General features: G+C 64.5%; 43 protein-coding genes (2 of these 43 only partly in view). 21 read left to right on the top strand and 22 right to left on the bottom strand.

All coding sequences use genetic code 11. The features are described from left to right. The 3 genes from LBW87_RS07295 to LBW87_RS07305 form a co-directional block, all read right to left on the bottom strand. Positions 1–25: the 5' end (the start) of a PepSY-associated TM helix domain-containing protein gene (locus tag LBW87_RS07295; protein ID WP_225200776.1), read on the bottom strand. 1,226 nt of this gene lie to the left of the window's left edge; only the first 25 of its 1,251 coding nucleotides appear in the window; it begins with the start codon at positions 23–25; its stop codon lies off the left edge, out of view. A gap of 109 nt (positions 26–134) precedes the next feature. Then, positions 135–4,046 carry a PAS domain S-box protein gene (locus LBW87_RS07300; protein WP_225200777.1) on the bottom strand — a complete coding sequence of 1,304 codons (3,912 nt, stop codon included), beginning with the start codon at positions 4,044–4,046 and terminating at the stop codon, positions 135–137. A gap of 247 nt (positions 4,047–4,293) precedes the next feature. Continuing rightward, entirely contained in the window at positions 4,294–4,671 is a 378-nt protein-coding gene (locus tag LBW87_RS07305; protein WP_225200778.1) for a hypothetical protein, read from the bottom strand. A 402-nt stretch (positions 4,672–5,073) separates the two neighbouring features. Between LBW87_RS07305 and LBW87_RS07310 the strand changes: the two genes are divergently transcribed. Beyond that, positions 5,074–7,281, top strand: a complete 2,208-nt coding sequence (locus LBW87_RS07310) for an ATP-binding protein (protein ID WP_225200779.1) — start codon at positions 5,074–5,076, stop codon at positions 7,279–7,281. Here LBW87_RS07310 and LBW87_RS07315 read toward each other — a convergent pair. The 12 genes from LBW87_RS07315 to LBW87_RS07370 all read right to left on the bottom strand — a co-directional run bounded on the left by LBW87_RS07315 (position 7,274) and on the right by LBW87_RS07370 (position 28,421). After that, the gene (locus LBW87_RS07315) at positions 7,274–9,283 is read right to left on the bottom strand and encodes a response regulator (protein ID WP_225200780.1); all 2,010 of its coding nucleotides are present in this window, start codon (positions 9,281–9,283) and stop codon (positions 7,274–7,276) included. The genes LBW87_RS07310 and LBW87_RS07315 overlap by 8 nt on opposite strands. A 6-nt stretch (positions 9,284–9,289) precedes the next feature. Further along, on the bottom strand, positions 9,290–9,739 hold the full coding sequence (locus tag LBW87_RS07320; RefSeq protein WP_225200781.1) for a response regulator: 450 nt from the start codon (positions 9,737–9,739) through the stop codon (positions 9,290–9,292). A gap of 31 nt (positions 9,740–9,770) precedes the next feature. Next, positions 9,771–11,381: a sensor histidine kinase gene (locus LBW87_RS07325; protein ID WP_225200782.1), complete on the bottom strand. Its 1,611-nt coding sequence runs from the start codon at positions 11,379–11,381 to the stop codon at positions 9,771–9,773. Between the two features lie 308 nt (positions 11,382–11,689). Beyond that, positions 11,690–12,226, bottom strand: a complete 537-nt coding sequence (locus LBW87_RS07330) for a hypothetical protein (protein ID WP_225200783.1) — start codon at positions 12,224–12,226, stop codon at positions 11,690–11,692. A gap of 55 nt (positions 12,227–12,281) precedes the next feature. Continuing rightward, the gene (gene pgi / locus LBW87_RS07335) at positions 12,282–13,985 is read right to left on the bottom strand and encodes a glucose-6-phosphate isomerase (RefSeq protein ID WP_225200784.1); all 1,704 of its coding nucleotides are present in this window, start codon (positions 13,983–13,985) and stop codon (positions 12,282–12,284) included. 302 nt (positions 13,986–14,287) lie between these two features. Further along, positions 14,288–17,302 (bottom strand): malto-oligosyltrehalose synthase, encoded by a 3,015-nt coding sequence (gene treY / locus LBW87_RS07340; protein ID WP_413927622.1) that lies wholly within the window; start codon positions 17,300–17,302, stop codon positions 14,288–14,290. Then, on the bottom strand, positions 17,253–19,550 hold the full coding sequence (malQ, locus tag LBW87_RS07345; RefSeq protein ID WP_225200786.1) for a 4-alpha-glucanotransferase: 2,298 nt from the start codon (positions 19,548–19,550) through the stop codon (positions 17,253–17,255). The genes treY and malQ overlap by 50 nt, the downstream gene beginning before the upstream one ends. Next, a complete protein-coding gene (gene treZ / locus LBW87_RS07350; protein ID WP_225200787.1) occupies positions 19,550–21,400 on the bottom strand; it encodes a malto-oligosyltrehalose trehalohydrolase in 1,851 nt (616 codons plus the stop codon). Before treZ ends, malQ begins: the two co-directional genes overlap by 1 nt. After that, positions 21,397–23,658 (bottom strand): glycogen debranching protein GlgX, encoded by a 2,262-nt coding sequence (gene glgX, locus LBW87_RS07355; RefSeq protein ID WP_225200788.1) that lies wholly within the window; start codon positions 23,656–23,658, stop codon positions 21,397–21,399. The genes treZ and glgX overlap by 4 nt, the downstream gene beginning before the upstream one ends. A gap of 1 nt (position 23,659) precedes the next feature. Continuing rightward, complete coding sequence (glgB, locus tag LBW87_RS07360) at positions 23,660–26,056, bottom strand: 1,4-alpha-glucan branching protein GlgB (RefSeq protein WP_225200789.1); 2,397 nt, start codon at positions 26,054–26,056, stop codon at positions 23,660–23,662. Between the two features lie 122 nt (positions 26,057–26,178). After that, a complete protein-coding gene (gene glgA / locus LBW87_RS07365; protein WP_225200790.1) occupies positions 26,179–27,789 on the bottom strand; it encodes a glycogen synthase GlgA in 1,611 nt (536 codons plus the stop codon). Positions 27,790–28,193: 404 nt separating this feature from the next. Next, on the bottom strand, positions 28,194–28,421 hold the full coding sequence (locus LBW87_RS07370) for a dodecin (protein ID WP_225200791.1): 228 nt from the start codon (positions 28,419–28,421) through the stop codon (positions 28,194–28,196). A gap of 349 nt (positions 28,422–28,770) precedes the next feature. Between LBW87_RS07370 and LBW87_RS07375 the strand changes: the two genes are divergently transcribed. The 6 genes from LBW87_RS07375 (at position 28,771) to LBW87_RS07400 (ending at position 32,500) form a co-directional block, all read left to right on the top strand. Beyond that, positions 28,771–28,953: a hypothetical protein gene (locus LBW87_RS07375; protein WP_225200792.1), complete on the top strand. Its 183-nt coding sequence runs from the start codon at positions 28,771–28,773 to the stop codon at positions 28,951–28,953. 466 nt (positions 28,954–29,419) lie between these two features. Then, entirely contained in the window at positions 29,420–29,635 is a 216-nt protein-coding gene (locus LBW87_RS07380; RefSeq protein ID WP_225200793.1) for a hypothetical protein, read from the top strand. Positions 29,636–29,666: 31 nt separating this feature from the next. Next, complete coding sequence (locus tag LBW87_RS07385) at positions 29,667–30,335, top strand: DUF1120 domain-containing protein (protein WP_225200794.1); 669 nt, start codon at positions 29,667–29,669, stop codon at positions 30,333–30,335. 110 nt (positions 30,336–30,445) lie between these two features. Next, positions 30,446–31,096, top strand: coding sequence for a fimbrial protein (locus tag LBW87_RS07390; protein ID WP_225200795.1), 651 nt, complete (start codon positions 30,446–30,448; stop codon positions 31,094–31,096). A gap of 38 nt (positions 31,097–31,134) precedes the next feature. After that, positions 31,135–31,866, top strand: a complete 732-nt coding sequence (locus LBW87_RS07395; protein ID WP_225200796.1) for a DUF1120 domain-containing protein — start codon at positions 31,135–31,137, stop codon at positions 31,864–31,866. Beyond that, positions 31,853–32,500, top strand: a complete 648-nt coding sequence (locus LBW87_RS07400) for a DUF1120 domain-containing protein (protein WP_225200797.1) — start codon at positions 31,853–31,855, stop codon at positions 32,498–32,500. The genes LBW87_RS07395 and LBW87_RS07400 overlap by 14 nt, the downstream gene beginning before the upstream one ends. An 8-nt stretch (positions 32,501–32,508) precedes the next feature. Here the strand turns inward: LBW87_RS07400 and norR are convergent, their stop codons facing one another. Then, positions 32,509–34,077 (bottom strand): nitric oxide reductase transcriptional regulator NorR, encoded by a 1,569-nt coding sequence (gene norR / locus LBW87_RS07405; RefSeq protein WP_225200798.1) that lies wholly within the window; start codon positions 34,075–34,077, stop codon positions 32,509–32,511. A 163-nt stretch (positions 34,078–34,240) separates the two neighbouring features. Between norR and hmpA the strand changes: the two genes are divergently transcribed. The 8 genes from hmpA to LBW87_RS07445 all read left to right on the top strand — a co-directional run bounded on the left by hmpA (position 34,241) and on the right by LBW87_RS07445 (position 46,059). Then, positions 34,241–35,434: an NO-inducible flavohemoprotein gene (hmpA, locus tag LBW87_RS07410; RefSeq protein WP_225200799.1), complete on the top strand. Its 1,194-nt coding sequence runs from the start codon at positions 34,241–34,243 to the stop codon at positions 35,432–35,434. 106 nt (positions 35,435–35,540) lie between these two features. Further along, complete coding sequence (locus LBW87_RS07415; RefSeq protein ID WP_225200800.1) at positions 35,541–35,843, top strand: hypothetical protein; 303 nt, start codon at positions 35,541–35,543, stop codon at positions 35,841–35,843. 118 nt (positions 35,844–35,961) lie between these two features. Further along, a complete protein-coding gene (locus tag LBW87_RS07420) occupies positions 35,962–37,251 on the top strand; it encodes a TolC family protein (RefSeq protein ID WP_225200801.1) in 1,290 nt (429 codons plus the stop codon). 8 nt (positions 37,252–37,259) lie between these two features. After that, positions 37,260–38,513, top strand: a complete 1,254-nt coding sequence (locus LBW87_RS07425; protein WP_225200802.1) for an efflux RND transporter periplasmic adaptor subunit — start codon at positions 37,260–37,262, stop codon at positions 38,511–38,513. Positions 38,514–38,542: 29 nt separating this feature from the next. Then, positions 38,543–41,713, top strand: coding sequence for a CusA/CzcA family heavy metal efflux RND transporter (locus LBW87_RS07430; protein WP_225200803.1), 3,171 nt, complete (start codon positions 38,543–38,545; stop codon positions 41,711–41,713). A 74-nt stretch (positions 41,714–41,787) separates the two neighbouring features. Further along, positions 41,788–41,949 carry a hypothetical protein gene (locus LBW87_RS07435; protein WP_225200804.1) on the top strand — a complete coding sequence of 54 codons (162 nt, stop codon included), beginning with the start codon at positions 41,788–41,790 and terminating at the stop codon, positions 41,947–41,949. 218 nt (positions 41,950–42,167) lie between these two features. After that, the gene (locus LBW87_RS07440; protein ID WP_225200805.1) at positions 42,168–43,454 is read left to right on the top strand and encodes an MFS transporter; all 1,287 of its coding nucleotides are present in this window, start codon (positions 42,168–42,170) and stop codon (positions 43,452–43,454) included. 379 nt (positions 43,455–43,833) lie between these two features. Then, positions 43,834–46,059: an NADP-dependent isocitrate dehydrogenase gene (locus LBW87_RS07445; RefSeq protein WP_225200806.1), complete on the top strand. Its 2,226-nt coding sequence runs from the start codon at positions 43,834–43,836 to the stop codon at positions 46,057–46,059. 193 nt (positions 46,060–46,252) lie between these two features. Here LBW87_RS07445 and eutC read toward each other — a convergent pair whose 3' ends face one another. From eutC to eat, 4 genes are all read right to left on the bottom strand, one after another. Continuing rightward, complete coding sequence (gene eutC / locus LBW87_RS07450; RefSeq protein WP_225200807.1) at positions 46,253–47,068, bottom strand: ethanolamine ammonia-lyase subunit EutC; 816 nt, start codon at positions 47,066–47,068, stop codon at positions 46,253–46,255. Between the two features lie 3 nt (positions 47,069–47,071). Further along, a complete protein-coding gene (locus LBW87_RS07455) occupies positions 47,072–48,466 on the bottom strand; it encodes an ethanolamine ammonia-lyase subunit EutB (protein ID WP_225200808.1) in 1,395 nt (464 codons plus the stop codon). Positions 48,467–48,503: 37 nt separating this feature from the next. Beyond that, on the bottom strand, positions 48,504–49,823 hold the full coding sequence (locus tag LBW87_RS07460; RefSeq protein ID WP_225200887.1) for an HAD family hydrolase: 1,320 nt from the start codon (positions 49,821–49,823) through the stop codon (positions 48,504–48,506). Positions 49,824–49,900: 77 nt separating this feature from the next. Further along, entirely contained in the window at positions 49,901–51,271 is a 1,371-nt protein-coding gene (gene eat / locus LBW87_RS07465) for an ethanolamine permease (protein ID WP_225200809.1), read from the bottom strand. Between the two features lie 212 nt (positions 51,272–51,483). On the opposite strand from eat, the gene LBW87_RS07470 reads away from it, so the two are divergent. From LBW87_RS07470 to LBW87_RS07490, 5 genes are all read left to right on the top strand, one after another. Beyond that, positions 51,484–52,506 (top strand): helix-turn-helix domain-containing protein, encoded by a 1,023-nt coding sequence (locus LBW87_RS07470; protein WP_320442716.1) that lies wholly within the window; start codon positions 51,484–51,486, stop codon positions 52,504–52,506. A 91-nt stretch (positions 52,507–52,597) separates the two neighbouring features. Continuing rightward, positions 52,598–54,496, top strand: a complete 1,899-nt coding sequence (locus tag LBW87_RS07475) for a peptide transporter (RefSeq protein WP_225200810.1) — start codon at positions 52,598–52,600, stop codon at positions 54,494–54,496. A 330-nt stretch (positions 54,497–54,826) separates the two neighbouring features. Continuing rightward, positions 54,827–55,000 (top strand): hypothetical protein, encoded by a 174-nt coding sequence (locus tag LBW87_RS07480; RefSeq protein WP_225200811.1) that lies wholly within the window; start codon positions 54,827–54,829, stop codon positions 54,998–55,000. A 96-nt stretch (positions 55,001–55,096) separates the two neighbouring features. Beyond that, complete coding sequence (locus LBW87_RS07485) at positions 55,097–55,279, top strand: hypothetical protein (protein ID WP_225200812.1); 183 nt, start codon at positions 55,097–55,099, stop codon at positions 55,277–55,279. Positions 55,280–55,327: 48 nt separating this feature from the next. Beyond that, on the top strand, positions 55,328–55,495 hold the full coding sequence (locus LBW87_RS07490; protein WP_225200813.1) for a hypothetical protein: 168 nt from the start codon (positions 55,328–55,330) through the stop codon (positions 55,493–55,495). 228 nt (positions 55,496–55,723) lie between these two features. On the opposite strand, the gene LBW87_RS07495 is transcribed toward LBW87_RS07490, so the two are convergent. Further along, on the bottom strand, positions 55,724–56,461 hold the full coding sequence (locus LBW87_RS07495) for a DUF1120 domain-containing protein (protein WP_225200814.1): 738 nt from the start codon (positions 56,459–56,461) through the stop codon (positions 55,724–55,726). Between the two features lie 85 nt (positions 56,462–56,546). Further along, complete coding sequence (locus tag LBW87_RS07500) at positions 56,547–57,266, bottom strand: DUF1120 domain-containing protein (protein WP_225200815.1); 720 nt, start codon at positions 57,264–57,266, stop codon at positions 56,547–56,549. A 236-nt stretch (positions 57,267–57,502) separates the two neighbouring features. Here LBW87_RS07500 and LBW87_RS07505 point away from each other — a divergent pair, with 236 nt between their 5' ends. After that, on the top strand, positions 57,503–57,671 hold the 5' end (the start) of the coding sequence (locus LBW87_RS07505) for an alpha/beta fold hydrolase (RefSeq protein ID WP_225200816.1). It continues 839 nt past the right edge of the window; only the first 169 of its 1,008 coding nucleotides appear in the window; the start codon lies at positions 57,503–57,505; its stop codon lies beyond the right edge, outside the window.

A 57,671-nucleotide genomic window follows, 5' to 3' on the forward strand; every position in this document is an offset into this window, starting at 1 on the left:
GGATGATGACGAACAATGCGCGCATGGCTATCGAAGGATGGCAGAGTGGCAATAAAGCCCGGAATTCGAGAAAGCGCCATTGTAACGCCGACTAACGTCGACGCCACCCCGGTTTCCGGTTTTCTGATCGCCGCTCAGCCGGCAGCGATCTTGCCCAGGATTGCCTGCAACTGGTCGATATCGTAGGGCTTGGGCAGCGAGTGCGAGGCAAAGCCGACGTTGCGTGCCACCATCGCGCCATAGCCGGAAGCAAAGATCACCTCCATCTCCGGAAAACGCGCCAGTGAATGCCGGGCCAGGTCGACGCCCGATATGCCCGGCAGGTTGACGTCGGTAAACAGCACATCGAAGCTCTGCTCTTCCAGCGCCACCTGGGCTTCCTCGCCGGTGGTCACGCCGCGCGCGGCATGGCCCAGCGTTTCCAGCAATTCGCACACCAGTTGCTGGGAGTCGATATTGTCTTCCACCACCAGCAATCGCAAACCGCTGACGGGCGCCTCGTCCACCGGCGCCGGGCTGGTCTCGGGGTAGCTGGCGCCGACGCTGCCCTGGGCCATGCGCAATTGCGGCTCGGCCTGTTGTTGCTCGAATTGCTGCAACTGCGCTTCGAGCTCAGCCTCGAGCTTGCGCTGGCTGACCGGCAGCACGTGAATGGTCGCCAGGTTTTCGCTGCCGGCGCCCGGCGCCGCATGCGACTGCACGCGCTGCTGCAACTGGCGGCGCTGCTGGTTATTGGAGAGCAGGTGCCGTATGCGGCGCGCCAGCTGGTTGCTGCGATAAGGTTTGCTGAGCAATTCGACGCCGGCGTCGAGCCGCCCTTCGTGCACGATGGCGTCGCGCGGGTAGCCGGAGGTGAACAAGACCTCGACCTCGGGCAACAACTGGCGTGCCTGGCGCGCCAACTCGGTGGCCGGCACGGTGCCGGGCATCACCACATCGGTAAACACCATGTCGATCGGAATACCGCTATGCACGATCGCCAGCGCCCGCTCGCCATTGTCGGCCTTGAGCACGCGATAACCGAGCGAGGACAGGGTATCGACCACGGTCAGTTGCAGGTTGGGATCGTCTTCCACCACCAGGATGGTTTCATCGCCGCCACGCACTTCCATTTCGCGGTTGTCGTCGATCACCACCGCCTCTTCCAGGGTGCGCGGGAAATAGATCCGCACCGTCGTGCCACGACCCACTTCGCTCTGGATACTGATATGACCACGGCTCTGCTTGACGAAACCATAGGCCATCGACAGTCCCAGCCCGGTGCCCTCGCCTTCCTTCTTGGTCGTGAAGAACGGTTCGAAGACGCGTTCGCGCACCTCTGGCGTCATGCCATGGCCGTTGTCCGAGATCGCCAGTTCGACATAGTCGCCCGGCGCCAGATCGGCCTGGGCCAGGAAATTGGGGTCCGACAGCGTCACGTTCTCGATCTGCAGCGTCAGGCGACCGCCATTGGGCATGGCGTCACGGGCGTTGATGGCGGTATTGATAATCAGGTTCTCGACCTGGTTAGGGTCGAGCATGGTGTTCCACAGGTCGTGCGCCATCGCCATCGAGATCTCGATGGTCTCGCCTACCGCGCGGCGCAGCAGGTCATCCATGTTCTGCATCACGCGCTCGAGATTGATGCTGCGGGGCTGCAGCGGCTGGCGCCGCGCAAACGCCAACAGTTGCGACGACAGCTTGGCGCCACGATCGACGGCACCAATGGCGATGCGCATGCGCTGCCGGCTTTTTTCGGTCAGTTCCGGATCGGCCTGCAGCAACTGCAGGTTGCCACCGATGATCTGCAGCACATTGTTGAAGTCATGCGCCACGCCACCGGTCAGCTGGCCCACCGCTTCCATCTTCTGCATCTGCGACAACGCCGCCTCGGCGCGGCTGCGCTCGAGGATTTCCTCGACCACGCGCTGCTCGAGCGTATCGTTGAGTTCGCGCAGCGCCTCTTCGGCCCGTCGCCGCTCGGTGATGTCGGTCGACACGGCAATGATGGCCTGCGGTCGTCCCTCGGCGTCGACGATGCGGCTGGTGTTGCTCGAGACCCAGACCGTCGAACCGTCCGGACGTAAATAACGCTTCTCGAGCGTGAATGATTTACCGTCTTCGATACAGCGATTGATCATGGCCATCTGCACCGCGATGTCATCCGGATGGGTGACTTCGGCCAACTCCATCTGCAGCAACTGTTCCTGGCTGCGGCCCAGCATCCGGCACAGCGCATCGTTGACGCGCAGGTAGCGGGCGTGCAGGTCGAGTTCGGAAAAACAGACGGAGGCCTGGTTGAAGATCGCGGTAAGGCGATTCTCGCTCCACAGCAGTGCCTGCATGCCGCGCTGGTGTTCGGTCAGATCGACAAAGGTGCACAGTGCGCCCTGCAATTGCCCCTCAAGCCAGACCGGGTGCGCCTGGTAGGCCACCGGAAAACTGCTGCCGTCGTGCCGGAAGAACAACTCGTCATCGACATGCGATGTCACGCCTTCGCGCGCGGCCCGGTACAAGGGGCTGTCTGCCAACGCATACGGACTGCCGTCGGCATGCGAATGCTGGATGATGCCGTGCAGCTCGCGTCCCAGCACTTCCTGTTCGTCCTGGAAACCCAGCATGCGCAGGAAGGCCGCATTGCACAGCGTAACCCGGCCGTTGAGATCGATCGAATAGAAACCCTGGTCGGTCGAATCGAGCAGTTGCCGTACGAAGGCATTATTGGCCCGCACGCTGGTCTCGGAGGCCGCCAGCGCCTGCTCCATGAACTTGCGGTCGGTGACGTCGAACACCACGCCGACATAGCGTTTGTCGGTGCGCGGGTCGTCACGCACCACTTCGCCCTTGCGCGCCAGCCAGCGCTTCTGGCCGTCGCTGGCGCGGGTGATGCGGTATTCGGTGTATTCGAGCGGGTTGTCGCGCTGGCCGATGGTGACGGTGCCGATGTTCTGGCGATATTCCTGGTCGATCAAGGCGATCAGCAATTCGTCGGTGACGTCGACGTCCGGCGCGATACCCCACAATTGCCGGAAGCGCTCCGACACCAGCAACTTGCCGGACTCGGGAAACCACTCGAAGATGCCGATGCCGCCGGCGCTGTCGGCGATGCGCAGGCGCTCTTCCGCCACGAAGTGATCGGTGACGTCGAAGCCTTCCATGAAAATGCCTTCGACCGAGCCGTCGGCGCCGGTCATCGGCTGCAGCACGAAGTCGAGCACCAGCTCGCGGAATTGTCCGGCGTCGCCCTCACGCAGGAATACCCGCGCGCCGCGCGAGTTATAGGTTTCACCGGTGCGGTAGACCTGGTCCAGCAAGCCGAACAACTGTTCGTCGAGCAGTCGCGGAAAGGCTTCACGGATCGGGCGGCCAATGACCTGGTGCGGGCCGAACAGCTTCAGGTAAGCGCCGTTGACCAGTTCGAAGACGTGATTCGGTCCGCGCAAGACTGCGGTGAAACTGGGCGATTGCTGCAGTAGCTGCTGCAGCAGCGCCGCCTGCCCGGATAGCTCACGGTTGGCCTGTTGCGCGGTATCGCGCTCGGCAGTCAATTGACGGTTGCGCCGTTGCAGTTGATGCGCCGTGGCGGGCATGGAGCGGCCCGGGCGTGGCAGCAACGTCATATCGGACAGCGTGCAGATCACGCCGTCGACCTGACCGCCTGCGCCGAACAAGGGAACATAGGAAAAATCGAACCAGGCCTCGCGCCCACCCTGGTCGCGCACCGGTTCATCGATCAGCGATTGCTGCTCGCCGCGAAAGCAGGCATCGATCGCCAGCAGATGGCGCGAGCGGATATCGGGCCAGAACAGCACGTTGGCCAGCAGCGCGCCGAATGCGCCCGGGTGCTGGGCGCCGATACAGGCAGAAAAGGCGTCGTTGTAGAGGACGATGCGGGCGTCACCCCAGATCAGCAGCATCGGCGCCGGCGAATGCAGCGCAATGCCGAGCGCGGTGCGCAGGGTCGGCGACCACGCAGGCGGCGCGCCTAGTACATGATCAGCCCAGTTGCTGTCGGTGATGAGTTGGGCGCATTGTCCGCCGCCACGCAACCAGGAGATTTCTTCCATGTCTTGAAAATAGGGTTAAAGCTGAATGGTGCGCCCGCCGGTGGGCTTCTGGCGCCGAAAATCACGGTCCGATTATACGGGATGGCATCCTTGCCCAGAACATCCACGCCGGTTCGACCGCGCCGGCCCGCATGACGCAATACGGCAACCAGCAAGGGATTGCGCGCCCTTCACTTTGTCCTACAAAATTTTGAGAGATGTTCCGACAGGTGGAGCGACCGGCATGCGGCCGGCCACGCCCGGGCGCTCAACGCTTTTTCTGCGCCCGCTCCTCACGCAGCAGCCGGTTCAACTCGGCCAGCTCGCCCACCGCGTCAGGCGTCAGGATGACCGGCTCGTTGGCCCGATAGGCGCGCCCGCCGAGACGGCCATTCATGCCGATGTAGGCGCGCGCGCACTGGCGCCGATAGGCGATGATGTCGTCCTCGCCGTTGAGCGGCTGGCCGGAGCTGTCGAGACTGGAGTGTGCCAGGGCCGGCGTGATTTCATCTTCACGTTCATCCTCGCCAAGCTGGCGCTGGTCGAGCGCCGAATGGCTCTCGATGTGGTTGCGGTAGGCGCTCCAGTCGCCTTGCTGGATCGAGATATCGGTCTCGACCGGAGTTGCAGAATCGGACTTGTCCATGACGTTCCCCTTTGGAATTCCAAAGCAAACCACAGCATGCTGGATCTGGTCGTGCCACCCGCCTTGCCAGCGGTTTTATTTTAGCCAGATCCAGCGTTTTTTCGTTGGGTTTTATTGTTGGTTACCACACGCTCAATAGTTGCCCGTCATCATCATCGGCGAAGCGCACGAATGCGGGCATGGAGGATCATATTGGCGCACATTGATGAGCCCTATCGGACGGGATCGGATTCATTTGTAGGACAAACAGGAAAGGGGAAACAACAGTGCACGGCGGCGCTTCGTCTTGATGATAGGTTCCAGCCAATACTTTATAATCAAGCATTAATACAATTTGTTTCCAAGCAACCCTGGCCAACGTGCTAGCGCCCTTCCCCTACCGCCTCGGCAGCGGTGTTTTGCATGAGCAATCCGTATCATCCAGGTGAGCGTCGCCGGCGTCCGGTAGACCTGAGCAATTGCGACCAGGAGCCGATCCACATTCCCGGATCGATCCAGTCGCACGGCGTCTTGCTGATGTTCACCCCCGACGGCGCACTGGCCGGCAGCAGCCGCAATGCCCGCGATTTGCTCGGCCCCTTGCCGGCGGTGGGCGAAGCACTATCCGAGCTGCATCTCAACGCCGAGACCCGCGCGGTCATACAGAGCGCCCTGGCGGACCGTCACGGCTATGTCGATTCGCGCCTGGTGTCGCTCGATGGCGGCGCCTTCGATGTCGTCACCCATAAGTCCGAAGGCTTGCTGGTGGCGGAGTTCGAACAACGCCCGGCCAACGCTCTTTCGCTCGATTCATTTGCGCTGACGGCACACCAGGCCTTCCAGCGCATCCAGCGCCAGCATGGCGTCGAAGACCTGCTGACGCTGGCGGTGGACGAGATCTCCCGCATCACCGGCTTCGACCGCGTCATGGCCTACCGTTTCCTGCATGACGACAGCGGCGAAGTGGTGGCCGAATGCAAGCGCGACGACCTGGAACCGTTTCTGGGCCAGCGCTACCCGGCCAGCGACATCCCGGCCCAGGCGCGACGACTGTACGTGATCAATCCGATCCGCCTGATCGCCGATATGGGTTATCAGCCGGTGCCGATCGAGCCCGACCTCAATGCGCTCACCGGCGGGCCGCTGGACCTGTCGCACAGCGTGCTGCGCAGCGTCTCGCCGGTGCACGTCGAATATCTTTCGAACATGGGCGTGCGCGCCTCGATGAGCATTTCGATCGTCATCGGCGAGCGCCTGTGGGGCCTGATCGCCTGCCATCACATGTCGCCGCTGCTGGTGCCGCATTCGGTGCGCATGTCGTGCCAGTTGCTGTCGCAATTCGTCAGCACCCTGGTCGAGCGCAACCTCAATGGCGAACGCACCCGTGCGCTTGAGCATTCAGCCTTGTTGCGACGCGAGATCGTGGCCCAGGTCACCGATCGCGAAGACATCGTGCTGGCGCTGGCCAGTGACTATCAGGGCTTCCTGCAGTTGATGCAAAGTACCGGCGGCGCCATTTCGCTGGATCGCAAGACCCAGGTGTTTGGTCGCGCGCCTTCGCGCGAAGGCGTCAATGCCCTGGTCAACTGGCTCAATGAAAACGACACGGGCGACATCTTCCAGACTCACGCCGTCGGCGCCGACCTGCCCGACCTGAAGGCCTTGCTGGGCGACGTCTGCGGCATCCTGGCGATCCGCTTCTACCGCGAGCAGAACGGCTACGCCTTCTGGTTCCGCAGCGAGCAAGTCGAGGATGTACGCTGGGGCGGCAACCCCGAAAAGAAATACAGCATCGGCCCGCTGGGCCCGCGCCTGACACCGCGCGGCTCGTTTGCCGTATGGAAGGAAACCGTGCGCGGCAAGAGCCTGCCCTGGGACGTCACCGCGCTGGAGGTTGCAACGCAGCTGCGCCTGGACCTGCAGGAAGTCGCCTTGTCCAGCGAGAACATGCTCAAGCGGGCGCGCGAAACCCTGCTGGCCACGTTGGGCCACGACCTGCGCGACCCGTTGCAGGCGATCATGATGGCGGCGCGCATGATCGAGGTGCGCGAGCAGTCGACGTCCAGCGCCAATCTGTCCAAGCGCATCTCGTCCTCCAGCGGTCGCATGCACCGGCTGATCTCGCAAGTGCTGGACATCAGCCGCCTGCAAGGCGGACTGGGGCTGGATCTGCAACGGCGTCCGGTCGACATGGGCAAACTGATCGGTGAGATCGTCACCGAGGCGCGGCTGGCCTATCCGGACAGCGAGATCATCCTCGAAGCCGAAGACTGCGGCGAGCTCCATCTCGACAGCGACCGGATCAGCCAGGTGCTGTCCAACCTGCTGTCCAATACGCGACACCACGGCGAACTCGGCAAGCCGGCCACCATCATCGTGTTCCGGCGCGACGACATGCTGACCCTCTCGGTCTCCAATCATGGCGTGCCCATTCCCGAGCAGGCGCGCGCCAACCTGTTCAAGCCCTACAAGAAAGAGTCGCTGGGCAATGCCCGCAATTCACGGGGGCTGGGCCTGGGGCTGTATATCGTGCACGAGATCGTCAGTGGCCACGGTGGGCGCATCGGCGTCGATTGCGCCAACGGCATCGTCACCTTTACCGTGTCGCTGCCATTGGCGGAAATCAACTGACCAGTTGCGCCCGCACGCCGGTGCGTCCCGATAGCGACGCCACCAGGAACAGCAATTCGAGTGGATCGACCGGCTTGGCGATGTGGGCCTGGAAACCGGCCATCAATGCCCGCCGCCGATCTTCGGAGCGGGCCAGCGCAGTCAGCGCCGCCGCTGGCGTCTGCGGCGCGCTGTCGGCTTGCCTGGCTTCCAGTTCGCGCAGGTTGCGCATCAACTCATAACCGTCCTGCCCCGGCAAGCCGATGTCGCTGACGATGACATGCGGGCGCACCCGGCGAAACGCCTCCAGCGCCTCGCTGGCCGACCCCACCGCGTCCACCGTCGCGCCACGTTCTTCAAGAATCTGCTGCACCAGCTCTCGGGCGTCGGCTTCGTCCTCGACCAGCAACACGCGCAGTCCCGCCAGTTGCGGCTCGAAGCCGGCGTGGTCTTCACGCAACCGCGCCTCGCCCGGCTGCTCGCGCTGGGCCGCGACCAGCGGCAACAGCACATGAAAGCTGGCGCCCAGGCCCGGACCATCGCTGACGGCGCGAATACTACCGCCGTGCAGTTCCACCAGTTGGCGCGTGATCGACAGGCCCAGCCCGAGGCCATTGGCTTCGCGCGCGCTGCTGGTGTCTTCCTGGCGAAAACGATCGAATACGCTGCCCAGGAAATCGGGCTTGATGCCTTGCCCGTTGTCGCTCACTTCCAGCTCGACTTCGCTGCCGTTCTGGCGCAGCGTCACCGTCACCCGTCCCTGCCGGGGCGTGAACTTGATCGCATTCATCAGCAGGTTCCAGGCCACCTGCTGCAGCCGCGACGGGTCGCCCTGGATCTGGCCGCCCGAGTCCAGCGCCGTGGTCAGGCGGATTTCCTTGGCATCGGCCGCGCTCTGTACCGAGGCGATCGCATTGTCCACCACCTCGGCCAGGTCGACCCGCTGCACATCCAGGCGCAGCTTGCCGGCCAGGATGCGACTCATGTCGAGCAGGTCCTCGACCATCCTGGTCTGCAGCCTGGCATTGCGTTCGATCACCTGCAGGCCCTTCTGTATCTTCTCGGCATCACTGCCATCGCGCAGCAGGTATTGGCTCCAGCCGACGATGGCATTGAGGGGCGTACGCAATTCATGCGACAGGGTCGCCACGAATTCGTCCTTCATGCGGGTCATGCGCTGAGCCTCGGCGCGTGCCACGCGCTCGGCCTCCAGCAGCGATTCACGTTCCTGCTGGGCGCGCTTGAGATCGTCGATATCGGTGCAGGTGCCGAGCCACTTCTGCACCTGGCCGCCGGCGCAGAACAGGGGCGAGCCGTCGCAGGCAAACCAGCGATACTCGCCATCATGACGCCGCAGGCGAAATTCCAGCACGAAGCGCTGGCCGCAGCCCTGCATGACCTGCTCCAGCAACGCCCGGGTCTGTTGGCGATCATCGGGATGCATGGCCAGATCGATCCAGCGCAGCCCCAGTTGCTCTTCGAGGCCCAGCCCGGTGTACTCCAGCCACTGCTTGCTGAGATAGTCGAACTGGCCGTCCGGCAGGCACGACCAGACCAGGTGCGGAATGGCCTCGGCCACGATGCGGTAATGCTGCTCCTGCTGCAGGCGACGCGCCGACTCCTCGGACTGGCGTTGCAGCAGCAGTTGGTTGAGCAAGCGATCGACCGCCTCCGGCAGGTAATCAAGGTAGTCGCTGGTCTTGGGCAACACATCGGACACGCCGGCGCGCAAGGCCTCGATGATGCGCGGCTCGTCCGATACCCCCGACACCATGATGGCGGGCAGCTCGATACCGCGCGCGCGCAGGCTGCGATAGAAATCCAGTCCGCTCTCGAGCGACTGCAGGTTGTAGTCGACAATCAGGATATCGGGCAACTCGCGCTCGACGGCGGCGCCGGCGGCGGCGGCATCGGCCACGGCCGTCACCCGCAGGCCGTGCTTCTTCAGGACCCGGCTGGCCAGGGCCAGCAGTCCCTCGTCGTCTTCCAGGATCAGCACATGCGCACGTATGTCGTCGGTCATCGTTGATCAGCCCTGGCGTGCAGCGGGGGCCGCCGGCAACTTGACGACCTGCAGGAAAAATCCGAGCCGGCGCACCGCCTCGATGAAATCGTCATACTCGACCGGCTTGGTGATGTAGACGTTGCAGCCATACTCGTAGCAACGTTCGATCTCGCGCGGGTCGTCGGTGGTGGTGAGCATGATCACGGGGATGGCGGCCGTGCTGGCGTCCTGCTTGAGCTGCTTGAGCACCTCGATGCCGGTGACGCGCGGCATGTTCACATCCAGCAGCACCACCACCTCCGCCATCTCGCTGCGGTCGCCGCCGTTGTAGAAATAGTCGAGCGCTTCCTGGCCATCCTTGAGACGCCGGAACTGGTTGACCAGGCCGGCGCGCCGCAGGTTCTTCTCGACCAGCAACGCGTGACCATCGTCATCCTCGACCAGGATGATATTGACGCCGTTATCTACTGCCATGTTTGCCCCCGCAAAGCGTTGAAATACGCCGTCAACCTGCGCTGACGAGTCCGGCCTGACCGGGCTGCGCCGGCAAAGCGACGAAAAAAGTGCTGCCTACGCCTTCACTCGATTCTACCCAAATCCTGCCACCGTGGCGCTCGACCACCCGCTTGACCAGCGCCAGCCCGATGCCCTCGCCCTGCGCCACGTTGCCATGCAAGCGCTGGAAGGCCGAGAACATCCGGCCCAGGTGTGCACTGGCGATGCCCAGGCCGTTGTCGCGCACGAAATAAGTATTGAGCCCGTCGCTGCCGTCGCCGGCCAGACAGCCCACTTCGATCTGCCCCGGTCGTTGCGCATCCAGGTAGTTGACCGCATTGCCGACCAGGTTGCCGAAGACCTGTTCGACCGCCGTCGGGTCGCCATAGGCCGGCGGCAGGTCGGGCTGGATCACCACCGTCGCGCCCTTGGCGCGGATGCTGCCGCTCATGGCGTCCACGATGCGCTGGGCGATGGCGTTGATGTCGGTCATCACCGGCAGGTACTCGACCCGCCCCGCGCGCGATAGCCGCAGCATGGCGTCGATGATGCCGGCAGCCCGGGTCACCGCGTTCTGGATGAAGCGCAGCGACGTGTGCAGATCGTCATCGATCAATTCACGAATGCGCCGCTTGTTGGCGGCGGGCGCCTCCAGGGCCTCGATCTCGGCCGAGAGGTCCTTGGTGGCATGCATGATTTCCTTGCTGAAGCCCTGCAGGTTCACCAGCGGCGACCGCAGGTCGTGCGAGACGCTGTAGATGAACATCTCGTTGTCCTGGGTCTGGGCGCGCAAGTGGGTGTTGACCTCGTCGAGCTCTCGCGCGCGCTGCTCAATCTCGGTGCGATAACGCACGGCTTCCTCGTTGGCGCGGGTCAGGCGTTCGCTGGTGCGATGCAGCACATCATCGAGCTGCGAGATTTCGTCGTTGCCGCGCACCCGCTCGGCCAGCTCGCCGCCATCGGCCAGGCGCCGCGCATTCTCGGTCAATACCTCGACCCGCTTGCCGATGTTGCGGGTGAAGGCGTACGACGCCAGCCCGGCAGCCAGGATCGACCCCAGCACCGCCGCGATGAGAAGGATGGTTTGCGAATCGCGCGCGTCCTGCAGGTCTTCGTTGCGCTCGATCGCCAATTGGCGCTCGGTCTCGATGAACCTGGCCAGGCGCGTGCGGAACTCGGCCAGCCGGTGCGGGCCGGCTTCATCGCGCAGTTGCGCGATGAGCGCCTCGCGCTGGCCGTTCTGCATGCGCTGGCGGGCACTGTCGGCCCAGGTCCGGTAATTGGCAACGGCTTCGCGAATGCCCGCGACGGCACGTTCCTGCTCGGTATTGTCTTCCACCAGTTTCTGCAGTTCGCCTATCTTGGCGTCGACATCGGCCCACATTTCGGGACGACTGATCGGGGTGGGATCGTTGATGATGACCGCATTGCGGATACGGGCAGACTCCAGCAGCATCGGTTCGCGCACGTCACTGGCATGGTTCATGACCAGTGCCGAATGCGCCGCCCAACGCTCGGCCTCTTCGGCATCGGCCTGGGTCTTGAACAGCGAGGCCAGCAATACTACTTCGAACAAGCTGGGGATCGCTACGATCAACCAGCCCTTGGTCACTAATTTCATGAATCCCCCGTCGGTCAGGGGCACCGCGCAAAATCGCCCGGCGCCCGCGCCTGCCTCGCGCATCGATCCAGAATTGTTATAGATGCTACCGCTGCAAGGGGTCAGTTGCCTTTTTATTATTAGTTTGATTCGACCAGGGTGGCCGACCCGCTGCGCTTTCCGGTAACCAATTATTACGGCCGATTATAAACTCAAGGCGTGAAAAAATAACGGCAATTGCTGTGCTTGGCAGCATTGCGCTAAAGACGGGGATCGGGGAATGACACGATGACAAGTCGGGCGCCGCAACATCCAGCGCGCAGGCGGTCCTAGTACCCGACCAGATGAGGCGCTGCCAGCGGATCGAAATCGCGCCAGTCGCCACCACTGATGTGGCCGTCGCCACGTTCGATCTGCTCGGCCCGGACCTGGCGCAACACGTCGATGGCCCGGCGCTCCTGGTGGTCGTCGTCGACTTCCACGGCCACCAGCATGCCGCTGGCGCGCCGCTGGCGACCGGCATCATCGTCGGTCGAGGCCAGCGTTCCCACCAGCGCCCCGACATGACCACCCACCAACCCGCCCAGCACCGCGCCCAGGGGACCGGTCACCGGCGTGCTGGCAGCGCCCACGGCGGCACCGGCTGCAGCACCCGCCCCGGCGCCGGCGGCCACGCCCTTGTCGGTATCTTCCGCCCCAGGGGATTTATCGCGGTCGCCACCGACGGCAAAGGTGTCGTGCTGGCCGGCAGGATTGACGAAGAAACTGCTGATGCGGTCGGCCGGATAACCGGCCCGCGCCAGCGCGTCTACGGCCAGTGCGGCCTGGTCCTGCAACTGGAAGTGCCCTGCGATGATGGTACTCATGGTGTCTCCTCTGGGGCCATGCAGCGCAGACTCTGCGGACTGCTGCTGCACCGGTTCATGCTGCCTGCGCGTGGCCGTCGCTGGCGCGATTGCAATCGCGAAAACGGCGGATCAGCATGTTGGTCGAGCTGTCGTGATGCAACGGCTGGCTGTGGTCGATCAACTGGCGCGCAGTACGCTTGGCCAGCGCCTTGCCCAGTTCCACCCCCCATTGATCGAAAGAATCGAGGTTCCAGATCACGCCCTGCGTAAATACACTGTGCTCATACAGCGCCACCAGCGTGCCCAGGCTATACGGCGTGAGCTTGTCGACCAGCATGCTGTTGCTGGGACGGCTGCCGACGAACACCCGATGCGGCACCAGCTCTTCGGGCGTGCCCTCGGCGCGTACTTCGTCGGCGTTCTTGCCGAAGGCCAATGCCTCGGCCTGGGCGAACATGTTAGCCATCAGCAACTGATGCTGGTCGCCCAGCGCATCGAGCGGCTGGCAAAAACCGATGAAGTCGCATGGCACCAGTTGCGTTCCCTGGTGCAACATCTGATAGAACGAATGCTGCCCGTTGATGCCGCTGTCGCCCCAGTACACCGGCGAAGTCTGGTAGCTCACCGGCTGGCCCTGGGCGGTCACGCCCTTGCCGTTGCTTTCCATCGTCAACTGCTGCAGGTAGGCCGGCAGGCGCTTCAGGTTCTGGCTGTACGGCAGCACGGCCTGGCTGGCAGCGCCGAAGAAGTTGGTGTACCACACGGTCAGCATGCCCAGGATCACCGGCAGGTTGGACTCCAGCGGCGTGGTGCGGAAATGCTCGTCCATGTCGTGGAAGCCGCGCAGCAACTCGCGGAAATGATCGGGGCCGATGGCAATCATGGTCGACAGGCCGATGGCGCTGGTCATCGAATAACGACCGCCGACCCAATCCCAGAAACCGAACATATTGGACGGATCGATGCCGAACCGCGACGCTTCCTCGATGTTGGTGGTGACCCCGGCGAAGTGACGCGCCACGGCGCTTTCATCGCCCAGTTGCGCCACCAGCCAGCCGCGTGCGGCATGGGCGTTGGTGATGGTCTCGAGCGTGGTGAAGGTCTTGGAACACACGATGAACAGCGTCTGTTCGGCCGGCAGCGTGCGCACCGTCTCCGACAATGCCGCGCCATCGACGTCGGATACGAAATGCATCGTCAGCTCGCGCTCGCTGTAGAAGCGCAGCGCTTCGTAGGCCATCATCGGGCCCAGGTCGGAGCCGCCGATACCGATATTGACCACGTGCCGGATCGGCAGGCCGGTGTGTCCCAGCCACTGACCCGAGCGCACCTGTTCGGCGAACCCTTCCATGCGGCCCAGCACCTCTTGCACCTGCTCCACCACGTCCACGCCATCGACCACCAGGCGCTCGCCTGCCGGCTTGCGCAAGGCGGTATGCAATACCGAACGGTTCTCGGTGTTGTTGATGCGCTCACCGCGGAACATGGCTTCGATGCGATCCTGCAGGCCGCATTCGCGCGCCAGCTGCATCAGCAGCATCATGGTTTCGCTGGTAACGAGATTCTTGGAATAGTCGAGATAGATGCCGACGCCCTCGGCAGTCAGGCTTTCGCCGCGCTTGTCGCTGGCGGCGAAGAGCCGATCCAGCGTGAAATGCCGGGCGCGGTCCCGATAGTGTTCGCTCAGTGCGTTCCAACCGCTCTTGTCGGTCAGCGCCTCACGCTGGGAATAGATGAATAGTGGCAGCTGAAAGTCGCTGGCGGGCAATGTCGTCATGAGTCCTGCTCCTTGTCCTTGATCTGCTCGGCGAGGGAAATCTGTGCGTCATGATGCGTTGCACCAACGATAGCGCCTGGCAGGCGGTTTGTCTATCGCTGTCGCTTCGCCGAGCGCTTCGCATCAGTCCCGAAGGCTTGCCCGGCGCGGCTTTTAGCAAAGCGCGCCAACGGCAAGGATGACCTGATGGTAGCCATGCCTGATGTTGCTGTGCGATAGGACGGGAGCGGTTTTGCTTGTAGGAAAAGCGGAATTGCTGCAATGCAATCTGGCATTGCAGCCCGCCACGCAAGGGATTGCGCCTAATCGTGCAGTTCGAGCAGCTCGACCGGCAAGCTGCCCAGCACTTCTCCCACCGGGATGCGCAAGCCGGCTTCCTGGTCGGCGTCGGTTCCGCTCTCCAGCAAACCATAGCCGCTGGTGAGCACGCTGCGCCAACCTCGCGCGCCCACCGCGGCCAGCGCCTCGGGAATGGCGATGCAGGTATTGCCCCATGATTCCACCGGCACCAGCGGCAAGCTGTTTTCGCGAGGCGTGTCGAACGCCAGCAAGTGACCAGCCAGTCGCGTACAGACCACGATGACAGCACGCAATGAAGCGTGCTGGCTTGACCCCGGCAGCAACCGGGCGAAGGCCACCACGTGGCGCGCCAGCTTGCCGTGCACCGACAACGGCAGGTAATCGCCCTGGCCGAACAGCGCGGCATGCTGGCGCCGGTGATCGAGCACCGCGCGGATCAATTGCAGCTTGGCGCCGCCATCATGCCAATCGCGCAGCGACACTGGACGCTGCCGCACATCGGCCAAACGCTGTTGCCGCAACGCAAAATCCACCGGGGTGCGATTGTCGGGATCGACCAGGCTCAGGTCCCACATCTCGCTGCCCTGATACAGGTCGGGCACGCCCGGCACGCTCAGCTTGAGCAGCGTCTGGCTGAAACTGTTGATGGCCCCGATCGGCGAGAGCCGGCGCACGAAGCCTTCCAGCTCGCTCAGGAACGGATGATGGTGCGCATCCAGTCCGGGGTCGCACAGCAGCGCCCGCACAAACCGCTCGCAGGCCATCTCGTAGGCTTCTTGCGGCACCATCCAGTCGCTGCGGCGCTTGGCTTCGCGCTGGGCCTTGCGCTGCCAGGCGACCACCCGCTCGGCCAGTTGCTGCAGCGCCTGCAGATCGTCGTCGGCGGCGTGCATGCCGTCGCGCCAGGCGCCTACCAGGGTCTGGTACAGCATGCATTCGTCGATGGCGTCGATGCCGCCTTGCGCACCGGCGGTGGCGGCCACGATGGGCGCATTGAGTGCGCGCCAGTGCGCCAGCAGCGTATGCCATTCTTCGGGGATTTCAGAGAGCGCAGCCAGGCGCATGCGGGCATCTTCGCCGCGCTTGTGGTCATGGGTGCCGGTGGCCAGCATGCTCGACGGCGCCTGCGCGGCGCGTTGCACCCCGAGCTTGTGGAAGTCATGCACCGATAGACTCAGCTGGTCCGGGTGCGAGCCCACTTCGTTGCGCGAAATGAGTCGCCCGTAGCGATAGAACGCGGTGTCTTCCACCGACTTCGCCGTCAGCGGCGGCGTCAGCTGCTGAAAGCGGGCCATTGCGCGCAATTGCAGCGCGCGATGCTGCGGGTCGGTGGTCGCGGCCAGCGCATCGCCGCCCAGCCAGGCCGCGATCACCCGCAGCGTCGGGTGGTCGCTGTCGTGCAGCGTGGTCGCCGCTGCAGTGGCGGCAGCGGCCAGTATCTCGCGGTCGTCCGCCGGCATGCCCTGGGCGTCGCCATAGGTGCGATAGACCGGAAAGTGCACCAGCAACTCGGCCAGGCTGCGCCGCAACGACATCAGCGACAGGTCACGCGTGCTCATCTGCTGCCCGGCCAGGCGATGCAGGCACAGCGCCAGCGCATTGAATTCGGCGGCGAAGTTGCGGCTCAGGAAACTGCGTCGGGCACACCGCACCATATCGGCAAAGTGAACCATCGGCGCCGACTGCGCGCCCAGCATGCGGTCGATCACGGCGCCCTGCCCCTGCGCTTCGTCGACGATATCGTTCCACAGGTCATCCAGCACCGGCGCGCCCTCGCCGTCATGCAACACGGCCGCACACTGGTCCATGAATTCATAACCGGTGGTGCCCTCCAGCTGCCAGCTCACCGGCAACTGTTCGCTCGGCGCCAGGATCTTCTCGGCGATGATGTAGGGTTCGTGCCCGGCGCGCAGCGCGCGCAGGCGATGGCGCAGGCGCAGGCAATATGCCTGCGGGTCGGTCAGGCCATCGATGTGATCCAGCCGCACGCCATCGATCAAGCCCTCTGCGTACAGGCGAAAGATCTCGCGATGCAGCTCTTCGAATACGTCGTCGCGCTCGACCCTCACCCCGGCCAGTTCGCTGACTTCGAAGAAACGGCGCCAGTTGATCTCGTCGGCGGCATTGCGCCAGAACGCCAGCCGGTAGTGCTGCCGTTCCAGCAATGCATGCAGCGCTACCTGGCCCTCGGTGGTGTCCGGCGAAAATGCCGCCAGCGCCTGCTCGATAGCGGCCAGTCCCTGCGCATCATCGGCCAGTTCACGCAACAGCTGCCAACCGACAGCAGCCTGCTGCTCGGGCTCGCCATCGCCTTCACCGATGGCGCTGAAGGCGGCGATGGCCGGCGCCAGGCGCGGACTGCCGGCGGCCTCCAGCACGCTCGCCACGTCAGTTGGCGACAGTGGAAAGAGGTTGTCATGGTGGGCCACCACCATCTGCCCATGCTGCCGGTCGAGCTGCAGGCGCAACTCACCGGCGGCCAAGGCCTCGGCATACGGTCGTCCCAGGAAAGGCAGGCACAGCTTGCCGGTCAGGGCCGGATCGGGGCTTTCCCAATCGATGTCGAACCACCCGGCATAACGGCTGCGTGGCCCCCAGCGCAGCACATCCTGCCACCAGGGGTTGTCGCGCCCGACCGCCATGTGATTAGGCACGATGTCGACGATCAGGCCCATGCCGCGCTGGTGCAGCAGGCTGCACAGCGTGCGCAGGCCCTTTTCGCCACCCAGTTCGGGATTGACGCGGGTCGGATCCACCACGTCGTAGCCATGGGTGGACCCGGGGCGTGCCGTCAGGATCGGCGAGACATAGAAATGGCTCACCCCCAGCGCGTCGTAATAATCGACCAGCGCGCAGGCGTGCTCGAAGCGGAAGTCCTGGTTCAACTGCAGGCGCGCGGTGGCACGTGGCACGCCGCTCTCGACGACGGGCTTGGATTCGGGTTTCACTTGCGCTCTCCTGGCGGCGTCAGACGCTGCCGTTGCTGGTTCGGGGGATGGCTGGCGTCGCGCGGGCATCGTCCACCGCACGCGACCCGCGCTGGCGGGCCAGATGCGCCAGCCGCGCGCGCGCCTCGTGCGCGTCGAACAGATGGCCGACGTCGGCCGGCAGGCGCCGACGCCAGTTCGGATGCGGCTCGGTCAGGCCGGGCAAGTTGGGTTGCTGCGGCAGGCCGAGGATGTCTTCGACCGGAATCACCGCCAGCGGCGCCGAGGTCTTGGCGACGAAATCCAGTGCCGCATCGACGACGGTTTCGCAAGCGGCCAACGGCTGCGGCAGTTGCTCGCCCTCGTCCACCGGCAGCGCGGCCCCGGGAGCAGCGCCGTCCGGCAAGGCGCCATGCGCCGAACCGGCTTCGCTCATGGCTTGCCACAATGCCGCGCGTTCTTCTGCGCGCTGCTGCAAGGCCTGGTCCATGCCCGCCGGCTCGACCAGTTGCTGCAGCCGGCCGCGCCAGGCGATATCGGCGCCCGACCACCAGCCCGCCACGGTCGGCAGGTCATGCGTGGTAGTGACGGCGATGGCGCTGCCCGACCACTGCTGCGGCGGCAGGAAGTGCTGCTTGCCGCGCTGGAACCACAACACCCGGATCCCGGCCACGCCCGCTTCGTCGAGCACCTGGTCGAAGCCCGGCGGCACCGTGCCCAGGTCTTCGCCGATGACCACCGAGCGGTGGCGCCAGGACTCCAGCGCGATCAGTCGCAGCATGTCGCGCAGCCGATAGCGCACATAGGCGCCGGCGCTGGCGTCGCGCCCGGCCGGCACCAGCCACATGCGGTTCAGCCCCAGTACGTGGTCGATGCGCAGCCCGCCGCCCTGGGCGAAGCAGGCGCGCAACATGGCCAGATAGGCCTGATAGCCGTTACGGTGCATCGCCAGCGGCGAGAATGCGCCCAGGCCCCAGTTCTGCCCCTGCGGCGCCAGCAGGTCGGGCGTTGCGCCTACGGTCAGGCCGCTGGCGATTTCATCCTGGTAGCTCCAGGCCTGGCTACCGCCGTTATCTGCGCCCACTGCCAGGTCGGCGATCAGGCCGATGGCCATGCCGGACTCGCGCGCGCGTCGCTGCGCCTGGGCCAGGCCGCGCGCGGCCTGCCATTGCAGGAACAGATGAAAATCGACTTCGCCGCTTTGCTGGCGCGCGAAGTCGCGCATGAAGGCAGTCTCGGGATTACGCCCATCGTCACCCCAGGTGCGCCAGTCGCAACTGCCGGGTTGATGCCTGGCAGCCAATGCATGGCTGTAGGCTTCGTACACCGCGTGCGCCTGCAGGGCGCGACCGCCCTCCAGCCGGAACGCCGCGAATGCGGCCTGGTGCGCACGCCCCTCCGGGCCGGCCGCCTCGGTCTGGTACAACGCATACAGGCGGCGCAGCAAATGCATGCGATGGGTGCCGGCGCGTTCCCAGTCCACCAGCCCCGCGCCTTGCAGGCGCTCATGCGCGGCAATCAGTTCAGAGCCGCCCTCGGCCAGCGCCTGGGCTTGCGCAGCCTCGCCCAACACCGCCGCAGGGTCGATCAGCAAGGCGTTGAGAAACAACCGGCTGGAGGGCGAATACGGGCTGCTGCGCCCGGGCTCGGCGCCGAACATGGCATGCACCGGCGACATCGCCAGCGCTGCCGCGCCATGGCTGGCAGCCATCTGCGCCAGTTCGCCCAGCGCGCTGAAGTGGCCGATGCCGCCGTCGCCGTAGACATTGCGGTTGGGCTTGAGGCTGTCCTGGCGCAGGCTGTAGAGTTGCGCCGACAAGGCCCAGCCACGCACGCCTTGATTGGACGGCCGAGGCTGGCCATCGGCGATGGTGGCGTCGGCCAGCGCATCGGACAGCGTGAAGCAACGGGCCGGCGCAATCGCCAGCGTGATCACCTGGCCGTCGATGAACAGGCGGTGATAGCCGGCGATCTGGATCGCCGGCAGGCTCGGCGGGCGGGTCACGTCGCCCGAGACCAGCAGCGGCTGGCGCACGCCGTTTTCCAGCTCCAGGCGGCACGACTGCCCGTGCACCCGCGCCGCGACCGGCAGCTCGACCGGCTGGTGTTGCACGCCGGTGATCAGCGGCGGCAGTTGCGCGTCTTCCTGCTGCAATTGCGCCAGGCTGGCACGGCAATCATCGACCGACGCGCACGACAGGCCCAGCGCCGCCAGGATCGATTGCAATGTCTCGTCGGCGACGATCTGCGGCTGGTCGTAGGCATCGATCCAGTTGACGGCAATGCCGACGTGTTCGGCCAATGCGTGCAAGGGAGAAAGCAGGTTCGGGCGACTCATCACAGGCCTCCCATCGGCTGCGCCGGTTCGCGCAGCGCCAGCACCGAATAGCCGGGAAAGCTGCCGCCAGCCAGTGTATCGAGCACACCGCCGCTGTCGAACAACACGTCCGCGCCCGCCGCCACCGCGAGATCGTCGATCGACTCGGTGATGGCCTGCTCGGCCAGGTTGACGGTGATATTGAGCACGCTGCGGTTCGACAGCCGCCAGCGCGCATTGACCGCCTTGGGGCCGATGGCGCGCGCCTCGATGGCGCTGGCGCCGCGCAGGAACGGGGCAATCTGCACGCTGCGGATGCGCAGCAACTGCGTCACCCGCGCCAGGCAGGCTACCGAGGCTGGCGCCGGGCCTGGCTCGGGGATGGAGGCGATGAAGGTCGAGAAACTGTTGGGGTCGGGCAGTTGGTCCAGCAAGTCCGGATCGGCAAACTGCGGGAAGTGCGAGAACTCGCGCCGGCGACCATCGCGGATCGCCTGCACCAGTTCCTCGTTGCGGTGGCTGGTGAAGTAGTAGAACGGCTGCGCCGCATCGAATTCTTCGCCCATGAACAGCATCGGGATCTGCGGCGACAACAGCATCAGGGCCTGCGCCGCGTGCAACGCCAGCGGATGGGCCAGCGTGGTCAGCCGTTCGCCGAAGGCGCGATTGCCGATCTGGTCGTGGTTCTGGAGAAACAGCACGAACGACGTGGGCGGCAGCGCCGCGCTCGGCTCGCCCCGCGGCTCCCCGGAAAACGGCGACACCTCGCCCTGGTACACGAAGCCTTCCTTGAGACAGCGCGCCAGCTTCTCGGCCGGCTGCTCGGCATAGGCCGAATAGTAGCCGTTGGATTCGTCGGTCAGCAGCACGTGCAGCACGTGGTGGCCATCGTCGTTCCACTGCGCATCGAAGACATGGCTACCGGCCTGCTTGCCGTCGCCCGCATAGCCCAGCAGGTGCGAGGCGTTGCCATCATGTTCCAGCACCAGGTGCACATGGCGCTGGTGGCCGATCTCTTCGCGTACCCGATGGCCGAGACGGGCCAGCCAGTCCTGCTCGCAGATGGCGTGCACCGCATCCAGGCGCAGGCCGTCGAAGCGGTATTCCTGCAGCCAGTAGAGTGCATTACGGGTAAAGAAATCGTCCACCTCCGGGCGCCGGAAGTCGATCGTGGCGCCCCACAGGGTCTGCATGTCGTGCCGGAAGAACGGCGGCGCGTAGCTGTCGAGGTAGTTGCCGTCCGGGCCGAAGTGGTTGTAGACCACGTCCAGGAACACCATCATGCCCAGCCCGTGGGCGGTGTCGATCAAGGCCTTGAGTTGTTCGGGAGTGCCATAGCTGGCGTCGGGCGCATACGGCAGGACGCCGTCATAGCCCCAGTTGTGCGCGCCGGGAAACTCTGCCACCGGCATCAGTTCGATGGCGGTAATGCCCAGTGCGGCCAGTTCCGGCAATCGTTGCAGGATGCCGGCAAAGCCGCCCATGGCGCCGGGATGCAGTTCGTAGAGCACGGTCTCGTGCCACGGCCGGCCGGCCCAGTTGGGAAACTGCCACTGATAGGCATGCGGGTCGACCACCATGCTGGGATCGAAGATGTCGCCCGCCTGTCCGCGCGAAGCGGGGTCGGGCACCACCACGTCGCCGTGAATCTGCGACATCAGCGCATAGCGGTAGCGGGCGCCGACCTGGCAATCGGTTTCCAGCGAAAACCAGCCTTCGTTGTCGGGCTCGGCCGCCATCGGCACCCGGCCCCGCCCTTCGATATCGACTTCGGCGATCTTGGCGCCCGGCGCCCACAAGCGAAAGCGAACCCGGCCCGATGCAAGCACCTGGGCGCCGAACGGCAGATCGACAGAAAAATGAGCACTCATGTACGGTCTCCCCATTCGTTACGTTTGATCCATTCATTGGCGGCCAGCGGATAGATGGCCGATGACATGTGCAGCGCGCGGTTGGCAAACACCTGCAGCGTATGCGCCGCCACGGTGACGCGCTCGCGCCCCGACAGCGTCAGGTTGCCATCGCTGTCGGCCGGCATGCCGGTGTCCTGCGCGGTGTCGAGCAGCAGGCAATACTGGTCGTCCTCGCGCGGGAAGCTGAATTCGATATCCTCGTGGCCGGCGTTGACGAACAGCAGCACCATGTCGGGCACCGCCTCGGCCAGCTCCGGCGGCAGCTCGGTATTGCCGGCGTCGATGATGCGGGCCGACAATTGCTTGTGCGGCTCGTGTCGCCGGCCTGCCATCTGCAACGCGATCGCGCGCGCCACGGGGTTGCGCCAGTCGTCGCTCGACACCGGCTGCCCGGCCTCGTCGAACCAGCTCACGTCGGCCAGTTCGTCACCCACCTTGGCGCTGCCGTGCAGGAAGTAATTGGCGCGCAATACCTCGAAATCGCGGCGGATCGCCGTCACGCGGCCGGTGAATGCGGTCAGGGCCGCGCCGTCGGGTGTCTGGGCCGCCTTCCAGTCGACCCACGAGATCTCGTTGTCCTGGCAATAGGCGTTGTTGTTGCCACCCTGGGTGCGATTGAATTCGTCGCCGGCCAGCAGCATCGGCGTGCCTTGCGCCAGCAGTACCGAGGCCAGCATCGAGCGCTGTACCCGGGCCCGGGTGGCCAGCACGGCCGGGTCATCGGTGTCGCCCTCGACGCCCCAGTTATAGCTGGCGTTGTCGTTGTGGCCATCGTTGCCGTTCTCGCCGTTGGCGTCATTGTGCTTGCCGTCGTAGCTGACCAGGTCGCGCAGCGTGAAGCCGTCGTGGGAGGCGATGAAGTTGACCGAGGCCCATGGCTTGCGGCGCTTGTGCTCGAACAGCTCGGCCGAACCCAGCATGCGCTGGGCATAACCGCCGCGCATGTTTTCGTCGCCTTTCCAGAACTTGCGCATGTCATCGCGAAACTTGTCGTTCCACTCCGCGAAGCGTGGCGGATGGTTGCCCAGCTGGTAGCCGCCAGGACCGATATCCCAGGGTTCCGAAATCAGCTTGAGGCGCGACAGCAGCGGGTCCTGCAGCAAGGCGTCGAAGAAACCGGAGCCGGGATCGAAGCCGCCCGGCTCGCGTCCCAGGGTGGAGCCCAGGTCGAAGCGGAAACCGTCGATATGGAACGACTGGGCCCAGTAGCGCAGCGAATCCATCACCATCTGCAGCACCCGTGGGTGCGACATGTTGAGCGTGTTGCCGCAGCCGGTATCGTTGATGTGGTAGCGCGGCTGATCCGGCAGCAGGCGGAAGTAACTGGCGTTGTCCAGGCCGCGCAACGACAGCATCGGCCCCAGTTCACTGCCTTCGCAGTTGTGGTTGTAGACCACATCGAGAATGACTTCGATGCCGGCGCTGTGCAGGCGCCGCACCGCCATCCGGAATTCGTTCAAGTCGCCCGACGACATGTAGGACGGCTCGGGGGCAAAATACGCCAGCGTGCTGTAGCCCCAATAATTGCGCAGGCCGCGTTCGACCAGGAAGCTGTCCTGCAGGAAGGCGTGCACCGGCATCAACTCCAGCGTGGTCACGCCCAGGCGCAGCAGGTGGTCGATGAAGGCCGGGTCGGCCAGGGCCGCGAAGGTGCCGCGCTCGTTGGGCACGATGTCGTCGCGCAGCCTGGAGATGCCGCGCACGTGGGCCTCATAGATGACGGTCTTGTTCCATGGCACCTGCGGGCGGCGGTCGTGTTCCCACAAGAAGGCTTCTTCCACCACCATCGCCTTGGGCATGGCGGCGGCGCTGTCACGGCGATCCAGCGAGAGGTCGGCGCGCGCCGAGTGGAGCCGGTAGCCGTACAGGGCATCGGTCCACCTCACCTGCCCCACCAGCCGCTTGGCGTAAGGGTCGAGCAGCAGCTTGTTGGGATTGAAGCGATGGCCCTTGTGCGGTTCGAACGGGCCGTGGGCGCGGTAACCATAGACCAGCCCGGGTGCCGCACCAGGCAGATAGCCGTGCCACACCTCGTCAGTGCACTCGGGCAAGGGGATGCGCTTGAGTTCGCGCTTGCCGGACGAGTCGAACAGGCACAGGTCGATCCGCGTGGCATGCGCCGAGAACACGGCGAAGTTGACGCCCAAGCCGTCCGAGCTGGCGCCCAGCGGGTAAGGCAGACCGGGCATCAGGCGGTCTGGCAGGCCTTGGCTCATGTCAACCCTCCTGGCGCAGGATAACAGTCGACAGCGGCGGCAGGGTTACTTCGATCGATGCGTCCTGGCCGTGCCAACCCACGGCCTGGGCCGGTACGCCGCCCATGTTGCCGGCGTTGCTGCCGCCGTAGATCGCCGAGTCGGTATTGAGCACTTCGCGCCAGAACCCCGGGCGGCCATCGCCTGCCGGCGGCACGCCGACCCGGTAAAACTCGCGCGGCACCGGCGTCAGGTTGACCAGCACCAGCACCGGCGCGGCGTTGTCGGCATAGCGGAAGTAAGCCAGCACGCTGTTGACGCTGTCGTTACCGACGGCCCAGGCGAAACCGTCGGCGCGGCAATCGCGCTGGTGCAACGCGGGCTCATCACGGTACAGCCGGTTGAGGTCGCCGACCAGCCGCTGCAACTGGCGATGGCCGGGGGAATGGCCACCGTGCTCATCGAGCAGATGCCAGGGCGGCGACTGGTCGTGGTCGAACTCGTCGGGCTGGCCGAATTCGCTGCCCATGAACAGCAGTTTCTTGCCGGGATGGGTCCACATGAAACCGAAATAGGCGCGGTTATTGGCAAAGCGCCGCCACTCGTCGCCCGGCATCTTGTTCAGCAAGGCACGCTTGCCATGCACCACCTCGTCGTGCGAGATCGGCAGGATGAAGTTCTCCGAAAAGGCGTACAGCAGCCCGAAGGTCATGTCGTGATGATGGTAGCGCCGGAACAGTGGATCGGACTCCATGTAGCGCAGCGTGTCGTTCATCCACCCCATGTTCCACTTGTAGCTGAAGCCCAGCCCGTGGTGATTGCCTTCGTGCACCACGTCCGAGGTCACGCCCGGCCACGAGGTCGATTCCTCGGCGATCATCAGGGCCCCGGGGCAGCGTTCGGCCACCACCTGGTTCAGCTCGCGCAGGAAGGCCACCGCTTCCAGGTTTTCACGGCCGCCATGGATGTTGGGCACCCATTCGCCGGCGGCCCGGCTGTAGTCGCGATAGAGCATCGAGGCCACCGCATCGACCCGCAGCCCGTCGACATGAAAGTGCTCCAGCCATTCGAGGGCGCTGGCGATCAGGAAGCCGCGCACTTCATTGCGGCCGAGGTTGAAGATCAGCGTATTCCAGTCCTGGTGAAAACCTTCGCGCGGGTCGGCATGTTCGTAGAGCGACGTGCCGTCGAATTGCGCCATGCCGTGCGTATCACTGGGAAAGTGCGCCGGCACCCAGTCCAGCAGCACGCCGATGCCCGCCTGATGACAGCGGTCGACAAAGGCGGCAAAGCGCTCGGGCTTGCCGAAGCGCGCGCTGGGCGCGAACAGGCCGATCGGCTGGTAGCCCCACGAACCGCCGAAGGGGTGCTCCATCACCGGCATCAGTTCGATATGGGTGAAGCCGAGTTGCTGCACATAGGGAATCAACTGGTCGGCCAGCTCGTCCCAGTCCAGGTTGCGACGGTTCTCTTCCAGTACCCGGCGCCACGAGGCCGGATGCAGTTCGTAGATCGAGATCGGGGCGTCGAGCGCCTGGCGGCGGGCGCGTTCTGCCATCCACTGGTCGTCATTCCAGTGATAGGGACGCGGGTCGGCCACCACCGAGGCGGTCGCCGGCGGCAGTTCGGTGGCGCGCGCGACGGGGTCGGCCTTGAGCGGCAGCACGCCGCCGTCGGGACCGACGATCTCGTATTTATAGACATCGCCCGGGCCGATGCGGGGAATGAAGATTTCCCATACGCCCTGCTCATGGCGCAGGCGCATGATGTGGCGACGACCGTCCCACTGGTTGAAGTCGCCCACCACCGATACCCGCCGGGCATTGGGCGCCCAGACCGCGAATCGCGTTCCCGGCACGCCATCGATCTCGATGGCGCGCGCGCCCAGGCAATCGGCCAGCTGGCGATGACGCCCTTCCTGCAGCAGGTGCAGGTCGAGCTCGCCCAGCAACAGCCCGAAGGCGTAGGTATCCTCGGTGGTCTGCACCTTGATGCTGCCGTCCTGCTGGCGCCAGTCGACTTCAAACAGGTAATCGGTTGCGGCTTCCTCACGGGTGATATCGGCGATCACCCCGACGAAGAACCCGCTGGGCGAGCCATCGGGTGCGGGCAACTGCGCCAGCGACGTCAGCAACTTGCTGCTGCGCGGACACTTCACCCGCACCGCATCGGCGCCCGGATGAAAGCAGCGCAGGCTGAGTCGATTGCCGTCGTGGCAATGCGGCCCAAGCAGGGAAAACGGTTCATTGAGGCTGCCCTGGAGCAGGGCATTGAATCTGGCGAGATCGACATCCGAGAGCAGATCTTCCCGGGATGACGCGGGCGCCGCTGGGGCGCCGCTGGTGGCAGGTGTTTTCGGGCTGGACGATGCCGGTCCCTGGACCGGTTCGCGATAGGCCAAGACAGACATGCCGGACATGCTTACTCCTGTTCTTTTTATCGATGTTGATGAAGGTGTGGGGGTGGGACCGCATGCCTGGCCCCGACGGCCTGTGGTGGCCACCCGTCAGCGCCGGCCGGCAACTGACGGGCTTACTGCCATCATGCGACTGCTTTGACGGCTGCACCGCCACCGACCACATTGGCGATGGCCGCAGCCAGCGCCGCTGCCGCGCCCGACCTGCGTTCGCCCTGCACTGCCGGTCGTGCCACCGGCAACGTTGCCGGCGCCGGACGGGTGGGCGCAAACAGGGTGCGCACGGCCGGATCGGCCACGCTGGCATAGGCGTCGATATAGGCCTGGGTCGGGCCGGCCCAGTCGCAATCGACCGACATCGCGTTGCGCTGCACCGCTTGCCAGCGTTCATTGTCGTTGTAGATGGCGAAGGCGCGCGCCACGGCTTGCTGCATGTCCTCGGCGCGTTCGCCGTCGAACAGCACGCCGGTGGCATTGGCCGGGTCGACATCGATATCGCAGACCGTGTCGACCAGGCCACCCACCCGCGAGCCGATCGGGATGGCGCCATAGCGCTGGGCATAGATCGGGGTCAGGCCGAATGGCTCGAAACGGGTCGGGTGCAACAGCATGTCGCTGCCAGCGTGCAACGCATGGGCGCGCCGTTCGTCGTAGCCGATGTGCACGGCCATGCGGCCACGGTAGCGCTCGGCCAGGGCCAGCAAGCCCTGTTCGTATTCATGTTCGCCACAACCCAGCACGACCATCTGCAGGCGCGGATGCGCTTGCATGATGCCGGGAATGGCCTCGATGACGACATCGGCCATCTTCTGGTGCGAGATGCGGCTGCCGATGCCCATCACCGGGGCAAACGGATCGGCCGGCACCAGGCCGAACAGCTTCTGCAGATCACGCTTGCAGGCGGCCTTGCCTTTCATGTCGCCGATGCCGAAGTTGCGGGCGATGAGCGGATCGTCGACCGGGTCCCACAGCGAGGCATCGATGCCGTTCGGGATCGCGCGCAGGTCGAGCCGGCGGAAGGCCAGGATGCCGTCCATGCCGCAGCCGAAGCGCGGCGTGAGGATTTCGCTGGCGTAGTTGCGGCTGACGGTGGAGACGCAATCCGAAAACCGGATGCCGGCCTTGAGGAACGACAGCTTGCCCCAGTATTCGACGCCGTCGCCGGTCAGCAAATGCTGCGGAATACCGATCTGCTCGGCCACGTCCAGGTCGAAATTGCCCTGGAACGCCAGGTTGTGGATGGTCAGCATGGTGCCGATATGATCCAGCCCGCGCAGCTTCAGCAGGCACGGAATCAGGCCGGCGTGCCAATCGTTGGCGTGCACCACGTGCGGCACCGGCAAGGTGGTCTCGCCGGCGCAGATGGCCACCGCCGCATGCGACAGGTCGGCGAAGCACACTGCATTGTCGCTGAATTCAACGCCGTCGGTGTCGACGTAGGGATTGGCGCCGCGCTGGCGAAAGCGCGCGGTATCGAGCAGCAGCGCCGGCACGTCGGTGCCCGGCACGGTCCCGCGCAGCAGACGCCCGGCACCGCCTGGCAAGCCATTCTTGAGGTTGACCTGGACCGCATCACCCAGATTGCGCACGGCTTCCGGATAGGCCGGCATCAGGATGCTGGCATCGACGCCGACCCGGCGCAGGGAAACCGCCAACGCGGTGATAACGTCCGCCAGGCCGCCCGTCTTGACGAGTGGTACGGCCTCGGAACTGACTAACAGGACTCGAGCTTGCAAGATAATCCCCTCAATGAGAAAGCACCTGGGTAGAAAGCACTGGCGCGCCGGGTGCAGACTTGACTCCAACCTGCCGAGCGTCTGCAATTTATTGTTGTGCTACCGGAAAACTTGGGTGCGCCGATGATTACGTTATACGGAGCCTTGCATGTGCTCACTATCGGACAGCAGCGCTACGTGGCGTAGGATGAATCCTACCGTTGCAGTGCGGCGAAGCCCCTGTGGCGCGGGGACTATCGGGATATCGAGGAAATTATGGACGGACCATGCGGCGCTGCCGCATCCGAAGCCCGACCAAGCTGCATGGAAGGGCCTCGAAAGCGCTGCTTCTGATCCGCCTCGCCAACGATGAGCCAAGCCGGACAATCCGCGCTCGACGGTAGGCGTGGCAGGCTTGCGCTTACTCAACCCTCAAGGCGAAAACCCAGCTTGAGCGTCACCTGGAAGTGCCCGATGTTGCCGTTCTCGACATGCCCACGGGTTTCGACCACCTCGAACCAGTCGATGTGCTTGACCGTCTTGCCGGCGTCGGCAATGGCATTGCGGATGGCATCATCGGTGCCGGTGGGCGAACTGCCGACGATTTCGATGACCTTGTAGGTGTTGGCGTTGGATTGCTTGCGTTCGGACATGGGCATTCTCCAGAGTTGAAAATCTGGCGACCATCATAGAAATTGATGTTGCCGCGCCCCATCGGCGATTGCCGCAAACCGGGGTAGGACTGACGGTATCGATATAAATCTTTTCCACCCGGAAAGGTGATTTTGCCTTGCAGCAAAGAATGCGGAAGTTCGCTATCAGATCGACAAGAAATTTCGGTAAATTACCGGCTTTCCTACAAACAAATCGGACGAGAGCCGATATTGCGCCGCAACTTGAAGGCATAATGTTCAGCCATCAGGGCATGCTCTGCGCTGCCCGCTCACCCTGCCAGCTGGACCGCCAGGGAGCACGACATTTTTCTATCCCTTGGAGATCATCATGTCGAATTCGACTCACACAGTCGGCGCCCTGCAGCATCAACCGGTACAACAACAGAACGCCGTCGCGCCCGGCGCCACTGATGGACCGCTCGTCGAGGATGACGCTGCAGCAGCGCGACTGACTGCCATCCGCATCCGCGGCCAGCACGCCGATCTCGACGGCGACGAACCAGCACAGTAAGCAGAGCAGGCAAACGAAGCAATCAATACCAAGATCTGGCTGCCGCCATCGGCGCCAGATTCACCGCATTCAAGCAGGAGATGTGGAGACAGGCCAAAGACCCCAGGTCAGAGGCCAACACATAATGGCAACCGGCACCGACCGGATGCGGATAGTCAGGACAGGCAGCCTTGCCTGTCCTGATTGTTTTTCCAGGCGACACAAACCCTACCGAACATCCCCCACCTGAATGTCATCCTGATATTCAACGCGCCTCCTCGCCAGCGCGGCGACGTCCCTCCGCAACGCCAACACCGCATCCTAAAATCAGCTTTTTGACTGCCATAAAAGTCAAAACGTCACTTCAAGACGACAACATATAAAAGTTATTCGAGACGCTGTCCTTTTGGCGCGTGAGAAATAACAGGTATCACCCAAAATGTTTTCGAAGGGAAATAATGCGGCATTCCCAGTCGAGCACATCACCATGTCAAACGTAGTTGTCACCCTGTCTTCTCTTGCATTGCTGTATCTGACGGCATCGTCCCGCCACGCGGACACCCCGGTTGCCATGCCGGCGCATTTCATCGTCGCCCACACTCCCTATCTTCATCCTCATCCGGCGCAAGTGCACCTGCACGGATCGTTCGTGCTATGCAGCGCGCCCGATCTGGTCTGGTGCCGGCCACGTCCTGCGCACTAAAAGCCTCCATCCGACCCACGAAAGGAACAACATGAATCGACCCGCACTCCTGCACAAGCCACTGGCCGCCCTGGTCCTGATCGCTGCGGGCCTGCCGGCCGCCGCCAACGAAGGGAGCGCATCGGCCACCTTGTCGATCGAGGGCGTGATCAAACCCAAACCCTGCAATCCCCAGTTCGACAACGGCGGCAAGATCAACTTCGGATCGCTGGACCTGTCGAAGCTGGCCAACGGCAACGCCCCCATCAAGGTGGGCGAACGCAATGTCGAATTCCAGGTGTTCTGCGCCCAGGCCGCCAAGGTGCGCGTCAGGGTAAGGGACGAACGCCCGAATACCGCGATCCCCTCGGTCAGCATGCTGGACGAGCGCTTCCATTACGGGCTGGGGCGGAATGGCGAGAACAAGGTGGGCTCCTATCACATCAAGATCCTGGCCGCGGGCACCGCCGGCAACGGCGACGTCGTCACGATGTCGGCCTCGGATGACGCCAATGGCAGTTGGCACGCGCCGGCCGACGCCTATGCCGCATCGGACCGGTGGCTGGCCTGGTCGCACACGGGCGACCACATGCCAGGCGCATTCAAGACCTTCAAGATGGCCCTGGCGGTTCAGGTTCACCTGCCGCCCATCGACCAGCTGAACCTCGGCGAAGACATCCGCCTGGACGGCGCATCGACTTTTGAGCTCAAGTACGAATGATCATCTGCGCAGCTTGACCGGCAGCAACCCGGGCGGGTTTCCCGCCCTCCTTACTTCCTGGAATACCTATGATGAAACGGTCTCCCCCACTCACCCGCCTGGCCGCTTGCATGCTACCGCTTGCAACGCTGGGCATCGCCATCGCAACGCCGGCGCATGGCGCCGATTCGGCCAAATTGAATGTCACCGGCACCATCATGCCGCCCCCCTGCTCGATCGCGCTGGGCAGCAACCTGGTCGACCTTGGCACGCTCCAGGCAGCGTCGCTCTACCCAATGGCACGCCACGCCAAACACGCCGCTGCCCGCTTCAGCTTTCACCTGCAGTGCACCCAGCCCAGCCGGGTACGCATGCGCTTTACCGACAACCAGGCCGACAGCGTGCCGACGTTTCATCGCGACTGGGCCGAAGCACGCCACGGCCGGCCGAACATGTTCGGACTGGGCAAGGTAGACGGCAAGGATATCGGTTCGTACTACATGTATTTCGAGCCGGACAGCCTCAAATCGGGCAACGAAAAAGTGCGGCCGGTCTATGACGACGGGCCTGACGGCAAACCCGGCTATCACCTTGAAAACTACAACTACATCCTCACCACCGCCTCACTCGGCTGGACCGGCGACCGCCACATTCGCGCCGCCAGCTTCGAACGCATCGACGGCGAAATCGTATTGAGCTACATGCTTGAGCAGCCCCACAACTTGCCACTGGAAAGAGAAATCCCCTTCAACGGCTGGGCCACGATCGATCTGGAATATTGATCCAAGTCGCCTGGCTGCCGCCCTTACCGAGATTACCCATGAAGACCCCCTGCCCTCCAACCCGCACCGACCGCGCCAGTGGCGCTCTTCCCGCACCACGCCGGGGCCAGCCGTCGCGGCGCCAGCTGATGTGCGCCTTGCTGTTTCCAACCGTTTTCCTGCCTGCCGCGATGGCCGCTGACACTGCCCAGTTACGAGTCATCGGTCGCGTCGTGCCGGCGCCCTGCACGATCACGCTCGGCAACAACGGCAGCGCCGATTTCGGCACGATCACGGCCGCCGACCTGCCCGGCGACGGTATGCGCAAACTGAGCGGCGAACGGTCGCTGTCATTCGCAATACAGTGCGTGCCGGCCAATTCGCCCCGGCTCAGCTTCAAGGATGACCGCACCAATAGCGTGCCGGCGATCTGGAATACCCTCTCCACGGCGGCCAGCCGGGCCACGATGTTCGGACTGGGCCGCGTCGACGACAAGAATATCGGCATGTATAACATCCTTTTCAGGACACTCAAGGCCGACGGCCAGGACGCCAGACTGCTCCGCGCGCCGGATACGGAATCGGCGTGGCAGTTCATCGACCAGGGAGAGTTCATCACCAAGGAATACAAGTATGCATGGAGCACGACGGCCCAGCCGCAAACCGGTTCGTTTGGCGCCCTCAATGGTGATCTCGTCGTCAAGCTCTGGCCAGAACCGCTCGATCAGCTCCCGCTGCAGAGCGAAATCAGGCTCGACGGCAGTGCCACGCTGGTGCTTGAGTATCCATAGGCGCGCCGCACACAGGCGGCGCATCCACCCGGGGCTGCTGCTGCCTGTGCTGCTGGTCTGTAGCCAGACAGCGGCGGAACAACGCTCGACGCTGCAATTGAGCGGCATCGTTCGTCCCGCCGCCTGCGCCCCCAGCTTTGCCAACGACGGCGTGGTCGACTTCGGGGCCATCGCGCCGCAGTCGCTGCCGGGGGATAGCCCGGCGCAACTCGAAAAGAAGACCATCAATCTGACCATCGACTGCGTGGCGCCCACCCGCATCGCCGTGGCTTTCTCGGCGCACCGGTTCGTGCCAGGAGTGCGCGCGGCCTATGGCATGAGTCGCATCGGCGCACGCTGGATCGGACTCTACGATGTGAATTTCGAAACCGGCAGCGCCGTGGCCGACGGCAAACCGATGCATATCTTCTATGCCCGGCGCCATAACGGCCAGTGGCAACGCAAGACCCCGGGCCTGGCGCTGACGCCTTCGCATCGCTATGCCTGGCGCCGGGCCGACGACCTGGCGCACGCGGCCAGCAACTTCAGCGTCGACATCAGCGTCCAGCCGACGGTGATGATCGGCGGCCATTCATTCGCGCCGGGACCGGTGCCGGTCAGCGGCACCGCCACCCTGGATGTGCTCTACCCTTGAATGGTCCGCTAGCGTAGTCCCAGGCGCCGCGCCAGGCGGTTCAGGTTGGCCCGGTCCAGGCCCAGTTCGCGGGCGCTGGCGGCCAGGTTGCCGGCATGCCGCTCCAGGCTGTCGGCCACCAGTTTTCGTTCGATCTGTTCGATGGCCTCACGCAGCCCAACGGGTGGGGCCGAACGCTGCGACGGCGTCTCGACCGTCGCCGCGGGCGGTTCGGCACCAGATCCCAGTTCCAGATCACGAGCGCCCAGCGTCACGATGGCGGGCCGCCGCGGGTGGCCCGCCAGGGCGCGCAAGGCGCTGCGTCCGATCAGGTGTTCCAGCTCGCGGATATTACCCGGCCAGGCATATTGCAACAGCGCCTGCTGGGCGCCGGCATCCAGGCGCAGACTGGACAGGCCCAGCCGGGCGCGGTTCTCTTCCAGGAAAAAACCGGCCAGCAGCAGGATGTCATGACCACGCTCGCGCAGCGGTGGCGCCTGGATCGGGAACACACTCAGCCGATGATAGAAATCCGCCCGAAAACGGCCCTGCTTGACCGCGTCGGCCAGGTCGCGATTGGTAGCGGCCAGCAGTCGCACATCGACCCGATGCTCGCGGTCCGAGCCGACCCGTTGCAACTGCCCGCTCTGCAATACTCGCAGCAGCTTGGCTTGCACCTGCAGCGGCAATTCCCCCACCTCGTCCAGAAACAGCGTGCCGCCATCGGCCATCTCGAACTTGCCGCGCCGATCCGCCACCGCGCCCGAAAACGCGCCGCGCACATGGCCGAACAATTCACTCTCCACCAGGGTGTCGGGCAAGGCCGCGCAATTGAGGCTGATCATGGGCTTGCGCGCCCGCGACGACGCCGCATGCAGCGCATGCGCCACCAGTTCCTTGCCGACCCCGGTCTCGCCGGTGATCAATACCGTCATCTCGCTGGGGCCAGCCAGGCGAATCTCTTGCATCAGCTGGGCGTGAGCCTCACTCTGCCCGATCAGCTCGCGCCTGCCCTGGCTTTGCTCCAGGCCCAATCGATACGCCTCGGCGCGCTGGCGCTCCTGCTCACTGGTTTGCGACAGATCATCGATGCGTACCGCTACCGTTACCGCTGCCGCCGCCAAATCGGCAAACGCCTGCAGCGACGCCGGATCGACCTGGTCGAAGCGCCCCGCACCCAACGCGTCCAGCGTCAGCAAACCCCACGGCCGACCGTTGACGTTGAGCGCACACCCCATGCAATCGTGCACTTCCAGCTGCCCTGAGTGAGCATCGTTGAGACCATCGACCAACCCGTCATACGGATCGGGCAACGGCGAATCGGCCGCGAACCGGGTCGGCACCGCGCGCACCAGCAATGCGGCAAAACGAGGATGATCGGCCACCCGGAAACGCCGTCCCAGGGTATCGCTGGACAAGCCATCGATGGCCAGCGGCACCAGCACCTCGCCATCCAATCGCAACAGCGCCGCTGCATCACACGGAAACAGCGTACGCATGGCATGCAACAGGCGGCGATACCGCTCACGGTCATCGATGCTGCGCGACAGGTCGGCCACGAGAGGCAAGACAGCATCCAGCAGGGTTTTTGAAGTCATTTCGACACGGTGCGGGTTAAATAATGAGTCATTTTGACATAGTCAGCCAGACTCCTCTCATCAGCAAGTCCTTGATTCAACAGGCAGTAGCGACTGGCATGCATCTTGAGATAAAGGCGTCATCCGGCACTGCCGGCCCAACGTCCACACCGAAAGGCTCTCTATGCTCACCGCTGCCCAACTCGCCATCGTCAAGTCCACCGTGCCCCTGCTGGAATCCGGCGGCGAGGCGCTGACCACCCATTTCTACCAGATGCTCATGCGCGACTATCCGCAGGTGCGTCCCCTGTTCAACCGCACCCACCAGGAAAGCGGGGACCAGCCGCGCGCGCTGGCCAATGGCGTCCTGATGTATGCACGTCACATCGACCGGCTCGAGGCGCTGGGTCCGCTGGCCGGCCAGATCGTGGCCAAGCACGTGGCGATCCAGGTCATGCCCGAGCATTACCCGATGGTGGGTGACTGCCTGCTGCGCGCCATCCGCGACGTGCTGGGCGCCGAGATCGCCACCGATGCGGTGATCGAAGCCTGGGGCGCCGCCTATGGGCAACTGGCCGATATCCTGATCGGCGCCGAGCGCCAGCAATATGACGCGCACGCCAATGCGCCCGGCGGCTGGCGCGGTGCGCGCAACTTCGTGGTGGTCCGCAAGGTGCGCGAAAGCGACGAGATCACGTCATTCCATTTCCGCCCCGAGGATGGCGGCGCCTTGCTCGACTTTGCGCCAGGCCAGTACATCGGGCTGCGCATGGTGGTCGATGGCGAGGAGCAGCGCCGCCAGTATTCGCTGTCGGCGCCGCTGCAACAGCCGGGCCAGCCGCCGCAATATCGCATCAGCGTCAAGCGTGAAGCTGGCGGCCGCGTCTCGCGCCAGTTGCACGACGCCGTCGATGTAGGCTCGGTGCTCGAACTGTTCCCGCCATCGGGCGACTTCACGCTCAGCGCCGGCAACAAGCCGCTGGTGCTGATTGCCGGCGGCGTCGGCATCACCCCGCTGCTGACCATGCTGGCGGCGGCCCTGCCGGATGGCCGTCCGGTTCACTTCATCCATGCCGCGCGCGATGCCGGGGCGCAGGCGTTCCGCGCCGATCTCGAAGCGCTGGCCGCGCAACACCCTCAGCTACGCAATTTCTTCTGCTACGAGCTGGCGCGCGAAGGCGACCCTGCGCCCCACGCTACCGGCCTGCTCAACGGCGAACTGTTGCAGCGCTGGATGCCCGCCACACCGGACGTCGATGTCTATTTCGTCGGTCCCAAGCCGTTCATGAAGGCGGTGCGCCGGATGCTGCTGGAGCTGGGGCTGCCCGAGTCGCAATGCCGGTATGAATTCTTCGGGCCCGCCGCCAGCCTGCACTGATTGATGATTTAATTCATTGAAGGCGGATGGTGCGCCGGGTAGAATCGCTGCATTGCGTCATTCCTGCCTGCCCGGCTTCATGCGAAAACTGCTCTGCACCCTACTGATGTCGATTACGCTGGCCCAGCTTTGCTGGGCCGCGCTCGGCCCGTACTGGGAGCATCCGGCCACCGTGGTCCATGCCGAGCATCACGAAGTCGCGACCAAGCCGGCGGGCGACGTCGCCGCCAAGCTGGCATCAGGCTTTTGCAGCAGCTGCGAAATGGCGGCCGCCAGCCTGGGCTACCCCGGACGTATCTCGCACCGCTTTGCACGCGCCCGGACTCCGGCCCCGACCGGCTTGTCGCTGGCATTTTCATCCCACATCCCCGAACACCCTGACGAGCCCGATTGGCGCGCCGCGTCCTAACGCGGCGCCGCTCCCCGGTCTCGACCTTTCCCTGTCATTGATCAAGCCTCGCACCTGACACCCGCATCAGGTCGGGCCTGGACGCGCGCCGATTCTTTCCACTTTTTCGGAGAATCCGATGTTCAAGCACGTCCTCATGCCGGCACTGACGGCAGCACTGCTGCTGCCTGCCGGTCACGTCATGGCCCAAAACCCGCCCGACCTGCCGCTGGCCACCGGTTCCGGTTGCCCCGCCGTGAATGCAGCACTGACATTGCCGCAGGCGCAGCAACTGGCGCTCGATCACAACCCGGGCCTGGCGTCGGCCCGTCATGCGCTGGCCGCCACCGATGGCGCCCTGCAACAGGCCGGCGCATGGCCCAATCCGCAACTCGCCGTCGAGATCGAAGATACCCGCCGCGCCACCCGCACCACCACCTATACCGTCAGCCAGACGCTGGAACTGGGCGGCAAGCGCCGCGCCCGTACCGATGCGGCGCAACTGGCGCAGGACATGGCGCGCCAGCAACTCGCCGCCCGCCTGTCGGGCTTGCGCAGCGAAGTCACGCTGGCCTGGCTGGAAGTGCTGCACAACGTGCAGCGGCTGGCACTGGCGCGCCACAGCGCCACGCTGGCCGAACGCATGGCCGACTCCACCGGGCGCCGGGTGCAAGCCGGCAAATTACCGCCACTGGAACAGACCCGGGCGCAGGTGGCGGCCGCCGGCATCGCCCTTGAAGTGAGCCAGGCCGACAGCGAATGGCGCATCAGCCAGTACCGGCTCAATGCGCTCCTGGGGCGTGGCGCTTGCGCCGGCCAGCCCGAAGGCGACGGCGATGTGCTGCCGCCGCTCCCCGAGATCGGCGATGTCGTGCGCCGCGCCGCGTCCGCGCCGGTGGTGCGGCTGGCCGCGCTGGAAGTCGATCGACGCCAGGCACTGAGCGCCATCGAAAGCAGCAAGCGCACGCCCGACGTGACCCTGAGCCTGGGCAGCAAGCGCGACGAAGAAGCGGCCCGCAATGCACTGGTCATCGGGGTGTCGATGCCGTTGCCCCTGTTCGACCGCAACCAGGGCAACCTGCTGCAGGCGCTGCGCCAGGCCGACCAGGCCCGCGATGACCTGGTCGCCGCCGAACTGCAGGCGCAGATGGCGGCGGCCGAAGGCTTCGAGACCTTGCGCCATGCCCGTGCCGAAGCGCTGAGCTTGCGCCAGCAGGTGCTGCCGGCCGCGCAACAGGCCTATGACACCGCTACGCGCGGCTTCACGCTGGGCAAGTTCGGGCTGACCGAAGTGCTGGACGCCCAGCGCACGCTGTTCGACACCCAGACCCGATACCTGCGCGCCCTGACTGGTGCGCACCGTGCCGACGCCGCGCTGCAAGCGCTGCTCGGCGACGACCCGACCAGCGCCCCGGGCGCCTCCCATTAAGGAACAACATGAACAACAAACGCATCATTGCCGCCATCCTGATTGGCACCGCACTGGCCGCAGGGGCCATCGTCTGGTCAACAAGAAGCGGCCACGACGACCACGCCGATGAGGCCGGCCACACCGAAAACGACAGCCATGGTCACACCGCACAGGCGCCTGCCAACGCCGCTGAAGTTGCCGCAGCGGCTAAGCAGGATGACCACGATGACCATGACGACGACCATGGCAAGGAAGGCGGCGACCAGATCGCCTTCAGCGCCGAGCAGATCCGTAGCGCCGGGGTGGTGGTGGCCGACGCCGCCTTGAGCGAGATGGCCAGCACCCTGGCGCTGCCCGGAGAGATCCGCTTCGACGCCGACCGCACCGCCCACGTGGTGCCGCGCGCGGCCGGCGTGGTGCAGACGGTATCGGTACGACTGGGGCAACAGGTCAGTCGCGGCCAGCTACTGGCCAGCATCTCCAGCGCCGCCGTGTCGGAACTGCGCAGCGAGGCGCAGGCGGCGCAGCAACGCCTGGTCCTGGCACGCGAAAACCACGCCCGCGAACGAGCGTTGTGGGACGAACGCATCTCGGCCGAACAGGACCTGCAGCAAGCCCGCAGCGCACTGCGCGAAGCCGAGATCGGCGCCGCCAATGCGACGCAGAAATTGAACGCGCTGGGTGCCGGCCCCCAGGGCGGCGGCAGCTTGCAGATCCGGGCGCCGTTCGATGGGGTGGTGGTTGAAAAACACATCGCGCTGGGCGAGATGGTGCGGGAAGACACGGCCGTATTGACCATTGCCGACTTGCGCTCGGTGTGGGCCGAGATCGACATCCCCGCCAGCGCGCTCGATACGGTGCGCGTGGGTGCCGCCGTCACGGTCAAGGCCAGCGCGTTGACGTCCAGCGCCAGCGGCAAGATCGCCTATGTCGCCGCATTGCTGGGCGAACAGACCCGTACCGCCAAGGCCCATGCGGTGCTGGCCAACCCGGGCGGCGCCTGGCGGCCAGGCATGTTCGTCACCGTCGATGTGGCCAGCGGCGCGCCCCGGCAAGTCCTGGCGGTACCCGAGGATGCCATCCACACGCTGGAGCAACGCAACGTGGTGTTCGTCGCCACCGAAAGCGGCTTCAAGGCCCAGCCGGTGCGCACCGGACGCAGCCAGGGCGGCCGCACCGAAATCGTCGACGGCCTGCAGCCGGGCCAGCGCTATGCCGCCGTCAACGCCTTCATGATCAAGGCCGAAATGGGCAAGTCCAGTGCCGAACATGCGCACTGACCACTTGACGCCACGATAAAGGAAACCTCATGTTCGAACGCCTCATCCGATTTGCCATTGCACAGCGCTGGCTGGTGCTCGCACTGGTGCTGGGCATGGCCATCATCGGCCTGTACAGCTACCAGCGACTACCCATCGACGCGGTACCCGACATCACCAACGTGCAGGTACAGATCAATACCAATGCCCCCGGCTATTCGCCGCTCGAAACCGAGCAGCGCATCAGCTATCCGATCGAGACCGCCATGGCCGGCCTGCCGCACCTGGAGCAGACCCGTTCGCTGTCGCGCTACGGGTTGTCGCAGGTGACGGTGATTTTCAAGGATGGCACCGACATCTACTTCGCCCGCCAACTGGTCAATGAACGCATCCAGGAAGCCCGCAGCAAGCTGCCGCCCGGCGCCGAACCGGCCATGGGTCCGATCTCGACCGGCCTGGGCGAGATCTACCTGTGGACCGTCGAGGCCAGGGAAGATGCGCGCAAGCCCGATGGCCAGCCCTATACGCCGAGCGACCTGCGTGAAATCCAGGACTGGATCATCAAGCCGCAACTGCGCAACGTGCCGGGCGTGACCGAGATCAATACCATCGGCGGTCATGTGCGCGAGTTCCATGTGGCGCCCTCGCCGGCTCGCCTGTCGTCCTACGGCTTGACGCTGGCCGACCTGTCGGCGGCGCTGGAACGCAACAACGCCAATGTCGGCGCCGGCTACATCGAACGCCGCTCGGAACAATACCTGCTGCGCGTGCCGGGCCAACTGGGCAACCTGGACGACATCGGCAATGTCGTGCTGGCCAACCACCAGGGGGTGGCGGTGCGGGTGCGCGATGTCGCCGAGGTCAGCATCGGGCGCGAGCTGCGCACCGGGGCTGCCACCGAGAACGGTCGCGAGGTGGTGCTGGGAACCGTGTTCATGCTGATCGGTGAAAACAGCCGCACGGTGTCGCAGGCGGTGCATCGCCGGCTCGGCGAGATCAACCGGTCGCTGCCCGAAGGGGTGCATGCCGTCACCGTCTACGATCGCACCACGCTGGTCGACCGTGCCATCAATACGGTCAAGATGAACCTGATCGAAGGCGCGGTGCTGGTCATTGCGGTGCTGTTCCTGTTCCTGGGCAACCTGCGGGCCGCGCTCATCACGGCCATGGTGATCCCGCTGGCGATGCTGTTTACCTTCAGCGGCATGGTCGCCACCAAGCTCAGCGCCAACCTGCTCAGCCTGGGCGCGCTGGATTTCGGCATCATCGTCGATGGCGCCGTGGTGATCGTCGAGAATTGCGTGCGCCGCCTGGCCCATGCGCAGCAACAGGCAGGTCGAAGACTGACCCTGTCCGAGCGCTTCGAGCAGGTCTTCGAGGCGGCCCGGGAAGCGCGCCGCCCCTTGCTGTTCGGCCAGTTGATCATCATGGTGGTGTACCTGCCGATGTTTGCCCTCACCGGGGTGGAAGGCAAGATGTTCCACCCGATGGCCTTGACGGTGGTCATCGCCCTGGCCGGCGCCATGCTGCTTTCGGTCACCTTCATCCCGGCGGCCATTGCGCTGTTTATCGGCGAACGCGTGGCCGAGAAGGAAAACCGCCTGATGGGCGCGGCCCGTCGCGCCTATGCACCGCTGTTGTCATGGTCGCTGGCCAATGGCGCCGTGGTGCTGACTGGCGTCGGCGCGGTGCTGCTGCTGACCGCCCTGCTGGGCACCCGGCTGGGCAGCGAGTTCGTGCCCAGCCTGAACGAGGGCGACCTGGCGCTGCAGGCATTGCGCATCCCGGGCACCAGCCTGAGCCAGTCGGTGCAGATGCAGCAGCAGATCGAGACCCGGCTGATGCAGGCCTTCCCCGAGATCGAACGGGTGTTTGCCCGCACCGGCACCGCCGAAGTCGCGTCCGACCCGATGCCGCCCAACATCTCCGACGCCTACATCATGCTCAAGCCCGAAGACCAGTGGCCGGCGCCCCGCAAGACCCGGGCGCAACTGCTGGCGGCGATCCAGCAGGAGACATCACGCCTGCCGGGCAACAACGTCGAATTCTCGCAACCGATCCAGTTGCGCTTCAACGAGTTGATCTCGGGCGTGCGCAGCGATGTGGCGGTGAAGGTCTTCGGCGACGACATGCAGGTGCTGGAACGCACCGCCCAGTCCATCGCCCGTTCGCTGCAAGGCGTGCCGGGCGCCACCGAAGTGCGGGTCGAGCAAACCACGGGGCTGCCGATGCTGACCGTGGTCATCGATCGCGAAAAGGCCGGCCGTTACGGCATGTCGATCAGCCAGATCCAGGACACCGTGGCCGCCGCCACCGGTGGCAAGGAAAGCGGCGTTGTGTTCGAAGGCGACCGCCGCTTCGATATCGTGGTGCGCCTGCCGGAAGCGATGCGCAATGATCCCGACGCCCTGCTGCGCCTGCCGCTGGCCTTGCCATCGAGCGGCCAGCGCAGCACCTTCGTGCCGCTGTCTGAAGTGGCCACGCTGCAGCTGGCGCCCGGCCCCAACCAGGTCAGTCGCGAAAACGGCAAGCGCCGCATCGTCGTTAGCGCCAATGTGCGCGGGCGCGACCTGGGCTCGTTCGTGCCCGACGCCGCCGCCCGCATTGCCAGCGAGGTCAAGGTACCCTCGGGCTACTGGACCTCCTGGGGCGGCCAGTTCGAGAACCTCGAATCGGCCCGTTCACGACTGCAGATCGTGGTCCCGGCCGCCTTGCTGCTGATACTGGGCCTGCTGCTGGCCATGTTCGGCAGCCTCAAGGATGGCTTGCTGGTATTGACCGGCATTCCCTTTGCCCTGACCGGCGGCGTGCTGGCGCTGTGGATGCGGGGCATTCCACTGTCGATCTCGGCGGCCGTGGGGTTCATTGCCTTGTCGGGCGTGGCGGTGCTCAACGGACTGGTGATGATTTCGTTCATCCGCGGCCTGCGTGACGAAGGCATGCCGCTGTTCGAGGCGGTGACCGAGGGCGCCATGACGCGGCTGCGACCGGTATTGATGACGGCGCTGGTGGCCTCGCTGGGCTTCGTGCCGATGGCGCTGGCGACCGGCACCGGCGCCGAGGTGCAGCGCCCGCTGGCCACCGTGGTGATCGGCGGCATCCTGTCGTCGACCTTGCTCACGCTGCTGGTGCTGCCCTTGCTGTATCGCTTCGCGCATCGCCGTGACCAGCGGCGGGCCACCCCGGGCGATGCAAGTTCTTCGATTATTCGCTCGCCCTGATCGGCGGCGCGCGTGCCTGCGGTCGCCGGCGCCTAGCATGCACTTTCGCAAACCAATATCGAAGGAGCAACAGCATGCGCGGCGTCGACTACGATGAACTTCAACAGCTGGGCGGCGGCGTATTGCCGATCGTGGTGGTCACGGTCATCGCCGCCATCGGCCTGGCCTCTTTCGGCTTCGCCCTCGGGATGTCGTTCGGCAGCTGCCCCCTCCAGGCGGTAAACGTTTCGACGTAGCGACCGCAGTAGTGACCGCAAACAGGCCGCCTCCCAACAGGAGGCGGCCTTTTTTCATTTCTGCTGATCGAGCGCACGCACAATGTCGAATTAGCGGCTAGAATCGGCGGCGCAATAGCTAGAAAACATCACAGAACCCGCCAGCGCGCGACCTCGCGTCGCGCTGCATGATGGGCGCCAGGCCGGAATACACGGCTCGCCAACCAAAAGAGGCAATCATGACTACATCCACATCTTCGCCGTCGAAGCTTTCCACGGTGCTGCGCGTCACCAGCGGCAACTTCATGGAAATGTTCGACTTCTTCCTGTTCGGCTTCTACGCCACCCACATCTCGAAGGCCTTCTTTCCCAGCGACAACGAATTCGCTTCGTTGATGCTGACCTTCATGACCTTCGGCGCCGGCTTTCTGATGCGACCACTGGGCGCCATCATCCTCGGCGCCTATGTCGACCGCGTCGGCCGTCGCCAGGGCCTGATCGTCACCCTGGCGCTGATGGCGCTGGGCACGGTGCTGATCGCCTGTGTTCCCGGCTATGCCACCATCGGTGCGCTGGCGCCGGTACTGGTGCTGATCGGACGCCTGCTGCAAGGCTTCTCGGCCGGGGTTGAGCTGGGCGGTGTATCGGTATATCTGGCCGAAATGGCCACACCGGGCAACAAGGGCTTCTATGTCAGCTGGCAGTCAGGTAGCCAGCAGGTCGCCATCATCGTCGCCGCCGCCATCGGCTACGCCCTCAATACCAGCCTGTCGCCGGCCGAGATCGGTGACTGGGGCTGGCGCGTGCCGTTCTTCATCGGCTGCCTGATCGTGCCGGTGCTGTTCGTGATCCGCCGCTCGCTGCAGGAGACCGAAGAATTCAAGGCCCGCAAGCATCGCCTGTCGACCAGCCAGATCTTCCGCTCCATGATCGACAACTGGAAACTGGTGATCGCCGGCATGATGCTGGTGTCGATGACCACCGTCTCGTTCTACCTGATCACGGTCTACACGCCGACCTTCGGCAAGAGCGTGCTCAAGCTGTCGACCGAAGCCAGCCTGATCGTGACACTCTGCGTCGGCCTGTCCAACTTCATCTGGCTGCCGATCATGGGCGCGCTGTCGGACCGCATCGGTCGCCGCCCGATCCTGCTGGCCTTCACCATCCTGACCATCCTGACCGCCTACCCGGCCATCAACTGGCTGGTGCACGATGCCAGCTTCGGCAAGATGCTGGTGGTCGAGCTGTGGCTGTCCTTCCTGTACGCCAGCTATAACGGCGCCATGGTGGTGGCCCTGACCGAAGTCATGCCGGTCGAGGTGCGCACCGCCGGCTTCTCGCTGGCCTATAGCCTGGCCACAGCCCTGTTCGGCGGCTTCACCCCGGCGGTGGCGACCGGCCTGATCCAGTACACCGGCGACAAGGCTGCCCCCGGCATCTGGATGAGCGCCGCCGCCATCTGCGGCCTGGTGGCTACCCTGGTGCTGTACCGCAAGCGGGCCAGCGGCCAGCCAGTGCCGGCCTGAAACATCACTCTCAGCTATTGGATGGGGCCGCATTTGCGGCCCTTTTTTTTGCCTCGCAGTTGCCAGAGTAATAACGAGGCAGGTCAAGCCACGTAAAAAAATCTTCAAGTCTTATATAAGAGTTGAAGATTTTCCCGTCGCTTCGGAGTAGACTACAGCCTGTTTTTTGCCGCGGCATCTGAGGAAAAGACGAAGAGACGCTGCCGGCCACGGTGTTTCCACGTGGAAAAACGACCCAACCGGCGGGACAGGCCGGATCAGCCAGCGGCATGCGGATGCCTCAGCCACAAGCACACGATGCATCCGCGCGCGGCAGGACGGGACGGTCGACAGCATATGCAGCACAGCACATCAACACACCAACAGCAAGGACATCATCGTGACTACAGGTAACCCGACCATCATCTATACGCTGACCGATGAGGCGCCATATCTGGCGACCCATTCGCTCCTGCCCATCGTCAAGAAATTCACCGCGCCAGCCGGCATCGACGTCGTCGAGAGCGACATTTCGGTGGCAGCGCGTATCCTGGCCGAATTCGCCGAGTTCCTGACCGATGAGCAGAAGGTCCCCGACAACCTGGCCGCGCTGGGCGCATTGACCCAGAGCCCGGACGCCAACATCATCAAGCTGCCCAACATCAGCGCCTCGGTGCTGCAGTTGCAGGCGGCCATCCGCGAACTGCAATCGCGCGGCTACAAGCTGCCGGACTATCCCGAGCAGCCAGCCACCGACGAAGAAAAGGCCCTGCAGAAGCGCTATAACAAGATCTCGGGCAGCGCCGTCAACCCGGTGCTGCGCGAAGGCAACTCGGACCGCCGCGCGCCTAACGCGGTGAAGAACTACGCCCGCAAGCATCCGCACTCGATGTCGAAGTGGAGCATGGCCTCGCGCACCCACGTGGCGCACATGCGCGGTGGCGACTTCTATGCCGGCGAAAAGAGCCTGACCATCGAGCAACCGGTCGAAGTCAACATGGACCTGGTGACCAAGTCCGGCGAAACCATCGTGCTCAAGAAGAAGGTTGCGCTGCAGGCCGGCGAGATCATCGACAGCATGTTCATGAGCAAGCAGGCGCTGTGCAACTACTACGAAGAGCAGATGCAGGACGCGTTCGATTCGAACCTGCTGCTGTCGGTGCACGTCAAGGCCACCATGATGAAGGTCTCGCACCCGATCGTGTTCGGCCACGCCGTGCGCACCTACTACAAGAACACCTTCGAAAAGCACGCCAAGCTGTTCGCCGACATCGGCGTGAACCCGAACAACGGCATGTCGGGCGTGTATGAGAAGATCAACACCCTGCCAGAAGCCCAGAAGGCCGAAGTGCTGGCCGACCTGAAGGCCGACGAAGCCAAGCGTCCACGCCTGGCCATGGTCGATTCGGCCAAGGGCATCACCAACCTGCACGCGCCCAACGACGTCATCGTCGACGCGTCGATGCCGGCCATGATCCGTGCCGGCGGCAAGATGTGGAACCTGGAAGGCAAGACCGAAGACACCAAGGCGCTGCTGCCGGAATCGACCTTCGCCCGCATCTACCAGGAAATCATCAACTTCTGCAAGACCAACGGCGCATTCGACCCGACCACCATGGGCACCGTGCCCAACGTCGGCCTGATGGCGCAAAAGGCAGAAGAATACGGTTCGCATGACAAGACCTTCGAAATCGCCCAGGCTGGCGTGGCCCGCATCGTCACCGCTGACGGCAAGGTCTTGCTGGAGCAGAACGTCGAGGCCGGCGACATCTGGCGCATGTGCCAGGTCAAGGACCCGGCAGTACGCGACTGGGTCAAGCTGGCGGTGACCCGTGCACGCCTGTCGGGCATGCCGGCCGTGTTCTGGCTCGACCCGTACCGTCCGCACGAAGCCGAACTGATCAAGAAGGTGCGCAACTACCTGAAGGAACACGACACCAACGGCCTGGACATCCAGATCATGTCGCAGGTGCGCGCCATGCGTTACACGCTGGAACGCGTCATCCGCGGCCAGGACACCATCTCGGTGACCGGCAACATCCTGCGCGACTACCTGACCGACCTGTTCCCGATCATGGAACTGGGCACCTCGGCCAAGATGCTGTCGATCGTCCCGCTGATGGCCGGTGGCGGCATGTTCGAAACCGGCGCCGGCGGTTCGGCGCCGAAGCACGTGCAACAGCTGGTCGGTGAAAACCACCTGCGCTGGGATTCGCTGGGCGAGTTCCTGGCGCTGGCCGTGTCGATCGAAGACGTGGGCATCAAGACTGGTAACGTGCGTGCCAAGATCCTGGCCAAGACGCTCGACGCCGCCACTGGCAAGCTGCTCGACAACAACAAGTCGCCTTCGGCCAAGACCGGCGAACTCGACAACCGCGGCAGCCACTTCTACCTGGCCCTGTACTGGGCGCAGGAACTGGCCACGCAAAAGGACGACGCCGAACTGGCCAAGCAATTTGCGCCGCTGGCCAAGTCGCTGTCCGAGAACGAAGCCAAGATCGTGGCCGAGCTCAATGGCGTGCAGGGCAAGCAGGTCGACATCGGCGGTTACTACCTGCCGGACCGCGCCAAGACCTTCGCCGTGATGCGTCCTAGCGAAACCTTCAACAAGGCGCTGGAGGCCTGATTGAAGCTGTAGCACTGCAATGAAAAATAGCCGCGATCGTCTCGCGGCTATTTTTTTGTACGCCCCAAGCGGTCCGGCCTTCGCCGGCACGACGGGGGAGTTATAACGCAAACGCCGTCGCCCTGACGAAAGTCAGGGCCCAGTGACGTTCGTCGCATTGCAAGAAAAAGATTGGCAGGCGCTCCAGCCTGCATCAACCCAACAGGAAATTGGCCCCGACCTCCAGCGTGTCGGCACCCTCGCCGGTGGTTTCGTCCTTCAAGGCCACGCCCGACAGGCCGCGCAGATGCGCCTGCGCCATCAGGTAATGCAGCTTGTAGGCGGCCTCGGCATAGACCAGCCCTTGTGGGCGCACATTCGAGATGCAATTGCGACTGGCGTCGGTCAGCCCGCGCGCTGGCATCCACGTCAGGTACAGCCCCATGCTGTCGGGCGAACTCAGCCCCGGACGCTCGCCGATCAGGATCACCACCAGCCGCGCCCCCAGCAGTTCGCCGATTTCATCGGCAATCGCCACCCTTGCCTGGCTGGCGACGACCAGCGGCGCGACGCTCCAGTTTTCCGGCCCGATACGCCCCATCAGCTCGGCCAGGAAAGGCACCGCATTCTGGCTCACCGCCAGCGACGACAAGCCATCGGCGATGACGAAGGCGATATCGAAGCGTCGTTGGGAAGGCTCCCCGCCCATCATCATCTGCGCCCGCGATTCATCGCACAGTCGCCGCCCCAGATCGGGCCGCTGCAGGTAAGTCAGGCGATCGGCGGCGGCGCTATGCACGTGCAGCACCTGGTCGCCGCCGATGCCCAGCGGCTGCAAGCGGGCCACCAGATCGGGCACGTCCAGCGCCTGATGCACGGCGTCACGCGCCTGGGCATGCGCCAGTTGAAACGCCAGCTGCGGCTGGGTCGGCAGGCTGACGCCGGCGCGGCCCAGCGCGATACGGGCCGAGGTGAAGCGGCGCAGCGCATCCCAGGGATTGGCCGTGACCGGCGGGTCGTGACGGGCCATGGCTTATCCGATCCGCGGCAAGGCGTGGCGAAAGCCGGGCGGCATGTCGCCATGCAGGCGAAACTGCTCGCCATTGAAGATCTGCATCTGGTGCAACCAGGCCTCGAACTCCGGCGCCGGCCGCGCACCCAGCACGCGACGCACGTACAAGGCGTCGTGAAACGAGGTGGTCTGGTAATTGAGCATGATGTCGTCCGAACCGGGAATGCCCATCACGAAGGTGCACCCGGCCACGCCCAGCAAGGTCAGCAGCCCATCCATGTCGTTCTGGTCGGCCTCGGCGTGATTGGTATAACAGACGTCACAGCCCATCGGCAGGCCCAGCAGCTTGGCGCAGAAATGGTCTTCCAGGCCAGCGCGGGTGATCTGCTTGCCGTCGTACAGATATTCGGGACCGATGAAACCCACCACGGTATTGACCAGCAAGGGCTTGAAGTGGCGCGCCACGGCGTAGGCCCGCGCCTCGCAGGTCTGCTGGTCGATGCCGTGATGGGCATTGGCCGACAAGGCGCTGCCCTGGCCGGTCTCGAAGTACATCACGTTCTGGCCCACGGTGCCGCGTCCCAGCGATAGCGCCGCAGCGCGGGCCTCGCCCAGCAGCGCCAGGTCGATGCCGAAGCTGCGATTGGCGGCCTCGGTGCCGGCAATCGACTGGAACACCAGATCGACCGGCGCGCCGCGCTCGATGGCGGCAATCGTATTGGTGACGTGGGTCAGCACGCAGGACTGGGTCGGGATGTCGTAACGCGCGATCACCTCGGCCATCATGTCGACCAGCTTGACCACCTGCGGCACATTGTCGGTGGCCGGATTGATGCCGATGACGGCGTCGCCGCTGCCATACAACAAGCCGTCGAGCATGCTGGCGGCGATGCCGCTGGCGTCGTCGGTGGGATGGTTCGGCTGCAGCCGGGTCGACAGCCGACCGGCCAGGCCGATGGTGTTGCGAAAGGCGGTGACCACGCGGCATTTGCGGGCCACCAGGATCAAGTCCTGGTTGCGCATGATCTTCGACACGGCCGCCGCCATCTCGGGCGTAATGCCGGGAGCGACGGCGGCCAGCGCGGCGCTGTCGGTGTCGTCGGCCAGCAGCCAGTTGCGAAAATCGCCCACGGTCAGGTGGGCGATCGGCGCAAAGGCGGCGCGGTCGTGATGATCGATGATCAGGCGCGTGATTTCATCGGTTTCGTACGGCACCAGCAGCTCTTCCAGGAACAGCTTGAGCGGCAGCTCGGCCAGCGCCATCTGCGCCACCGCACGTTGTTGCGCGCTGTCGGCCGCAAGCCCGGCCAGCAGGTCGCCCGAGCGCGCCGGCGTGGCCTTGGCCATCAGCTCCTTCAGGTCGACAAAGCCGTGGCGGGTACTGCCGACCTGATGGGTAAAACGATGTTGCGCCATCTGCGCTCCTCCTGGTGGACTGCCCCGCCGTGACCGCTCAGGCCAGCAATTGCGGCGCGCTCTTGCCGTACTTGATGCTGGCCTCGGCCGGCAGCCAGTTGCCGGTCGATTCCTGGCGTCCCTGCAGCAGGAAGCGCGGACGGGCCGATGTGCCCTGCTCGCTTGCCAGCTTGGACAGCTCGCCGATCTTGCCGTTCTTCATGCGATTGACGATCAGGCCGAATTGCGTATCGGCAAAATCGCGCAGCATGTCGTAGTCGCCATCGCTGTCGCCGGCCACGAACAACGGACCGTAACCCTTGCTGGCCACCAGATCCTGCTTGATCGCCACCGTCTTGCCCGGGCCCCAGGTCAGCGGCCAATCCTTCAGGTAGGCGTTGCGGAAGAGCTCGCCGCTGCGCTCCAGGCGCAGGCCGATGACGTTGGCCCGGCTCACGTTGTAGCCATATTTGGGGTGGGTGGCGAACACCGCAACGACGTCTTCCAGCGACGCCGTGCAGACATAGATATCGAACCCGTGGTTACGCAAGGTGTCCATCATGCCGCCGATCTCGGTGCACAGGCGAATGCCGTGGAAATGCGACACGCTGACCACGCCGGCGCGGCCCGGGCGATCCGCCGGGCTGGTGTACTTGACCTTGGCCAGGCCGGCACCGAGCGCGGCGTCGTTGGACGCCTCGGCCAGCGCGCTGACTTCGGCCACGCTCATGTTGGCGAAGAAATAGATCACCCAGGGATAACCGACATTGACGCCGTGGGTGTCGTTGACGGCTTCGTAGAGATAGTAGAGCTTGGCCCGGAAGTCCTGGAACTCGACCGTGCCGACGATCTCTTCCAGCGGTCGGCTGCCGCCCAGGCCTTTGAAGTTGGCGTGCAGGAAGGCGTAGTCGGCATCCAGGTCGGCGCAGATCGCATCGAGCTCGACCGGATTGCCGGCGGCATTCTTGAAGTCACGGCTGAACGGGCCGGGTGGCACGTTCTGGCGGATGATGGCGCTGAACTCCGCCGGCGAGAGCTTGAACGAGAGCGTATTGATCTGGTGCATCAGCAACGCTTCCTCGCAGTCATTCATGATGCAGGTATTGTCCCAGTCGAACACGGCGTAGGGGCGCTTGCTGGCCCGGTAGCCGGGCGCGCCGATGCCATGCGCGGCGATCATCTGCACCACCATGTCGTGGTTGCGCTGCGCCCACTTGGCCCGATCCAGGCCGACCTTGGCCAGCTCCCTGGTCGCGGCCTGCCCCAATGCTGGCGTGCCCACCAGCGCGCCGCCGGCGGCCGCGGCCAGCAGGCCGCCAAGAAAGCCGCGGCGCTTGGCCATGGGCGAGGTGCTGGCGGCTAACTGATCTGGCTGCATCGGGTCTGGCTGCGAATGACGGCGGTTTTGCATGATGTGCTTTCTGTAGTCGTTGGAGAAGGACGGCGCTGCGTGAATCACGAAGGTTGACGCTGGCCGGCAGCGCGCTGACGGCCAGTCAGCACGAACCAGGCGTAACCGAGCGCCAGGAACAGCAGGAAGATGCCGAAGATCAGCGGGTTGTAATAGATCATGGTGCCCATGCAGACCAATGCGCACAGCAGCGCGAAGGCCGGGAAATACGGGTACAGGGGCGCCCGGAACGGCCGCTCCAGGCCGGGCTGGCTGCGGCGCAGCTTGAACAGGCTCAGCATGCTGAGGATGTACATCAGGATCGCGCCGAACACCGACATGGTGACGATATTGGCCGTCAGGGTCTGGCCGCCCAGGGTGATCCACTCGTCGCTGTAGATGGCGGCGATGCCGACCACGCCACCGGCGATGATGGCCCGGTGCGGGGTCTTGAAGCGCGGATGCACGCGCGCAAAATAGGCCGGCAGGTAGTCTTCGCGGGCCAGCGCGAAGATCTGCCGCGAATAACCCAGGATGATGCCGTGGAACGACGCCACCAGCCCGAACAGGCCCAGCCACACCAGCATGTGCAGCCAGTTGCTGTTGTCGCCCACGATCAGCTTCATGGCCTGCGGCAAGGGGTCGTTGATGTTGGCCAACTTGGTCCAGTCGCCGGCGCCACCGGCAAACAGCATCACGCCGATGGCCAGCACCACCAGGGTTAGGATGCCGGTGATGTAGGCAATCGGGATCGAGCGCTTGGGGTCCTTGGCCTCTTCGGCGGCCATGGCCACGCCTTCGATGGCCAGGAAGAACCAGATCGCGAACGGGATCGCGGCGAACATGCCGGGCACCGACGCCAGGCTGAACACGTCGTGTCCGGACCAGCCGCCCTTGGTGAAATTGCTCATCGAAAAGCCCGGCGCGACCACGCCCATGAAGACCAGCAACTCGAAGATGGCCAGCAGCGTGACGCATAACTCGAACGTGGCGGCGATCTGCACCCCGACGATATTGAGCGTCATGAAGACCAGGTAGGCGCACAGCGCAGCGAGCTTGGGATCGACCGCAGGAAACTGCACATTCAGGTAGGCGCCGATGGCCAGCGAAATGGCCGGCGGCGCGAACACGAACTCGATCAGCGTGGCGGCGCCGGCCAGATAACCACCGACCGGACCAAAGGCGCGCCGGCTATAGGCAAACGGCCCACCGGCGTGCGGAATCGAGGTGGTCAGCTCGGTAAAACTGAAGATGAAGGTGGTGTACATGGCCGCAATGAACAGTGCGGTCACGGTAAAGCCGAGCGTGCCGGCGCTGGCCCAGCCGTAGCTCCAGCCGAAATACTCGCCCGAGATCACCAGCCCCACTGCGATCCCCCACAGCTGAAGGGTGTTGAGCACCGGCTTGAGTTGCGGACTCGATGAATGATGTTGCATGCACACTCCTGTGGACGTGGCAGACCCGGCCTACGCAAGCGCGGGCGCGGCTGTCCTGGCGACACGATGAAAGCAAATTGAAAGTTGGCGGGCACAGCGTTTGCTTCAAAAAGGCAGGTCCCGCCGCTGGCGACGACTATAGCAACGCCGCTGGCGACGACGTTATCGAAATTCGGCAAAGCCGCGCCACCGCCCATCCAGAGAGACAGCCCATGTCCCAAACGCCATCGTCAATGCTGCATTCTCCGTCGCCCCAGGCCGTTTCTGCAGCGCACGCAAAACAGGCATTGCGCACCGTTGTCGCGCGCGACGTCGACGAACACGCCCACAACCTGACCGACTGGCAACAGCACTACGACCAGTTGGCGCCGGGCCATTTCGAGGGGGTGATTGCCGAGTGGCAGGGTTGCGGCCTGCAGATTTTTCGCGAAGGTACCAGCCGCGCCATCCGCCAGTCCTGCCAGGTATGGCCGGACGCTTTCTGGTTCGGCATCGAGGCGCGCCCCTCGGGCATGCGCATCAATGGCCGCCAGGTGACGCCGGAACTGATGATGACCCGCCCCGGCGGCTGCGACTTCGAACTGCTGACCCCGGATCACCACGAGATCTTCGGCATCGTGGTGCAACGCGATGCGCTCATCGCCAGCGCCGCCCAACTCGGTTGCCAGGTCGACTGGGATGCACTGGGCAGCGCCGAGCTGATCAAGGCCGGCGCCGATGGCCTGGATGAGTGCCGGCGCAGCATCGATCAATTGCTGCATCTGGCCGGGGCCAGGCCCGGCGCGGCCGATGCGCTGCACTTGCAGCAACAGGCGGTGCTGGTGTCGTTGCTGGCGCTGCTCGATGGCGGTGACATCGAGACCGCTGCCAGCGCCAGCTTCCTGCGTCGTCGGCGTATCGTCAACGACGCCCGCGCCCACGCGCTGCAACTGCAGGACCAGCCGGTCTCGGTGCCGATGCTGTGCGAGGCCTTGCATGTGAGCCGGCGCACGCTGCAATACTGCTTCGAGGATGTGCTGGGCATCAGCCCCATGACTTACCTGCGTTCGGTGCGGCTCAACGGCGTGCGCCGCGCCTTGCACGACAGCGCCCGCAATGCGCACGGCCCCGCCGCCATCGGCGACCTGGCTGCGGCCTGGGGCTTTGGCAATTTCAGCCAGTTTTCATGCGACTACAAGAAGCTGTTCGGCGAAACGCCATCGGCCACGCTGGTGGGACACAAGCTGCGCCACTGATCCCACGCACGACGCTGCCGGCACTGGCGCCCGGCCCGCTTCGGCGGCACAATGCGGGTTGCCCTGCTGACCTTGCCTTGCGCCCGAACCCATGACCACTGCCACGACGGCCCCGGCCGACGATTTTTTCTCGCTGGAAAGATTCGAATTCCTGTGCTATTCGCGCCAGCGCGAACCGGCCGCGCGAGAGCTGGTGCGCCTGCTGGTGCTGATCGACCGCAACTACGGCAAGCTGGACCGCAATTTTTCGTTATCGGTGTCGGCGGCGGTACCCGACAGCGAACACGACGCGCACCTGCTGACCCGCCTCACCTCGGCCATCTCGGCGCTGTTCTCGGATCCGGATTTTCACATCAGCCCGGACGGCTTCGGGCAATTGATCAACTTCCAGCGCTGGCTGTCGGCGCTGTTCGGCGCCAGCCATTTCGTCAATTGCGACCACATCCTGCGTTCGCTCAACCTGAGCGGGCCGGACGCCACCGACTTCCAGCTGCGCCCGCTGGACCTGGTCAAGTTCTGCCTGCTGTATTCTCCCGAATCCGAACTGCCACTGGACGTCGAATTGCTGTGGCAGCAGAACCGCCCGCTGGCCGCCGCCCTTTTCATGGCCCTGCTGTCACCCCGCTTCCTGGGTTCGCAGGCGGCGCACTCCAAACGTGAGGCGCTGCTGGGCTGGCTGCCGGATCGCCTGCCCGAGATCGGCAAGCTCGACGCCCTGCCGGTGGCGGTGCTGCACGACGTCTACATGCACTGCAGCTATGCCGACCTGCCGCAGCGACATCGCATCAAGGCCGCCATCAATACGCTGATCGAACGCAAGCTGCGCGAGGCCGGCATTGACGATCTGGCGCGGCCCGGCGCGGCCGATGGCGACAAGCCGGTGTTGCTGGTGTTGCTGGAATGGTTTTCGGGGGGGCATTCGATCTACCGCACCCATTCGCGCACGCTGGAAGGCGCAGGCCGCCATTTCAGGCTGGTGGCGATGGGCTTCGAGGCCAATGTCGATGCACTGGGCCGTGCGGTGTTCGATGAATTCATCCCGTTCAGCCGGCCTGGCGACCTGCTGGGCTGCCTGCGCGAACTGCGCGCCCAGGCTGCGCATTTGCGACCAGCGGCCTTGTACATGCCCAGCGTGGGCATGTTCCCGATCACCATGTTCGCCGCCAATCTGCGACTGGCGCCGCTGCAGGTGGCAGCGCTCGGGCATCCGGCGACCACCCATTCGCGCCATATCGACTACATCAGCGTCGAAGACGATTTCGTGGGCGATCCCGCCTGCTTCAGCGAAAAATTGCTGCGCCTGCCCGCCGACGGCCAGCCTTATCGCCCTTCGGCGGTGCCGGTGCAGGTGGCGCCGATTGACCGGCTGGCGCGCCTTGACCGGGTGCACGTCGATATTGCGATTGCCGCCACCACCATGAAATTCAACCCGCGCTTCCTGCTGGCCTGCCAGAAGATCGCCGAACTGGCGGGCCAGCCGGGGCCGGGACTGCCGCCAAGGCAAGTGCGTTTTCACTTCCTGGTGGGACAGGCGCAGGGATTGCTGACGCCGCAGGTGCAACGGCTGATCCAACGCTATCTGCCGCATGCTGCGGTGTATCCGCACCAGCCTTACCAGCAATACCTGGACGTGTTCAACCAGTGCGACATGTTCCTGTCACCGCTGCCCTTCGGCAACACCAACGGCATCATCGATGCCTTCACGGTGGGCCTGCCGGGCGTGTGCAAGACCGGCCCGGAAGTATTCGAGCATATCGATGAAGGCCTGTTCGGCCGGGTTGGCCTGCCGGCCTGGACCGTCGCCGCGACCCTGAACGACTACATCAACGCCGCCGTCAGGATGGCCCGCGACCTGGAGGCACGTGCGGCCTTGTATCAGCACCTGGCTGATCAGCGCCCCCTGCAACGACTGTTCGAAGGTCGGCCTGAATCGCTCGGGCAAGCGCTTGCTGCCCTGGTGGCCGGCCAGACCGATACTTGCCGGCCTTAGTCGACCCGGCTGCGCTGGCGCATGCCGGCAGCCGGCAATCCCTGACGCGCAGCGCATGGCATCTACCCGCCCGGCTGCCCGGCCCCACGCGGTACGGTAAACGGCTGCTTCCGAAGACCTTCGAATTTCCATCCGACGCGCGCCGTGACCTTTAGAACCGGGGGCACGGCGCGCCTATGATCGCCTCTCCCCCGACCAAGGCGTGGCTGCGGTCGGCGGGCACTAGCCGATGGCCGCATTCTGCGGTCTTCCTCCATGTCCCCTGCTTCCGGATATATCTGATGTTCCAGCATCACGATATGGCGGATCAATCCATTCAAAGGAGTTCCCATGCAAGTCCTCTCCCCTGTCGAACGACAAATGATCGGCGGCGGCGCCGGCCCATGCCGTTGTCCCGCGCCTGCCGCATCGCAGACAGAGATGCCGCTGCCCGCCATGGCCCACCATGCCAGCGCCCGCATCTTTGCCGATACCGTGGCGGCCGGCGAACTATGGCCGGCCTGATCGGGGTTCGCATTGACGACATCAATGACAGGTTCGTTGGGAATACAGGGCACGGCCTGCCATTGATCGACCCGCACCCTCTTCAAAGGAACGCTGATGCGTAAAGTACATTCCGACGAACTGCAACATATCACCGGCGGACTTTTGCCGATCGCCGTGGTGCCGCTGCTGGCGCTGGCGTTTGGCCTGGGCCTTGGCACCGGCCTGCTGGTGCGCGAAGCGAACTGTCCCAAGTTGCCGGCCCCGGAAACGCCGGCCGCAACGCCGGCAGGCAGCTGACATCTACCCCCTGCACGACCCATCTTTTTATCCAAACTGGAGAACGATATGCAATCCATCGAACGCAACACCATGGAACAGATCAGCGGCGGCAGCCAGGATTTTTTTGAATGGCTGATCGATACCTTTACCGGCAATACTTACGACGAACCAGACCGCTGGATCTACGAAGAAATGAAATACAACGAGCAGTCGGCGCCTGCCCCAGGTCGCTGATGCATGGCGGGCCGGCAATGTCATTGATCAGTAAATGCAATGCTGGCCGGGCCCGCCAGCCGGTTACCCCTAGGCAGGAGGCGGCGTTGCTTGCTGCCGGCCTTGGCTGTACCCGTTACGCTTGCCTCTCCTGCTTGCCCGCTCTCGTCGAATCGTTGCCCTGACAGCCCCGGTCCGGTTCGCACAACGCATCAATAACGGCCGCCCGCTGCAAACCCCGCCCGAGTGTTACTGGTAATAGATGTCGATGCTGGCCAGGCCGTCCAGCGGGACGCGTCCAACCGGCAGGTCGCCGCGCTTGTTGATGATGGGCTTGACGCCGATCACCCCCGAAATAAAGCGATACACGCCCGCCGTGCGTTTGCCCGGCGCGGCAAACGACAGCCGCGAGCTGCCGTCGGCCCACACCAGGCCGGAATCGGTCTTTCCCCATTGGTTCAGATTGAAGAATTTGTAGATCAGGTCTACCGGCACTACCTTGCGCTGAGCATCCTGGGCGCCAATGTCTTCCGACACGACCCGCAACTGGAATTGGCCGACGTTGATATCGCCGACGCTACCGAGACCAAATGCAAAGATCCCCCGCCCCGGCACTAGCGAGCGCACCGCCGTCTGCGGTTTGACATCGCGTGCCGACAGATGGATCGTCATCGGATCATCGCAGCGGATGGTAAATGGAATCTGTTTTTCTTCAAGCTGTAGCGGTTGGTCGACTGGAATCGTCGACAGCGGTATAACGCCGTAATTGACCTTCCCGCCGTTGGCCAGGTCGATTGCGCAGGCGCCCGGCACGATCTCGCCAATCACTGCCAGCCGCGTCGCCGACACATTCTCGACGGCGGCAATCGATGGGCACCAAATGCCGATCAGCACCATCAGCGCCACCCTCCCGGGCATCAGATTCGAGCGCCGGTGCGCCGTCAGAGATGGACGGCACAAGCGATGAGATATACGGGTTAGGTTCACGATGATTTCCCTCCTGGATAACAGATGAGCGGTTCGCCATGCGGCGCATGCGCGTACAAGCCAGCGCTGGCAAGTCGGTAATTGGTTAGTAGAAGATTTCGACGGTGGCCAGCCCCGCCAGTGGCAAGCTGCCACCTGGCAACCGTGCGCGGCGGTTGATGTAGGTTTCAATCTGGAACGTGCCGGTGACGCTGCGGTAGGCGCCCGGCTCCAGCCTGCCCGGCGAGGCAAACGACAGACGCGTCTCGCCGCTGGACCAGAAGTAGGGATTGTCGCTGCGCCCCCAGCTCGGACGGTCGGCATAGGCGTACAGGATATCGACCGGCGCGGTCTGCCCTTCGGCGTCCTGCCCGAAGAAGGTGCCCGGCACCGACTGTATGCGGAACTGGCCGATGTTGCTGTCATTGACGCTGCCCAGGCCGAAGGCAAGGTCGTCTTCGCCAGGCACCAGCCCCAATACGGCAGTCCCCGATTTTTCGTCCCGCGCGGTCACCTTGATGATCATCGGGTCTTCGCACGTGACGGTGAATTGAACACTGCGGACACCCAATTTGAGCGGTTCGTCGTCGGGTACGTTTTTTCGGGGGATATCGCCGTAGGAAACCATGCCGCTGCCGGCGAGGTGCACCGTGCAAGCGCCGGGAACCAGCCGGCCCGTGACCTTCAGGTGGGTGCTGGCGGACCGTCCCGAACCGCTCGACGCCGACGCTGCCGTCATGCCTGAAAAACCCGTCAGCGTTGCCAGCACGATGGCAAAAAACCGTGAACCGGCCCGGAATGCTGCAGCAATATGTGGCGTGTGCATGATAGTGCTCTCCTGATGCGTCGATGAAGCAGTCGGAGGTGAATTATCGATGGGCGCTACATCGTCTGACATTCGAAAAAAGCTAGAATTGCGCTACCGTTGCCAGTGGTTTTGAACAAACACTAACTGAGCCAAACCCAGGAATCCAGATGACACAGGTATTTGACCGACCACCCACCCACAGGCCGCCCCGCAGTCGCCACCCACTGGCCGCGGCATGCGATGTTGTCCGGGGCATGGCGCTGCAGCTGTTGGCGCTATTGGCGCTGTTGCTGGCGCTGTCGCCACCGGCGCAAGCCGCCGGCGACTTCGCGGCACGGCAGGAGATCAGCCTCGGTCATGACCGGCCCTATCGGTTTGCCGTCTATGCCAACCAGGCGCTGCCACCGACGCCCAATATGAGCC

The organism is Herbaspirillum sp. alder98 (assembly GCF_020179755.1).
Classification (GTDB): Bacteria; Pseudomonadota; Gammaproteobacteria; order Burkholderiales; family Burkholderiaceae_D; genus Herbaspirillum.

Bases quoted from the DNA above. Each gene is read 5' to 3' on its own strand.
- LBW87_RS07300 (WP_225200777.1), bottom strand. From the start codon at position 4,046: ATGGAAGAAATCTCCTGGTTGCGTGGCGGCGGACAATGCGCCCAACTC.
- LBW87_RS07305 (WP_225200778.1), bottom strand. From the start codon at position 4,671: ATGGACAAGTCCGATTCTGCAACTCCGGTCGAGACCGATATCTCGATC.
- LBW87_RS07310 (WP_225200779.1), top strand. From the start codon at position 5,074: ATGAGCAATCCGTATCATCCAGGTGAGCGTCGCCGGCGTCCGGTAGAC.
- LBW87_RS07315 (WP_225200780.1), bottom strand. From the start codon at position 9,283: ATGACCGACGACATACGTGCGCATGTGCTGATCCTGGAAGACGACGAG.
- LBW87_RS07320 (WP_225200781.1), bottom strand. From the start codon at position 9,739: ATGGCAGTAGATAACGGCGTCAATATCATCCTGGTCGAGGATGACGAT.
- LBW87_RS07325 (WP_225200782.1), bottom strand. From the start codon at position 11,381: ATGAAATTAGTGACCAAGGGCTGGTTGATCGTAGCGATCCCCAGCTTG.
- LBW87_RS07330 (WP_225200783.1), bottom strand. From the start codon at position 12,226: ATGAGTACCATCATCGCAGGGCACTTCCAGTTGCAGGACCAGGCCGCA.
- pgi (WP_225200784.1), bottom strand. From the start codon at position 13,985: ATGACGACATTGCCCGCCAGCGACTTTCAGCTGCCACTATTCATCTAT.
- treY (WP_413927622.1), bottom strand. From the start codon at position 17,302: ATGCCCGCGCGACGCCAGCCATCCCCCGAACCAGCAACGGCAGCGTCT.
- malQ (WP_225200786.1), bottom strand. From the start codon at position 19,550: ATGAGTCGCCCGAACCTGCTTTCTCCCTTGCACGCATTGGCCGAACAC.
- treZ (WP_225200787.1), bottom strand. From the start codon at position 21,400: ATGAGTGCTCATTTTTCTGTCGATCTGCCGTTCGGCGCCCAGGTGCTT.
- glgX (WP_225200788.1), bottom strand. From the start codon at position 23,658: ATGAGCCAAGGCCTGCCAGACCGCCTGATGCCCGGTCTGCCTTACCCG.
- glgB (WP_225200789.1), bottom strand. From the start codon at position 26,056: ATGTCCGGCATGTCTGTCTTGGCCTATCGCGAACCGGTCCAGGGACCG.
- LBW87_RS07370 (WP_225200791.1), bottom strand. From the start codon at position 28,421: ATGTCCGAACGCAAGCAATCCAACGCCAACACCTACAAGGTCATCGAA.
- LBW87_RS07375 (WP_225200792.1), top strand. From the start codon at position 28,771: ATGTCGAATTCGACTCACACAGTCGGCGCCCTGCAGCATCAACCGGTA.
- LBW87_RS07380 (WP_225200793.1), top strand. From the start codon at position 29,420: ATGTCAAACGTAGTTGTCACCCTGTCTTCTCTTGCATTGCTGTATCTG.
- LBW87_RS07385 (WP_225200794.1), top strand. From the start codon at position 29,667: ATGAATCGACCCGCACTCCTGCACAAGCCACTGGCCGCCCTGGTCCTG.
- LBW87_RS07390 (WP_225200795.1), top strand. From the start codon at position 30,446: ATGCTACCGCTTGCAACGCTGGGCATCGCCATCGCAACGCCGGCGCAT.
- LBW87_RS07395 (WP_225200796.1), top strand. From the start codon at position 31,135: ATGAAGACCCCCTGCCCTCCAACCCGCACCGACCGCGCCAGTGGCGCT.
- norR (WP_225200798.1), bottom strand. From the start codon at position 34,077: ATGACTTCAAAAACCCTGCTGGATGCTGTCTTGCCTCTCGTGGCCGAC.
- hmpA (WP_225200799.1), top strand. From the start codon at position 34,241: ATGCTCACCGCTGCCCAACTCGCCATCGTCAAGTCCACCGTGCCCCTG.
- LBW87_RS07415 (WP_225200800.1), top strand. From the start codon at position 35,541: ATGTCGATTACGCTGGCCCAGCTTTGCTGGGCCGCGCTCGGCCCGTAC.
- LBW87_RS07420 (WP_225200801.1), top strand. From the start codon at position 35,962: ATGTTCAAGCACGTCCTCATGCCGGCACTGACGGCAGCACTGCTGCTG.
- LBW87_RS07425 (WP_225200802.1), top strand. From the start codon at position 37,260: ATGAACAACAAACGCATCATTGCCGCCATCCTGATTGGCACCGCACTG.
- LBW87_RS07430 (WP_225200803.1), top strand. From the start codon at position 38,543: ATGTTCGAACGCCTCATCCGATTTGCCATTGCACAGCGCTGGCTGGTG.
- LBW87_RS07435 (WP_225200804.1), top strand. From the start codon at position 41,788: ATGCGCGGCGTCGACTACGATGAACTTCAACAGCTGGGCGGCGGCGTA.
- LBW87_RS07440 (WP_225200805.1), top strand. From the start codon at position 42,168: ATGACTACATCCACATCTTCGCCGTCGAAGCTTTCCACGGTGCTGCGC.
- eutC (WP_225200807.1), bottom strand. From the start codon at position 47,068: ATGGCCCGTCACGACCCGCCGGTCACGGCCAATCCCTGGGATGCGCTG.
- LBW87_RS07455 (WP_225200808.1), bottom strand. From the start codon at position 48,466: ATGGCGCAACATCGTTTTACCCATCAGGTCGGCAGTACCCGCCACGGC.
- LBW87_RS07460 (WP_225200887.1), bottom strand. From the start codon at position 49,823: ATGCAGCCAGATCAGTTAGCCGCCAGCACCTCGCCCATGGCCAAGCGC.
- eat (WP_225200809.1), bottom strand. From the start codon at position 51,271: ATGCAACATCATTCATCGAGTCCGCAACTCAAGCCGGTGCTCAACACC.
- LBW87_RS07470 (WP_320442716.1), top strand. From the start codon at position 51,484: ATGTCCCAAACGCCATCGTCAATGCTGCATTCTCCGTCGCCCCAGGCC.
- LBW87_RS07475 (WP_225200810.1), top strand. From the start codon at position 52,598: ATGACCACTGCCACGACGGCCCCGGCCGACGATTTTTTCTCGCTGGAA.
- LBW87_RS07480 (WP_225200811.1), top strand. From the start codon at position 54,827: ATGCAAGTCCTCTCCCCTGTCGAACGACAAATGATCGGCGGCGGCGCC.
- LBW87_RS07485 (WP_225200812.1), top strand. From the start codon at position 55,097: ATGCGTAAAGTACATTCCGACGAACTGCAACATATCACCGGCGGACTT.
- LBW87_RS07490 (WP_225200813.1), top strand. From the start codon at position 55,328: ATGCAATCCATCGAACGCAACACCATGGAACAGATCAGCGGCGGCAGC.
- LBW87_RS07500 (WP_225200815.1), bottom strand. From the start codon at position 57,266: ATGCACACGCCACATATTGCTGCAGCATTCCGGGCCGGTTCACGGTTT.